Source organism: Paenibacillus sp. EB106-04-04-XG159, assembly GCF_058791835.1.
In genome coordinates, this window is sequence record NZ_JBYTDY010000014.1 from 1 (window position 1) to 57,671 (window position 57,671).

Annotated in this window: 55 protein-coding genes and 1 other annotated feature (1 of these 56 running past the window's edge); of the genes, 7 read left to right on the forward strand and 48 right to left on the reverse strand. The window is 43.5% G+C overall.

All coding sequences use genetic code 11. The features are described from left to right. Positions 1–105 precede the first annotated feature (105 nt). From AC3WTP_RS16815 to AC3WTP_RS16835, 5 genes are all read right to left on the reverse strand, one after another. Positions 106–735, reverse strand: a complete 630-nt coding sequence (locus AC3WTP_RS16815; RefSeq protein ID WP_492395791.1) for a hypothetical protein — start codon at positions 733–735, stop codon at positions 106–108. 214 nt (positions 736–949) lie between these two features. Continuing rightward, positions 950–1,486: a hypothetical protein gene (locus AC3WTP_RS16820; RefSeq protein ID WP_492395792.1), complete on the reverse strand. Its 537-nt coding sequence runs from the start codon at positions 1,484–1,486 to the stop codon at positions 950–952. A 421-nt stretch (positions 1,487–1,907) separates the two neighbouring features. Continuing rightward, complete coding sequence (comI, locus tag AC3WTP_RS16825) at positions 1,908–2,003, reverse strand: competence inhibitor ComI (protein WP_458567378.1); 96 nt, start codon at positions 2,001–2,003, stop codon at positions 1,908–1,910. A 348-nt stretch (positions 2,004–2,351) separates the two neighbouring features. Then, positions 2,352–2,867, reverse strand: a complete 516-nt coding sequence (locus tag AC3WTP_RS16830; protein WP_492395793.1) for an N-acetyltransferase — start codon at positions 2,865–2,867, stop codon at positions 2,352–2,354. A gap of 201 nt (positions 2,868–3,068) precedes the next feature. Then, complete coding sequence (locus AC3WTP_RS16835; protein WP_492395794.1) at positions 3,069–3,644, reverse strand: hypothetical protein; 576 nt, start codon at positions 3,642–3,644, stop codon at positions 3,069–3,071. Positions 3,645–3,687: 43 nt separating this feature from the next. On the opposite strand from AC3WTP_RS16835, the gene istA reads away from it, so the two are divergent. Continuing rightward, positions 3,688–5,229, forward strand: a complete 1,542-nt coding sequence (istA, locus tag AC3WTP_RS16840; protein ID WP_492395795.1) for an IS21 family transposase — start codon at positions 3,688–3,690, stop codon at positions 5,227–5,229. A 5-nt stretch (positions 5,230–5,234) separates the two neighbouring features. Beyond that, positions 5,235–5,975 carry an IS21-like element helper ATPase IstB gene (gene istB, locus AC3WTP_RS16845; RefSeq protein WP_492395796.1) on the forward strand — a complete coding sequence of 247 codons (741 nt, stop codon included), beginning with the start codon at positions 5,235–5,237 and terminating at the stop codon, positions 5,973–5,975. 560 nt (positions 5,976–6,535) lie between these two features. Here istB and AC3WTP_RS16850 read toward each other — a convergent pair. From AC3WTP_RS16850 to AC3WTP_RS16865, 4 genes are all read right to left on the reverse strand, one after another. Then, positions 6,536–7,180, reverse strand: a complete 645-nt coding sequence (locus tag AC3WTP_RS16850) for a DUF2625 family protein (RefSeq protein WP_492395797.1) — start codon at positions 7,178–7,180, stop codon at positions 6,536–6,538. Between the two features lie 2 nt (positions 7,181–7,182). Next, positions 7,183–7,881, reverse strand: a complete 699-nt coding sequence (locus AC3WTP_RS16855; RefSeq protein ID WP_492395798.1) for an SDR family NAD(P)-dependent oxidoreductase — start codon at positions 7,879–7,881, stop codon at positions 7,183–7,185. Positions 7,882–8,161: 280 nt separating this feature from the next. Beyond that, a complete protein-coding gene (locus AC3WTP_RS16860) occupies positions 8,162–8,794 on the reverse strand; it encodes a hypothetical protein (protein WP_492395799.1) in 633 nt (210 codons plus the stop codon). A 209-nt stretch (positions 8,795–9,003) separates the two neighbouring features. Beyond that, positions 9,004–9,525, reverse strand: a complete 522-nt coding sequence (locus AC3WTP_RS16865; protein WP_492395800.1) for a hypothetical protein — start codon at positions 9,523–9,525, stop codon at positions 9,004–9,006. A gap of 344 nt (positions 9,526–9,869) precedes the next feature. On the opposite strand from AC3WTP_RS16865, the gene ybaK reads away from it, so the two are divergent. Then, positions 9,870–10,340 carry a Cys-tRNA(Pro) deacylase gene (gene ybaK, locus AC3WTP_RS16870; protein WP_492395801.1) on the forward strand — a complete coding sequence of 157 codons (471 nt, stop codon included), beginning with the start codon at positions 9,870–9,872 and terminating at the stop codon, positions 10,338–10,340. Positions 10,341–10,451: 111 nt separating this feature from the next. Here ybaK and AC3WTP_RS16875 read toward each other — a convergent pair whose 3' ends face one another. The 26 genes from AC3WTP_RS16875 to AC3WTP_RS17000 all read right to left on the reverse strand — a co-directional run bounded on the left by AC3WTP_RS16875 (position 10,452) and on the right by AC3WTP_RS17000 (position 39,506). Next, positions 10,452–10,895, reverse strand: a complete 444-nt coding sequence (locus AC3WTP_RS16875) for a putative iron-sulfur cluster-binding metallochaperone (protein ID WP_492395884.1) — start codon at positions 10,893–10,895, stop codon at positions 10,452–10,454. Positions 10,896–11,098: 203 nt separating this feature from the next. Further along, positions 11,099–12,202, reverse strand: a complete 1,104-nt coding sequence (locus AC3WTP_RS16880) for an alpha/beta hydrolase (RefSeq protein ID WP_492395802.1) — start codon at positions 12,200–12,202, stop codon at positions 11,099–11,101. A gap of 41 nt (positions 12,203–12,243) precedes the next feature. Beyond that, positions 12,244–12,882, reverse strand: a complete 639-nt coding sequence (pgmB, locus tag AC3WTP_RS16885; protein WP_492395803.1) for a beta-phosphoglucomutase — start codon at positions 12,880–12,882, stop codon at positions 12,244–12,246. Then, positions 12,879–13,757: a phosphatase PAP2 family protein gene (locus tag AC3WTP_RS16890; protein ID WP_492395804.1), complete on the reverse strand. Its 879-nt coding sequence runs from the start codon at positions 13,755–13,757 to the stop codon at positions 12,879–12,881. The genes pgmB and AC3WTP_RS16890 overlap by 4 nt, the downstream gene beginning before the upstream one ends. 20 nt (positions 13,758–13,777) lie before the next feature. After that, positions 13,778–15,478, reverse strand: coding sequence for a glycoside hydrolase family 3 protein (locus AC3WTP_RS16895; RefSeq protein WP_492395805.1), 1,701 nt, complete (start codon positions 15,476–15,478; stop codon positions 13,778–13,780). A gap of 39 nt (positions 15,479–15,517) precedes the next feature. After that, positions 15,518–16,861: a glycoside-pentoside-hexuronide (GPH):cation symporter gene (locus AC3WTP_RS16900; protein WP_492395806.1), complete on the reverse strand. Its 1,344-nt coding sequence runs from the start codon at positions 16,859–16,861 to the stop codon at positions 15,518–15,520. A 226-nt stretch (positions 16,862–17,087) separates the two neighbouring features. Next, the gene (locus AC3WTP_RS16905; protein WP_492395807.1) at positions 17,088–19,637 is read right to left on the reverse strand and encodes a GH39 family glycosyl hydrolase; all 2,550 of its coding nucleotides are present in this window, start codon (positions 19,635–19,637) and stop codon (positions 17,088–17,090) included. A gap of 183 nt (positions 19,638–19,820) precedes the next feature. Next, positions 19,821–20,243 carry a DUF1259 domain-containing protein gene (locus tag AC3WTP_RS16910; RefSeq protein ID WP_492395808.1) on the reverse strand — a complete coding sequence of 141 codons (423 nt, stop codon included), beginning with the start codon at positions 20,241–20,243 and terminating at the stop codon, positions 19,821–19,823. 184 nt (positions 20,244–20,427) lie between these two features. After that, positions 20,428–20,748, reverse strand: a complete 321-nt coding sequence (locus AC3WTP_RS16915; protein ID WP_492395809.1) for a YerC/YecD family TrpR-related protein — start codon at positions 20,746–20,748, stop codon at positions 20,428–20,430. Positions 20,749–20,917: 169 nt separating this feature from the next. Next, positions 20,918–22,297, reverse strand: coding sequence for a Na+/H+ antiporter NhaC (gene nhaC / locus AC3WTP_RS16920; protein ID WP_492395810.1), 1,380 nt, complete (start codon positions 22,295–22,297; stop codon positions 20,918–20,920). Between the two features lie 143 nt (positions 22,298–22,440). Then, positions 22,441–24,315 carry a tyrosine decarboxylase gene (gene tdc, locus AC3WTP_RS16925; RefSeq protein WP_492395811.1) on the reverse strand — a complete coding sequence of 625 codons (1,875 nt, stop codon included), beginning with the start codon at positions 24,313–24,315 and terminating at the stop codon, positions 22,441–22,443. Positions 24,316–24,369: 54 nt separating this feature from the next. Beyond that, positions 24,370–25,779 carry a tyrosine-tyramine antiporter gene (tyrP, locus tag AC3WTP_RS16930; protein WP_492395812.1) on the reverse strand — a complete coding sequence of 470 codons (1,410 nt, stop codon included), beginning with the start codon at positions 25,777–25,779 and terminating at the stop codon, positions 24,370–24,372. 837 nt (positions 25,780–26,616) lie between these two features. After that, the gene (locus AC3WTP_RS16935; protein ID WP_492395813.1) at positions 26,617–27,315 is read right to left on the reverse strand and encodes a protein rep; all 699 of its coding nucleotides are present in this window, start codon (positions 27,313–27,315) and stop codon (positions 26,617–26,619) included. 64 nt (positions 27,316–27,379) lie between these two features. Beyond that, a complete protein-coding gene (gene tyrS, locus AC3WTP_RS16940) occupies positions 27,380–28,642 on the reverse strand; it encodes a tyrosine--tRNA ligase (RefSeq protein ID WP_492395885.1) in 1,263 nt (420 codons plus the stop codon). A gap of 86 nt (positions 28,643–28,728) precedes the next feature. Next, positions 28,729–28,950, reverse strand: a binding site (T-box leader). A gap of 82 nt (positions 28,951–29,032) precedes the next feature. Continuing rightward, positions 29,033–29,791: an anti-sigma factor gene (locus tag AC3WTP_RS16945; RefSeq protein WP_492395814.1), complete on the reverse strand. Its 759-nt coding sequence runs from the start codon at positions 29,789–29,791 to the stop codon at positions 29,033–29,035. Next, positions 29,788–30,360, reverse strand: a complete 573-nt coding sequence (locus AC3WTP_RS16950; RefSeq protein ID WP_492395815.1) for an RNA polymerase sigma factor — start codon at positions 30,358–30,360, stop codon at positions 29,788–29,790. Before AC3WTP_RS16950 ends, AC3WTP_RS16945 begins: the two co-directional genes overlap by 4 nt. A gap of 159 nt (positions 30,361–30,519) precedes the next feature. Further along, positions 30,520–31,869 (reverse strand): hypothetical protein, encoded by a 1,350-nt coding sequence (locus tag AC3WTP_RS16955; protein ID WP_492395816.1) that lies wholly within the window; start codon positions 31,867–31,869, stop codon positions 30,520–30,522. Positions 31,870–31,964: 95 nt separating this feature from the next. After that, positions 31,965–32,177 carry a hypothetical protein gene (locus AC3WTP_RS16960; RefSeq protein WP_492395817.1) on the reverse strand — a complete coding sequence of 71 codons (213 nt, stop codon included), beginning with the start codon at positions 32,175–32,177 and terminating at the stop codon, positions 31,965–31,967. Between the two features lie 65 nt (positions 32,178–32,242). Continuing rightward, positions 32,243–32,443: a helix-turn-helix transcriptional regulator gene (locus AC3WTP_RS16965; RefSeq protein ID WP_492395818.1), complete on the reverse strand. Its 201-nt coding sequence runs from the start codon at positions 32,441–32,443 to the stop codon at positions 32,243–32,245. 19 nt (positions 32,444–32,462) lie between these two features. Further along, positions 32,463–32,879, reverse strand: coding sequence for a DUF2178 domain-containing protein (locus AC3WTP_RS16970; protein ID WP_492395819.1), 417 nt, complete (start codon positions 32,877–32,879; stop codon positions 32,463–32,465). Positions 32,880–33,238: 359 nt separating this feature from the next. Then, on the reverse strand, positions 33,239–34,636 hold the full coding sequence (gene scfB / locus AC3WTP_RS16975; RefSeq protein ID WP_492395820.1) for a thioether cross-link-forming SCIFF peptide maturase: 1,398 nt from the start codon (positions 34,634–34,636) through the stop codon (positions 33,239–33,241). A gap of 76 nt (positions 34,637–34,712) precedes the next feature. Then, positions 34,713–34,862, reverse strand: a complete 150-nt coding sequence (gene scfA / locus AC3WTP_RS16980; protein WP_076098734.1) for a six-cysteine ranthipeptide SCIFF — start codon at positions 34,860–34,862, stop codon at positions 34,713–34,715. A 302-nt stretch (positions 34,863–35,164) separates the two neighbouring features. Next, positions 35,165–35,974 (reverse strand): MBL fold metallo-hydrolase, encoded by an 810-nt coding sequence (locus tag AC3WTP_RS16985; RefSeq protein WP_492395821.1) that lies wholly within the window; start codon positions 35,972–35,974, stop codon positions 35,165–35,167. Between the two features lie 79 nt (positions 35,975–36,053). Continuing rightward, entirely contained in the window at positions 36,054–37,649 is a 1,596-nt protein-coding gene (locus AC3WTP_RS16990; RefSeq protein ID WP_492395822.1) for an extracellular solute-binding protein, read from the reverse strand. A 70-nt stretch (positions 37,650–37,719) separates the two neighbouring features. Continuing rightward, positions 37,720–38,574, reverse strand: coding sequence for a carbohydrate ABC transporter permease (locus AC3WTP_RS16995; RefSeq protein WP_492395886.1), 855 nt, complete (start codon positions 38,572–38,574; stop codon positions 37,720–37,722). Positions 38,575–38,630: 56 nt separating this feature from the next. Continuing rightward, positions 38,631–39,506, reverse strand: coding sequence for an ABC transporter permease (locus AC3WTP_RS17000; RefSeq protein WP_492395887.1), 876 nt, complete (start codon positions 39,504–39,506; stop codon positions 38,631–38,633). 295 nt (positions 39,507–39,801) lie between these two features. Here AC3WTP_RS17000 and AC3WTP_RS17005 point away from each other — a divergent pair, with 295 nt between their 5' ends. Together AC3WTP_RS17005 and AC3WTP_RS17010 are read left to right on the forward strand one after the other, a co-directional pair. Then, positions 39,802–42,045 carry an AraC family transcriptional regulator gene (locus tag AC3WTP_RS17005; protein ID WP_492395823.1) on the forward strand — a complete coding sequence of 748 codons (2,244 nt, stop codon included), beginning with the start codon at positions 39,802–39,804 and terminating at the stop codon, positions 42,043–42,045. Positions 42,046–42,294: 249 nt separating this feature from the next. Beyond that, positions 42,295–42,804 (forward strand): MepB family protein, encoded by a 510-nt coding sequence (locus tag AC3WTP_RS17010; protein ID WP_492395824.1) that lies wholly within the window; start codon positions 42,295–42,297, stop codon positions 42,802–42,804. 302 nt (positions 42,805–43,106) lie between these two features. Here AC3WTP_RS17010 and groL read toward each other — a convergent pair whose 3' ends face one another. The 7 genes from groL to AC3WTP_RS17045 form a co-directional block, all read right to left on the reverse strand. Then, positions 43,107–44,738, reverse strand: a complete 1,632-nt coding sequence (gene groL / locus AC3WTP_RS17015) for a chaperonin GroEL (RefSeq protein ID WP_492395825.1) — start codon at positions 44,736–44,738, stop codon at positions 43,107–43,109. A 112-nt stretch (positions 44,739–44,850) separates the two neighbouring features. Next, on the reverse strand, positions 44,851–45,132 hold the full coding sequence (gene groES, locus AC3WTP_RS17020; RefSeq protein ID WP_458567435.1) for a co-chaperone GroES: 282 nt from the start codon (positions 45,130–45,132) through the stop codon (positions 44,851–44,853). Between the two features lie 324 nt (positions 45,133–45,456). After that, positions 45,457–46,236 carry a twin-arginine translocase subunit TatC gene (gene tatC / locus AC3WTP_RS17025; protein WP_492395826.1) on the reverse strand — a complete coding sequence of 260 codons (780 nt, stop codon included), beginning with the start codon at positions 46,234–46,236 and terminating at the stop codon, positions 45,457–45,459. A gap of 89 nt (positions 46,237–46,325) precedes the next feature. Then, complete coding sequence (gene tatA, locus AC3WTP_RS17030) at positions 46,326–46,595, reverse strand: twin-arginine translocase TatA/TatE family subunit (RefSeq protein WP_492395827.1); 270 nt, start codon at positions 46,593–46,595, stop codon at positions 46,326–46,328. A 100-nt stretch (positions 46,596–46,695) separates the two neighbouring features. Next, a complete protein-coding gene (locus AC3WTP_RS17035) occupies positions 46,696–47,196 on the reverse strand; it encodes a MogA/MoaB family molybdenum cofactor biosynthesis protein (RefSeq protein ID WP_492395828.1) in 501 nt (166 codons plus the stop codon). Positions 47,197–47,229: 33 nt separating this feature from the next. Next, positions 47,230–47,718 carry a cyclic pyranopterin monophosphate synthase MoaC gene (gene moaC, locus AC3WTP_RS17040; protein ID WP_492395829.1) on the reverse strand — a complete coding sequence of 163 codons (489 nt, stop codon included), beginning with the start codon at positions 47,716–47,718 and terminating at the stop codon, positions 47,230–47,232. Between the two features lie 25 nt (positions 47,719–47,743). Continuing rightward, positions 47,744–48,415, reverse strand: a complete 672-nt coding sequence (locus tag AC3WTP_RS17045) for a 5-formyltetrahydrofolate cyclo-ligase (RefSeq protein ID WP_492395830.1) — start codon at positions 48,413–48,415, stop codon at positions 47,744–47,746. 254 nt (positions 48,416–48,669) lie between these two features. On the opposite strand from AC3WTP_RS17045, the gene AC3WTP_RS17050 reads away from it, so the two are divergent. Beyond that, on the forward strand, positions 48,670–50,628 hold the full coding sequence (locus AC3WTP_RS17050; protein ID WP_492395831.1) for an ABC-F family ATP-binding cassette domain-containing protein: 1,959 nt from the start codon (positions 48,670–48,672) through the stop codon (positions 50,626–50,628). Positions 50,629–52,243: 1,615 nt separating this feature from the next. Here AC3WTP_RS17050 and tsaD read toward each other — a convergent pair. From tsaD to cls, 6 genes are all read right to left on the reverse strand, one after another. Beyond that, on the reverse strand, positions 52,244–53,257 hold the full coding sequence (gene tsaD, locus AC3WTP_RS17055) for a tRNA (adenosine(37)-N6)-threonylcarbamoyltransferase complex transferase subunit TsaD (RefSeq protein WP_492395888.1): 1,014 nt from the start codon (positions 53,255–53,257) through the stop codon (positions 52,244–52,246). Between the two features lie 72 nt (positions 53,258–53,329). Next, on the reverse strand, positions 53,330–53,788 hold the full coding sequence (gene rimI / locus AC3WTP_RS17060; RefSeq protein WP_492395889.1) for a ribosomal protein S18-alanine N-acetyltransferase: 459 nt from the start codon (positions 53,786–53,788) through the stop codon (positions 53,330–53,332). 103 nt (positions 53,789–53,891) lie between these two features. Then, positions 53,892–54,758: a tRNA (adenosine(37)-N6)-threonylcarbamoyltransferase complex dimerization subunit type 1 TsaB gene (gene tsaB / locus AC3WTP_RS17065; protein ID WP_492395832.1), complete on the reverse strand. Its 867-nt coding sequence runs from the start codon at positions 54,756–54,758 to the stop codon at positions 53,892–53,894. Position 54,759: 1 nt separating this feature from the next. Then, positions 54,760–55,236, reverse strand: coding sequence for a tRNA (adenosine(37)-N6)-threonylcarbamoyltransferase complex ATPase subunit type 1 TsaE (gene tsaE, locus AC3WTP_RS17070; RefSeq protein ID WP_492395833.1), 477 nt, complete (start codon positions 55,234–55,236; stop codon positions 54,760–54,762). A 254-nt stretch (positions 55,237–55,490) separates the two neighbouring features. After that, positions 55,491–55,676, reverse strand: coding sequence for an H-type small acid-soluble spore protein (locus tag AC3WTP_RS17075; RefSeq protein WP_492395834.1), 186 nt, complete (start codon positions 55,674–55,676; stop codon positions 55,491–55,493). Between the two features lie 109 nt (positions 55,677–55,785). Next, the gene (cls, locus tag AC3WTP_RS17080; protein ID WP_492395835.1) at positions 55,786–57,207 is read right to left on the reverse strand and encodes a cardiolipin synthase; all 1,422 of its coding nucleotides are present in this window, start codon (positions 57,205–57,207) and stop codon (positions 55,786–55,788) included. Positions 57,208–57,424: 217 nt separating this feature from the next. On the opposite strand from cls, the gene AC3WTP_RS17085 reads away from it, so the two are divergent. Further along, on the forward strand, positions 57,425–57,671 hold the start of the coding sequence (locus AC3WTP_RS17085) for a M23 family metallopeptidase (protein WP_492395836.1). 767 nt of this gene lie beyond the right edge of the window; only the first 247 of its 1,014 coding nucleotides appear in the window; it begins with the start codon at positions 57,425–57,427; the stop codon falls past the right edge of the window.

A 57,671-nucleotide genomic window follows, 5' to 3' on the forward strand; every position in this document is an offset into this window, starting at 1 on the left:
AGGCTTATTTAAGTCTGTATTCTTTGGAGTTCTGAAATCTTATACCTGTTGAATCTTGACTTTGATTAGCTGGTTTAGGCGATGGATTATTACTCTCACATATTATTAATTTTTGTTCCATCTCTTTCTATATAAAGGGTAATAGCTCCATCTAACTTGACCTCTGTGAAGTACTGACAGATCTTCATTGAAATACTTGTCAGCAATCTCTATCATCTTATCTACCCATAAATCAAACTGCATTGAACGACAAGCAACTAGAGGTGCAAAATGCAGTAATTTTTCTTGTGATGTTTTAGTTTTTACATACCTATCATTTTTAACTAGTTCTTCATTTAGAATAATATTTTCAAATTCTTCGGGCATTCTATCAAGCTTAAACTTATCGCAATTATTACATGCCGAGACTATATTTTCTGGAATATGAAGTTTAGGAATGTAATGTTCAAAAATAACCTCTTCAGGTGGCAATAAGCTCAAATCTGTATAGCAGTAGTAACAAGAAAATTGCTGTGGCTTTAATCTGCTACGAATTCTTACATCAGTTAGATTTGCGGCAATCCACAAATTATATTTAGAATTCCCAAATCCTTTCCTTTTTGAATTGTTCTTAGCTTTAATATATTGTCTTTCAAATTCTTCTGGATCGTGTTTATTAACGAATTTGATATGTTCATATATGTATTCAGGAAAAAGAAGTCTAGATTCTTCAATTAATATTTCCAAGTTAATCATAAAATCCCTCACACATAAATATTTTTTTTCCTAACGTTCTATATATTCACGAGTCCGAGATGCTTAAAAGAGCTCCCTCGACTGGGTCGAAGACTTAGGTTCGCAGGATTTCCTGCAGGTTCACTTCTACAAATCACCTCTTGCAGACCAAGTTGCCGTCAGGCGACGCAGCGTGAATACGGTGTTTGATAAAGTCTTCGACCCTCGGTTAAGCTCACGAAAAATATCTCTGAATCACTTCCTCGTCCCAGACCTGTACTTCAATATATCTTTCGGGCCCCTTATCTCCATCCCTATTCCATTCTTGTGGCATCCCATATTCTTCAATTACTTTTATTATCTCTTGTTTGGTATATACCTGTCTACGATATGGCTTATTATCTTGATACCTCATCGTTGGAAAGAGATCACCATATGTAAAACTAATTACTGTCTCTTCAAACTCATCTATGTTAATTGCTATCCAACTAGGGTTCTTATACCATGTCTTTAACCAATCACAAGATCCCAGTGTCATATAGTGTGGAAAAATGTTCTTTGGTATTCCACACTTGGCCATAAATTGTTCTCTAGCCATCTTCTCGAGTTCTCTTCTAATCAGCATATAATCATCAGATCTCTTGCTTGCAAACATCTTTCCATCCTGTTTGATTTGTCGTGAAACATCAAGAGCATCATCTATAGAAAGGCTAGAAAGATTTCTAAATGGTCCTATATCCTTATCAAAATAATGATACAAAGTATAGCTCATATGTATTGTTCCTTTGGCTTCTTATATAATGTTTTCGAAGATTTTATATAACTTTCTTCTATTCACAAATCCGAGAGGCTTATAGGAACGCTAGCTACTGGGCCCGACGGACTTAGCCTTGCAGGGTTATTCCCTGATTCAACTTCTCTGCTTTCCACTTCTCGCGAACCAAAGGCAACACCCGCAGCGTAGATACGGTGTTCTCTGATGGGTATGCCTGCTCTGTATTACTTACATTAGCTTTTTATATCTTTTAACGATTTTAATATTGTTTTGATACATGTTTTTACATGTGATATTATATATGTAATAAAGACCAAGTGCTGTGAACACTTGGTCAATACAATTGGCTTGGATGGTTATTCCCTTCTAAGTCATTTAGAGCGAAAGCCCACCTTAGGCGTTAATCTATGGGTGGGTTTTACTTTTTCTTGTTGTTATTATCAATGTAAGTTAAGAGTGCAAGAATGAACATGCCGAAAAGGAACATAATCGTTATTGCATCTTTTACTTCCATGGTTCACCCCCTTTCGAAGGGAACCATGCCCACCCAAGATTCAATTGTAGTTATATTTTACCTGTATTCACTTATACGTACAAGTGTTCTTATATTGAATTGACTTTATTGTTTTTAAGGTTATGATACAATAGGCATCCCTTTCAGATAACTTTCGGGTATTCACGAACTTGATAGGCTTAATGGCACGATAGCAATCGGGTAGATCCGCCACTTAGCCTCGTAGGGTTATCTGCCTGATCCAACTTTTCAGAATTATCTTCGGTCAGACCAAGAACCCTTCAGGATTTGCCGTGTGAATGCTAGGTTAGATGATGTTGTCTCCTACTTCGAATTAACAATACATAATTATATATATCTCTTTAAAAGATAAGATAACTTAGCTTGCAATGATTTGACTGAAATTATGTATGTGCTCCCTCTATCTGTGCTCGTTTCTAACTTAAACCCTATCTTTTTCGTTAAATTAATTGAGTTTACATTATGATGATTTACATATGTCCTTATGTTCCATCCACAATATTCTTTAACTTCACTTAAAAAACTATAAAATAGTTTGCCAACTGTTACACCGTCCCTTTGAAATCTTGGATTAATCTGTATTTCATTTAAGTAAACATCATTATTTGTATATCGTACAGTAAACGACAAATATCCACGTAATAGATGATGTTCCATTATTAATATATGTTTAGTTCCAGCATCAAGGTACTTATCTAATGATTCTCTCCATTCTTTATATATTTCGTCTCGTTCTTTATCTATTGGTGCTATTTTTGACATGTTCATTTCAAGTAACTCAAACATTCTGTCCATTGCTTCATTATCAAATAAATTATCCTTTGAATACATTATTATCTTCATATTTCACCTCGATTCACAATAATTGAAGCTGTTATTTAGTCCGCCAATGTCATCAAACGTTCTTGCATTCACGACATTCATTACCCTTAGATAGCTCTTATCTTAGGGTAATGAATGTGTTGGTGAGCTACCTCTTTGCTTAACCTAGGGCGAACGCACGTAGCGTGAATCTGGTGTTAGGGGAAGTTATTGATTTCAAAGCTATTCCTTATATTCTTTATTACTTTGTATTTGTATCGCAATATCAGTTTTAAGATTAACTTCAAAAACTAAATTTCTTAATGGAAAATCCCCTGTTGTTTTTAGTAAATATTGATCCTCCACATTATCCGGATGCAAAATGATCCAATGATTTATTTTTGATATGCCAATTCCATGAATTTCTCTTATAGGCATTTCTAGAGGAATTCTCTTCGTTTCTGAGGTTTCAACATTTTTCACATATAGTCGGGCATTACTATTTCTCTGAAATAAGTTTATTAGTTCTATTTGATATTCATATTTACCATCCGCAGTTAATTGTAAAGTATCAGCAGTAATTTTTTCAGTTAACCAACCACTTGTATTTACATATTTAAACATTCCCGGTGTTAATGCAATCATAAATAAACTTAGTATCACGATAATTGAGACTTTTATCTCGTTTATAGTGAATACTCCGGAGCAAAATGAGCCATCGTTCCGGTGAGTGAGAGCCACGTCTCCGGCATTTTTGAGCCACCCTTCCGGTAGAGAGAGCCACCCGTTTAACCTCCTGCTAGAATGATGACTATGCACGGTCATTAGACACGTGTAAATCATCTATGAGGAGGTCATTTCTATGACCCAGTATCGAGAGATCTTGAGACTGCACAGCCAACGGATCAGTCAACGTAGCATTGCTACCAGTTGCGCCTGCTCGCGCAACACCGTCTCAAAAATTATCCAACGAGCAGAAGAGTTAGGCATTGCCTGGCCTCTTGAGAAAGATTGGACCGATGGAGAGCTCCGTCAACGTCTCTTCGGGGAAACAGTACAGCCATCTACTCGTAAGCACCCGGACTACGAATACATTCACCGGGAAATGGCTAAGAGCGGAGTGACACTAAGCCTTCTCTGGCATGAATATTGCGAGAATTGCCGCTCTAATCATGAGATTCCCCTTATGTACTCCCAGTTTTGCTATCACTACCAACAGTTCACTCAACGAACGAATGCCACCATGCGCATACAACGGAAGCCAGGTGAACAGCTTGAAGTCGACTGGGCAGGCCAAACGGCTTCCATCATCGATCGTGAGACTGGCGAAATCGTCCCAATGTATGTCTTTGTTGCCGTGCTCTCTTACAGCCAATATGCTTATGTAGAAGCCTTTTCTAGCCAGAATCAGGAGAGCTGGATTACCGCTCATGTTCACATGTATCAGTTCTTTGGCGGATCCACTCGTGTTCTCATTCCAGACAATCTGAAGACTGGTGTCGAGAAGTCCTCTTGGTACAATCCTGTCATCAATAAGACGTACCATGAAATGGCGGAGCATTACAGCACTGCAGTCATTCCCACACGTGTTAGGAAACCAAAAGATAAGCCGAATGTGGAAGGCTCTGTGAATATCGTCTCAACATGGATCCTGGCCGCACTTCGCAATCAGCAGTTCTTTAGTCAAGTTGAGCTGAATCAGGCGATTCATAAGAAACTCAAGGTTCTTAACACCAAGCCCTTTCAGAAAAAAGAAGGAAGCAGACATAGTGTGTTCATGAACGAGGAAAAGCCGTTCTTGCTTGCATTGCCTGCCACCCCATATGAATTGGCGCTTTGGAAAGTCGCCACTGTCCAAATTAATTATCATATAAGCGTAGAGAAAATGCACTACTCCGTTCCGTATGAATATATCAAACATCAGGTCGATGTTAGATTAACGAGAAATGTCATCGAGATCTTCTACAACCATCAGAGGATTTGCTCACATCCGCGACTTTACGGAAAGCCTGGCCAGTTCAGCACGGTTGAAGAACACATGCCGGAGAAACACAAGAAATATATCCAATGGAATGGCAAACGGTTCATTTCTTGGGCAGAATCAATCGGCCCGAACACAGCAATTGTCATTCAAGCCATTCTAAGCTCTCACAAAGTGGAGCAGCAAGGCTTTCGAAGTTGCTTAGGGATACTGAAGCTAGGCGACAAGTATGGATTAGAGAGACTTGAATCTGCATGCGGTAGAGCTTTATCCTACACACCAAGGCCCAGCTTTCAGAGCGTGAAGACTATCTTAACGACAGGACAGGACAGGCTTAATGCCCAACCTGAGAGCATGCCCCAAACCCCTCCCACCGAAAACTACAGCTTTGTCCGAGGCGCGGACTATTACGGGAGGGGCTAACGAACATGCATGAACCCACACAACGCAAACTGCATGAGATGCGGCTTTCCGCAATGGCAGAGGCTTATCAGAACCAGCTATTAGACCCGAGTTTTCAAGGTTTATCCTTTGAAGAACGTTTTGGATTGCTGGTAGACTTGGAATGGTCAAGACGAAAGAACAACCGACTGGCTTCGCTCATTCGTAAAGCGGATTTCCAACAGAATAGTGCAAGTATCGAGAATATTGAATATCATGCCGATCGAAAGCTGGATCAAACACAAATTCTTCGTCTTGCGACTTGCGCCTACATTCATGACAAATTAAATATCATCATTATGGGCGCATCGGGTGCAGGGAAGACGTACTTGGCATGTGCCTTTGGCGTAGCAGCCTGTCGCAATTTTTTGCCGGTTAAATATGTTCGCTTGCCGGATCTGTTGAATGAGTTGGCTGTGGCGCGTGGAGAAGGTATTTATCAACGCGTGATGAAGTCTTATAAAAAGATTCCGTTATTAATCTTGGATGAATGGCTATTAGTCTCTTTAAAGGAGAGCGAAGCTAGGGACCTGCTTGAAATCGTAGAAGCCCGTCATCAGAGGGGATCCACCATTTTCTGTTCCCAATTCGCTCCAGCAGGCTGGCACAGCAAGATTGGTGAGAATACATTAGCAGATGCAATACTTGACCGTATCGTGCATTCTTCTTACACGATCACAATCGAAGGACTCGACTCAATGCGTAAACGAAAAGGACTCATTAACTAATTCAAATTCCGGTGGAGGGAGCTACCTACTTTGGTGGCTCCCTCCACCGGAGATGCGGCTCAATTTTTCCGGAGGGGTGGCTCACTACTCACCGGAATGATGGCTCTATTGGACCGAAATATTCATTTATAGCAACATGTCTCTTCGCTAACCAATAAATAGATACGATTATCAATAAAATTGAAGGTATAACATGCGTAAATAAAATTACAGTCGATATTAAATCTATATCTCGTTGAAAGTTGGCAGTTGAGCCAAAAATAAACCATAAAACACCAGACAGGTTAAACAGAACAACTAATATCCAAAATATTATTAAAGCTCTCTTTAGAACAATAATTATCACCATCCAGTTGAAAATAAACCTAGTATTTTAAAATTTATTATTTGTTTAATTACTAGAAATGTCTTTCAACAATTTCCTCTTGCGATCTGGTATCTACGAACCCGAGAAGCTTAAGGCGCGAACTAGACTGGATCCATCGGACTTAGCCTCGCAGGGTTGTGAGATGAATCCGCTTCTCTGCCCATCTCTTCTTCCTTTGAGCCTGCAAAACTCTTTAAATGGCATTTCTAAAATCACTTTGTATTCCCCATATTTCCTTAATAGAATTTGCTTTTCTATGGCTATTTTCAACATCCTTGCCCTGTTCCGTCCACAAATATGGAAATATTGATATTCCTTGATCTCTAGTTAATAAACTTACATCTTCTATCCAGTTACTCCATCTAAATGATTCATAATATTTATTCAGATCACCATATAATACCCAATAAAAAAAGTCAGTATATCCTATACCAGTGTCTTCCCAATCCAATGTATCCGGCGCAAAATAATAAATATTACGAGTACTATTATCAAATCCTCCTGTATTAATAGCAAAGATCCCACCTACTACATCATGGGCCACAACAAACCCTTCTTCGAAGAGTGATTGATGTTTGTTATTAATTAGAGAGCCAAATATCTCAGGGTGCCCTGAACCAAGTAAGTACAACCAACCGTGATCTACAACAATACCACCACACTCCAGTGCGATCGCTCCCATAGTAGATTTATTGGTTATTTGTAAATTAAAGAGCGCTTCCTCACCTTCAGCTTTTGTATTCTCAAGTATACGAATATTTACTTGTGAATCACGAATCCAATCTTGAATCATCGTCCATGCGTTATCTTCAAAAATAAGTTCTGCTATATCTTTCACATTTACCACCCCTTAATTACTTTTCCATGTTCAAATCGATCAAATAAAAACATTAGAATTCTATCCGCTGCATGACTTGGATTGGCCAATTTCACTTTATTTGCATATTCATCTGTTATAATTGATTCTTCATACATTTGAGTATCTACTGCTCCTGGTCTTACCGCCATTATTTGCACTTCAGTTTGTTCAATCCCTATTGACTTAGTAAATGTTTCGAGTCCTGCTTTAGAAGTAGAATAACAACTCATCCTTGGTTTTAAATTAAATGATAGACCTGAAGAGATATTCAGGATTCTCTTATCCACTTTAAAATGTTTCGAATACTTAATAAAGGACGAAGAAAGTATCATTGGAGCAGTCAAATTAATATTTATATGACTAATGATGTTGTCCGGATCACTTTGATCTATGTATTCAATCGGCATAACAATTGCAGCATTATTAATCAAATATATTGACTCTACTATTGATTCATCAATTCTCCCAATAATTTCTTTCATTAGATCATCAATTTTTTGAACATTATTTAAATCGAATTCAAAATAATCTAAGGGAACATTTTCTGTATTTGCAATTGAAGTAAGATCGGTATTAAGATGTCTTGAAACGCAGATCAAATAATGATCTTTGACCATTAATTTCTTAGTTATTGCTTCTCCAATTCCACGAGATGAACCTGTGATAATAAAGTATTTCATTATTGTACCCTCCGTTTTTAACGGTCTAATGTGATTTCTGATAACGTTCTTGTATCTACGAGCCCGAGAGGCTTAAAGGAGTGCAGCGACTGGCTAGCTTCGCTGCTTAGCCTTGCAGGGTTGCCTGCCTGATTCGCTTCCTCGAAAACCATCGGGCAGACCAAGAAGCGTAGTGAAACGGCGTAGATATGATGTTATCCGATGGAACCGACCTCTTTGATTACACATTCAATCTCAGTTATTCTTATCTGTCTGCAATATTATTAGAATGAATATATCTCTATTTATTCGTTAATTTAAAATGTTCTTCAACAATTACCAGGTTTTCTTCTAATGTACTGCTTCCATCAACTATAATTGTCTTTAAGGCTCTGCTTTGTGCGTCTTTATTAATGAATTGTGCGAATTCAATATCCCGATTCATCCAATTCTCAAATGTTTTTTTAGGATCTCGACAAACCTCTAAAATAGAATGAATCCAATCTCGTTTAGAATATTGTTCTACATGAAATTCTGCTGTAGGTATTATCCATACACCATGGTTATTTGTATGAAGTAATGGAGATACGTTTTCGGGCAATAAAGCAGCCCCCTCAACCAAAATTGATTTGTTTGAAGAAATTGAATTTATATCTTCCAAAATCAGCCCAAATTCCTCTTGATAAAACTTAATTGTTTCTTCAACTTGCTGATATACGGGTCGTGAAAAAATATCATTTAAAGATAAACCCTTTAATTTAGTCATTATTGGATGAAGTTCAGTTAGACATCTCTTTATGTGATCATCATATGCTTCATCACATTTGTAATAAATAAAATCATGCCTATTTGCTAATAGCTCTGCAATTGAACTCTTACCAGAACACGGAGAGCCACCTATCCAGTAAATGTCTCTAAAATGATTATTTATCATTTTTCAAATCCTTTTTATAAGATTCTCGTTTCTTTCAGTTAACGTTCTTGTATCTACGAACCCGAGAGGCCTATTGCGCTCCGCGTTGGGCCGAAGACTCTGCCCGCAGGACTGTTCACTGACTCTGCTCCTCTGCCTACCTCTTCTTGCGAACCAAGGGCGTAGATACTGTGTTATGTGAAGTTCTTGTCTTCCTCGAAACAACAGCACTATTTATTATTTATTGTAATCTCACTATCAATATCAAGGTTAATTGTCTCAGAATGGAGTTCCCCATTATTATCATTCCATGTAATTGTTAAAGTAGTACTTTCATAGTTTTGTTTATCTTTCTTTAGTTCATCATAAGTATAATCGCTTGTAATAGAACCTAAATCATTAAGATTGATTAGAATAGCTACTGGTCCAGCATTTGAACTTGCTTCATGAATATAAACTATTTCATGATCACCATAGGGATCTATTTCCTTGATTTCATATCTATAATAAGTACTATACTCGATATTTGTCGGATCACCTTTGTATGCTAATTTTCCATGACCTCGAAAAATCTTGCTAGGGGAGACAATTATTTTATAATCAGTAATACTCCACATTTCCCCTGTACCATTAAGATTGTAATATTGAACACCGGCTTTTGACACTTTTTCAATGTTTTCAATATACAGATAACTCCAAATGACATTAGAAACAATAAGAATTCCTAATAATGGAAATATTATTTTTTTCATATTTCGCTCCCTTTAACAATCACTCATATATTGCAAGATTATTAGCTAACGTTCTTTTATCTACGAATCCGAGAGGCTTAAGACGATCAGCGCCGGATCCAACGGACTTAGCACCACATATACCTGAATCACCCTCACCCCCCTCATTATACCAGCATTTACCTACCCCATATATCAAAAAAGCCGCCATGTCTTTTCCAGACATAACAGCTCCGGTGCATTCGGTAAGCCCGCACAACCACTTTCATTGAAAGTTCAATGACACCGTAGTAACATGAAGGTATCCACGACATAGACTCTATATTCAGGATTACGAGGAAATCTTATCTGCAAGGTGGTTTAACATGGAGTACAAGACCAATGTCATGAGAATATTAGATAAATTGAAAATAACATACAAAAGCTATAGCTACGCCGATACAGACGCCATTAGTGGTATTGAGGTGGCGGACGCTTTACATCAGAATCCTGATCAGGTATTTAAAACACTTGTAACGATAGGCAAATCTAAGAAATATTATGTCTTTCTAATTCCTGTCGCACATGAACTGGATCTGAAGAAAGCGGCTCATAGTGTAAACGAAAAATCAATTGAAATGCTAAAAACGAAGGATTTGTTGGCTGTCACGGGGTATATACACGGAGGATGTTCACCCATTGGCATGAAAAAGAGCTTCATGACGACGATCGATGATTCTGCGGCTAATTTGGAGACAATCATATTCAGTGCAGGTAAGATTGGATACCAGATCGAGATGAATCTTGAAGATTTGAAACAGGCGATTCCATTTAACTTGGCAAACATTATCGTATAAGTTACTTCATAATATAACGGAACTGCACCCCTTAGAATGGTCAATGAGACTAGACCTCACCTCTCAATACTGACCTATTCCAGGGGGTACTTTTCTTTTCGTGTGGGGCTCTTATTGATTCCGTATAAATGTAGTAACATTGCCCAAACAGCAGGATCCTTGCGGGTTATTAACCTCGCATCCACATCGTTTAGCTTGAATCTGTTCACGAATATGGACAGCCGGATCTAGATTGTCTCGAACCGCATTCCTTATTCGTTCTCTTGTCCATCCAAAACAGTAGCAAACGGGAACATCCAGCGCATCGTTTTTCTGGAATACCGGTACTTTTAGTGTCGTTTTATCAAAGGTCTGTGTATCGTGATAATAGACCACATCACAAGACGGATTAGGGCAGAATGCGTAAGCCAGTTCGGGATGAACAGTCTCTAAAGCGGATGGCTTAAGCATCGCTTTAAGTGTAATCAGTTGAACGGCTTTTCCTTTTTGATGACAAATAGGACAGTGTATAGATGGTGTTGAAGGATCAGTTGATGTTTTACAGCAGCTATCCAATTTCAATCACTCCTTTCCTAAGTTTTATTATATACCCCCACTCCCTATACTGAAACTATAAATTTGCTCCGCGCTTATCATGGAACCCACATCCCTCGAATAACAAAGAACTCCCGCAGACCATTCCAGCCCGCAGGAGTTTGAAACTTCCTTATTATCACCACAGCATCATTAAGATTGCATCATACCTAGTAAAATGAACATTACTCAAACTTGCACTTGATAGCTTTCGCTATTTCAGCCATACAATCTTCTGCTTGCGGATAGAATCCGATCTTATCCATAAATGCATGATCCACACCGTTATATCGAATCATCTGCGTCGCAACACCCGCACGCTGCAGCTTTCTAGCATACGCTTCACATTCCAGCCGCAAGTAATCATACTCTGCCGTTATAATCAGAGTTTCAGGCATGCCGCTAAGATCTTCGGCTAATAGAGGTGAAGTATAGGCACTTGTCGCAGCTGCTCTACCTTGTAAATAAATATTGTCCAACAAATTCGCCAAGCCGCTCATCCCCGTCAATCCTGCTGTAATCAGCTCACGATGGTTGTTGATCGAATATTCATCGATGTTCCATTCGAAATCATCCGTCACTTCCCCTGCCATGTTCACCGTCGGATAGATCAGCGCTTGGAACTTAATCATTCCCGCTCCTAGATCTCGATCCTTCATCGCGCATACAGTCGCGAGATTACCTCCCGCACTATCACCACACACAGCGATCTGCTGCGGATTGACGTTCCATGCTGCCGCATTCTGATATACCCAGCGAACAGCATCGAAGCAGTCATTCAATCCAGCAGGATAAGCATGCTCAGGAGCAAGGCGGTAGTCCACAGAGATCACGACTGCATTGGCTTTCTCCGCAATCGCTTTACAAGGATTCTCAACAACATCCAGCGTGCCTCCAAAGAACCCTCCTCCGTGGAAAAATACGACCGCTGGCAGATTCGAGCCTTGAACTGGCGAGTAGATACGTACGGGAATAGCGCCTTCTGAGCCCTCGATGTTGATTGCATCCGTACGAATAGCAGTTGTCGTCACATCGGTATTTGGCCAACCCATACTGGCTCGCAACCCTTGCACCATGTTCATCAGATCGAATTCACCTTCAGCAGGTTTCTCCATCGCCGCCATCTTCTCAGCCATTTCGAGCGTCGTCTGAAGTACGCGTGCATCCAGTTCTCCCTCAGCATCCGAGTCCGGGAGCTTCTTGATCGTCATATCCATCCCTTTAACGTTCTGAACAACAGTTCGTTGCTCAAGCACCTCGAGCATGCTGCTATACGATTCCTTATTCATCCTTCCATTCATCTCCTCATCGATTATTCAATAAGCCTTGCTTATATGTGAGCTAACAGATCATCAAGCGACTCCAACACGATGTGCGCTTTACCATAATGGCGTGCAGCACCGATCGCAGCCACCGTCATTCCTGCGCGTAACGCCGCATCCACTCCTGCTTCGGCATCCTCAACTACGATGCAGGAAGCAGCATCAGTCCCTGCTTGCTCTGCCGCGAGTATAAATACTTCGGGATACGGCTTACTATTCGCAATCTGATTACCATCTACAACGGCATCGAACATGTCATAGAGTCCTACTTGCCGCAATATTATTGGCGTATTCTTGCTGGAAGAGCCCACCGCAATCTTGATCTCCCGCTTCTTTAACACTTGCAGCGTCTGCAGCACGCCTGGAAGCAGATCCTGCTCCGTTAATTGATTCAAGTATTCGCGGTAGTACTCATTTTTGTGCTCCGCTAACTCTTGCTTCTCTAGTGCGGTGTACTGCCTCTCGGCTTGTTCAAGAATAATCTCCAAGCTCTCCATTCGGCTCACACCACGAAGCCGATCATTGATCGTACGATCGAATGGAATGCCTTCTTGCTCCGCAATTCGCTTCCAAGCAAGGTAATGATACTCATCCGTAGATACTAATACCCCATCAAGATCAAAAATCACCGCTTTAATTGAATTCATCCTCTTCCCCCGTCGATCTGCACCTGGTTGCTCATTGGATGTTTATGTTTATGGCTTTCGTCTCGATGCAATAAATTATAGATAAGGAACATGAGGCTGATCGAAATCATAAATCCAACCGTAACATCGGATGCATAGTGCGCCGAATAATAGACTCGGCTAATAGCGGTAGTGAACCACCATATAAATCCACCGATAAATACTAGCTGCTTCAGCTTCTTATACCGGGGCAATACAAATAATGAGATGGCTACAGCCATAAACGAATTAGCGCTGTGTCCCGAAGGGAATGAAGACCCTCCTTCACCTTGTATCTGATACCATGGTGAGAAGTTCGAGTAGTCCGGCATCAAATCACGGAATCTTACGCGCCCCCAACCTGCCTTAATTCCTTCAATGAGAAGTACGGTAACGAACAGGTAGATTACTGACGTATAGGCGACCTTTAGCAAATACAAGCGATCCTCATCTGAGAGCCGTACATACGCATATCTCTGCAGTACAAGAGTAATGACTAGCATGACGATAAGACTTACAACAGCAAAGATTGTAGTAGAAGCCTCTAGTTGAAGGCGATATGCAAGCATTGCTACATGCATGAAGATTGAGAATAGGATCATAATGACTCCCAATCCGTAATGCAGCAGCTTTTCCCCCCGTGTCACTCCCTTCAGAGCGGTCGCAAGAAACACATTTCCAGCCAGGAACAGCAGGATCACTGTTGACATCTCTCCATAAATGAAGAAAAATTCACCAAACGACGTTTTGCCCGTCGCGATCGCTTTCGATATCTCTAGATCTGTAAACGAAAATAGTAGGAGCAATGCTGCCGCGATAGCCATAATCATGCCATATGATTTCTTATTTAATAGCACATGATTCACTCCTTATAGATTTACAGTCTCGCTTCCCAATACCCGCAGAATGGGTCGACAGGGTTAGTTCCTGTAAATGATGATTTACCTTGCATCTTCTCAACGATTGCATCTAATGAATATTCATTGCCCGAATAAGCATTGATAAATGTCTGAATGCGAGGCACATCTTGCAGATGAAATGGATTCGCTACCGAAATAAACATAGTCGGCACTTCCTTCATAAACCAAGGAATATCTGCACCAAACGGCGGCGTATAGTTAATTCTCAGATCTGTCTTGTTGCTGGCTGTCGCATAGTTCGCGAAGTATATCGCAAGATCATATTGGCTCACAAATTCACGAACGGACATGAACATGGCTCGGAAATCCGACGGATCGTTCACTGTAACCTCAAAGCCTGCGGCCCGCAATTTTTCCACGAACGATTTATGACATCCTCCTACCGAGAAACTGCCTTCTTCGTCACCTAGTACATAGACAATGACGCGTTTATGAGACTCCGACGTAATCGGCAGCAGGTTCTGTGTGTCCTTCACCAAAGTGACGGATTGATCCGCGCACTCTCTAGCCCATAATTGATGCTCTTCGGATCCCATGACGCAGAGCGCGGATTCGTCAGGTACCAACGTCCCCTTCTGCTTGTGTTCATGCAAGCGCAAGGAAGCCTTCAAGCCAAGAATGCGTGTTACGGCTTGATTGACGCGTTCCTCAGTCAACAGCCCGCTCCGTATTCCTTGAAGCATGTACTCGCGATCCTCTTCAATATTGCGGTTAAAGAGGAATATATCGCAGCCTGCCGCAATTGCCTTAGGCACTGCCAATTCACGCCGTTCCGCGATCGTAAATCCCGCCATGAGCGTGGCGTCGCTTACGATTACACCGTTGAAGTTCAGCTTCTCACGGAGCAGATTATTCAAGATCTCTGGCGATAATGAACTCGGCAGCAGATCTTCATCCTTCAAGCCGGGATTGAAGTGGCGCTGGTAGGCAGGCTGTATAATATGTCCGACCATTACGGTATCTGCGCCTTCATCGATTAATGTCTGATACACTTTTCCGAATGTCGCATCCCATTCTTCAATAGAAAGAGAGTTAATACTCGTCAGCAAATGCTGATCTCGATCATCGACTCCGTCTCCAGGGAAATGCTTGATGGAAACCGCCATTTCATTCTCATGTGCTGCCCGCATATATGCGCGCCCCATGTCGAGGACGGTGTCAGGTCGGTCGCCGAACGTACGCACATTTGTAATCGGATTGCGATAGTTCATGTTGATATCTACGATTGGACCAAAGGACCAATTCAGACCAACCGCCTTCCCCTCGCGGCTAGCTACAGTGCCTAATTTATAAGCCATCTCCGCATTATTAGTCGCGGCTACTTGAAGCTGTTTCCCGAAATAGGTGCCTTCGGCAGCAATACCGTCACCGCCGTTTTCTAGGTTCGCAGCCAATAGCATAGGAATCTTACTGTTGTTCTGCATCGCCTCATGCGCGAGCCGAATCTCCTTAGCAGGACCAGGGCGGTACATCAATCCACCAGGCTGATATTTCTTAACCATCTCCACCAGCATGGAACTGTCACCTATGCCAACAAGACAGAACAACTGACCTACCTTCTCCTCTAATGTCATGCCCTCCAACGTGCTCTTGACCCATGTAATATCCTGCTCACTAAGATGAAATGGGTTCTTGGATAAATCCACTTGATGCAACATACCAATACTCGCTCCTTCCAAAGCTTGATTTATAATCGTTTACATACGATGACGCTCTTCTAGATCGGCAAGCATTTGTGCTTCTTGTTTATCTAATTTGTAGAACAACATAGCAATGCCCGCTAAGATGTAGCAAATAATCGGAATCCATATATAGTTCATTTCAATTGCAAACAATGCGGAACTAGATTGTACGGCTCCAGCCTCATAACCGCTTATTTCAAGCATCCATGCAGACAAGGCCCCGCCAATCCCCATGCCGAACTTCACGCCGAAGCTTGAGGATGCTGTAAGCAATCCTTGAGCTCGAACACCCGACTTCCACTCGCCGTAGTCGACCGTATCCACGATCATAATGAACAGAAGCCCTGCAGCGAAACCTCCGCCTAAGCTTATGATGATATTCCCGGCAATCAGTACGCCCATGTTGTTCATCTGATCGCCTATGAATATAACCAGCTGACCGATAATGGAAACGACTAAGCCGAGAAGGATCGTATTGCGTTTACCGATTCTTTTCGTGAAGAAGGGTACCATCACCAGTGTAATAATGAGCACCAAATTCAAAGCCATGATGGTTGGAATAAGATCTGGACGTTGAAGGTTGTACGTAAAATAATAGGTTGTTGTCTGCGTCTTCATGATGTTTGCAATCCAGAAGATAAAGCCCATGAACAACATAATTACCCATGGCCAGTTTCCTTTAATAGCCTTAATTCCCTCACGGACGGGTAACGATTTTTGAGACGATTGTGAGCCGACTCTTTCTTTCACTTGGAAAAATGCATTGATAAACAAGATGAAGGCAATAGTGGCAAAGATGAGCATCGTTAACGAAAAGCCTCTTGCGTCATCTCCGTTGCCCAATCTCTCCACCATCGGCAGCGTAATCGAAGTAACTGCAACCATCCCGACCATGGCGCACAGCATCCGCACTACTCCGATCACCGTTCTTTCCTGTGGGTCGCTTGAGAGGCTAGGTAGAATGGAGGTTATAGGCAAGTTAATGCCCGCATATAGAATCCCTAATAAAATATAAGTTACATACGCATATACAATTTGCCCCGTCGGGCTGATATCTGGAACAGAGAAGGTCAGTACAGCTACGACCGAGAAGGGCAATGCAAGCCATAAGAACCATGGGCGAGATTTTCCCCATCTTGTGTTGGTCTTATCAATCAATATTCCAAACACCGGGCCATCAAGCGCATCTATAAACCGTGCAACTAAGAACAACGTTCCGACCACACCTGCGCTGAGCCCTATGGAATCCGTATAGTAGAATAGCAGGTAGGTCGTAACTACTTGAAACACAAGATTCGAAGCGGTATCTGTTAGCGCATAACTGATGCGCTCTTTCCAAGGCACTTGCTTCACTGGCATCCTGTTTCCTCCTTCATAAAGGTATGATCCCATTATAGTAAGCGCAATCATTTACAGCTTTCCGATATTTATCTCGCTACCCGAATACATTTGCCCACTTCAAAAGTGCCTTCACCTCGATAGGGGCACAATTCAGGTCAACATTAAGCCCTCAAAAGGGCAAAAAAAGACCACTGATTCCACAATCAGCGGTCTAACTGGTCAAATATGAAACACTTAGCAGCACTCAAGATGATAAGAAGAGCGGCTTGATCTGATACAGCTGTACTTCGTGAGATGCAAGCTCAGCTTTCACATGAAACTTCGAATCAATGTACCGCTCGAATACTTCACGCTTGGGCCGGCTTATCGACTGTAAATACGCCTGATCTTCAGGATACAGCTGCTCCGGGTGCCCCATCGCTACCCAACTGTCAAATGAACTTCCCCACTGACGATTCAGCGTTGTCTTCCGAATCTGATACTTGCCAGAGGGGATAGCAGTTAATTCTAATGTGAGCTGCAACGGATCCTTATGTTCAAATACCCCATACCGATCAACCTTACTAATATGCGATACATCGTTCCGCCGATACAGCTGATCCGTATGCACATAATGATGCACGAGTATCTGAATCTCATGTCCCCGCTTCGTTATGCAGTAGTTATCCCCTTTTCTTATCAAGACATCACCTAATTGACTGAGCAATTGGAAGGCATAATAAGCAGCTTTGGGGATACCGGTATTGGTCATGAGACCAAGTCCTCCGTGAAACAGTTGATCCGACACTACGAATTCCTCAATAAGATCCGTGCACGTCCAATAGCACAAGCTGTCTACAGCATCCATATTATCGATAATATTCTTGACAATATACGCTGACTGATAGCACGTATCATGGATAAGATCTCGATGGTTGCCGCTGGAATTCCACTCGGTTACATGAATCTCTATGGCCGCTAACTCTGAATCCGCCATGATCTGACGAGTCTTGGCAATGACTTGTCCCAGATAATCAGCCGCTTCGGACATCACCCAATACTTAGACATCTCTTCCGAAGTCCACGTAAAATTCTCATGGTGGTTAACTCCCTGTTCCAGTACATCAGAGAATATCTGATCAAAAGGATAACTATGAAAGGAGACGAAATCCGGTATACAATCCTTCTCCTTGCAATACAGCAAAAAATCTTGTAGCCAATGATCAGCCATAATCGTCGGAGACAGCAGGCTTGGACCTCCAATCCTCAGCTTCGGATACTGTCTAATCGCTTGATACGTAGCATCATAGAACTCAAAATACTGCTCCTTGGTTCCACTCCAAAAAGAGATAACGTCGGGTTCATTCCATACCTCAAAGTACCATTCAGCTACCTCTTTATATCCATATCTCTCTATGCAGTGCTCAACTAAAGCCTTCACCAAGCCCGTCCATCGCTCTAAAGAGCGAGGATAGCTGACATTGCTCTTCTTTACGAATACGGTTGCATCCTTCGACGCCAGCTTGGACGGCATAAACCCAAGCTCAATAAACGGCTTTAGCCCGATACTTAGCAGAAAGTCAATGAGCTGATCAACATACGAAAATCGATAATATGGATTTCCAGAAGCATCTTCATGGTAAACCATCATCTCATCGTCAAATATACCGTGAAATCGAATATGCGAATAGCCGATATCCCTTTGAATCTGCGTTAACTGCTTCTGTACACTGTCGTACAGGCCTTCTTTGGCTTTGCCAATCGATGTCAACCGTCTCCACGTATGGATTAGCTTAGAGTTGGCGCCGCCTTTAATCGGGACTACCTCTTTCTTCTGAATCATGATGTCTTGTGATTGATACGTGATATCCTTGTTCTCTTTCGGTAAGTATTTAAAAAGCTCTTTGAATGCTTCTTGTTGGTTCATTTCAAGATAATTCGGTGCCATCGATGATCGTTGAACAGAGTGAACCAGCGCACTCCCTTTGTAGTTTAAGCGATATTGCTTGGGAGATTGTGTATATGCTTCATTAAACACTTTATTAAAAGCTTTAAGGCTTGGAAAGCCATTGTTTAAAGCAATCTCTGTAATGGTGAGCTGACTGTACAGCAGATCAAACATGGCGTGTTCCAGCCTAACTGAGTTCAAGTAGCTCGAAAATGTAGTTCCTAACTCTTTTTGAAAGAAACGAGAAAGATAGTGAACAGACAGGAATTCCTTCTCCGCGATCTTCGTTAATGATATCTGCTCCGCATAGTTTTGCTGGACATATTCCGTAATCGCCATCAATCGATTCGTATACTTCGCATCCGGCTGATTATCCTTCGGAGACACTTCTTTAGCAAAGTGTTTTATTAGATAGGCGATTAAGCGAAAGAGCAGCCCTTTGAGCTCTAACTCGTATCCTTTTTCTTGCTTCGTATAGATGAGCATCATGAAGGCAAGCACTTCGCGGATCGTATTGAACTCTGGCTGATGCTGCTTGTCATAGAGATAGGAATTGCACACGAATTGGATATCCTTCATGGAGGCATACTGCTGTTCTAAGAAGGAATGGGATACTTGCAGCACGAGCAATAAGCTGCGATCATCGCCGCTTATGGAATGCACTTCCTTAGAATTGATAACGCTTACATCTGATTCGTTAAGTATGAATCTTTCTTGCTTGCGAAACAACTCAACACTCCCGCTCAGTACAAAGATGATCTCCATGTCTTCATGCCAATGCATAAGGACATGATTCGGACTGTGCAGCAGAAGACGAAAAGGAATGTAATCACTCGTCGCAATGACTTCGAAATTATATTTCATCATAATCTCCTCTAAGAAATTATTTCAGAAAACAGCAGTAATATCGTTAGTATCACACATTTTAGCACACTTGCACGAGTGAAGCCAGAAACCCCGCCGTAGTCGGCAGCCTTCATATGACGAGAAGAACAGCAGCCATTGGACATGCATCCCCTTAACTACTGTTCGCTCGACAACTATTTAATTTTAGCCTAAAAATGCTATGGATTCTTTCGTTTTTCGCGCGAAAGCAACAGGATTATCGATGGACTCCCAGTGGATATACATTAACCTCGGACTTTCATTTAACCAATGATTATGAAGAGCTGTTACTGTGATTCCATGTCTTTGCAGGTTTCGAATTAATCGGTTAGCTTGATTTTGGAAGAGGGCAGTTTCACCTAAACAGAGTGCACGTCCGGAACGATCAAGAGATTCGAATGAAAAGAGCTGATAACGAACCAGTGGCGAAGTTGTACGTCTACCGAGAATCGTTGCGTTCAACTGTCTTGCTCTGCTGACAAAGCAGACTGGTCCTGGGTCAATCTCACTCTCACCACCTAATATTCTTGTGAACTGATCACATAATCGTTTGAAACGAGGGCTGACTTTTACGCTTACACTCGCCATGACAAACCTCCCTGCTGTTTGATGATTCATCCTATGGCAGGCAGGGCTTATGTGACTAAACGAATACCCATTCGATTTCAATATTTCTAAATTATTTAGTCCTAGAGGTTATAGATTCTAATCATCGACCATGCATATGTCTATATGTTAATATGGGGTAATAGGTGAATAGCAATAATGCAGCTTACTCCGAATCATTCTTAGAATGGGGCTCGTTCTGCTGCATACGTGCGAATATGAACTCATAGCTGTGATTCCCATGATTCAGGGAGCGCTTCACTCGAGAGATCGTAGCTGTGCTTGCGCCTGCTTCGGCTTCAATTTTACTGTACGTATCGTGGTTGTGAAGCATCTTGGCAACTTGGAAGCGTTGAAGCAACGTTTTGATCTCATGCACCGTACACAAATCATCGAAGAAAGCGTAGCACTCATCAACCGTATCCAGTGATAATATTCCTTCAAAAAATTCGTCCAAAGCTTTCCCTTTCAGCTCATTAATAAGCATAAGTTGTCCTCCTTGAGTCATAACTGCATTGCGTATGAATTATGTATAACACACTCTAACATTATTTTTTACATGCAATTAATTGAACAGATTACATATAATAGCAAAGTGCATCAACAGAAAAAAAGCTGGCACATACCAACTTTTTTTCATTTTAACATAAAATTGTTCATCGTGCTTGTTTAGAGGATGGCGTCGACTTTCTACTCATAAATCCATACAAAATGTTCAATATCGGTGCCACGATACAGAATATGGCATATGGCAGGTAATCCAATGTTGATACGCCGAGTGTACCCGTGATAAATACACCACTTACCCCCCATGGTATCAATGCGTTGCATGCGGCTCCTGCGTTGGCCAATATTCTTGACATCTCTTTGCGATCCACGTTAATCGCATCATACTGCGACTTGAACGCTTCACCCGGTAAAATTATCGACAAATATTGCTCCCCGAGCAACAGATTGATTCCTAGCGAACTGAGTCCAGTCATCAAGATGAGTTTTCCTTTTGTACTTACAAGAGACGTAATGCGTGAAATAATGATCTTGATAACATTCGTTTCGACGAGCAATCCGCCTAGCGCCAGTGCCAGCAGAATTAATGACACCGACCACATCATGCTCTGAATTCCACCGCGCGACAGCAGCTTGTCCACACTGTCTACTCCCGTATGAGACACATAACCATTCTGCATCAGCGTCGAAATATCAATCAGGCTTGTATCCGGATGATAAATAAACAGAATACCGATGGTGAAGACAATACTTAACAGCAGAGTCGGAATTGCCGGTACTTTCTTCCATGCACATAAGAAGAGAACCAATACCGGGATGAGTGTAACTACAGATATAGGAAATGAGGTACTCAGGGTGTTAACAAGTTCGTTAATTTGCTCCCCTGTCGTTAGAACCTCGCCATGTCCCATAACGCCAAAGAACACAAGAGAGATAAAGAATGCCGGTATGACAACGCGCATCATATACTTGATATGTTCAAACAAATCAATCTCAGCGATAGCGGAAGCCAGGTTGGTCGTATCTGATAGCGGGGAGACATTGTTCCCCAAGAAAGCGCCAGAAACGATTGCGCCTGTCGTGATGGCAGCGGGATAACCCATGATCTGCCCCATACCGAAGAAGGCAATGCCGACGGTAGATATCGTCGTAAAGGAGCTGCCCACTGTGATCCCTACCAGTGCGCAAATAACAAATACTGAAGGTAAAAAATATTTAGCGGAAAGTATGCTGAAGCCATATACCATAATCGTTGGGATCGTTCCTGCAGCAATCCAAACACTGATTAAAGCTCCGATTAGCATAAAGATAAGAATAGGTATTAACCCTGGTGTAATTCCATTCGAGATTCCCTTGTGAATTCGATCCCAGGAGATACCTTTGGCTTTGGCGAAGACGATAATAATTCCTAAGGAAATTAATATCGGAATTTGCGGGTCCATTCCTACACCAATTATGCACGCCCCGATAATCGCCAACAAAACGACCAAAAGAAATAAACTTTCTTTGAATGTCACCTCTTTATTCATTCGCTGAACTCCTCATCATGTATTGACCATCTATTAGCAAGGAAGTTAATTGTACTTAGCTTGAACATATCAGGCACTCTTTATGTGAATAAAGAGGAATGCGTAACCACAATAAGCGCTACGCATTCCAGCTTATACAATTATTAATTCATTTCATACAGGTAGATTTTCTCAAGCTTGCTTTGGATCGCTTTCTCAATCTTCTCTGCGTACTCTTCGAATGTTGCTGCATCATGCGCATATGGAGACAGTGCGCAAGCGCGAAGGATTGTAACTTTTTCTGCACGGTTCCATTCTTCGTCGGTAAAGCCTAGGCTCTTAACGAATTCCAGCGGGCTGTTGCCGTAATCCGGAATTGCAAAGTCCGTATGAGAAGTAATGAACTCGTTGCTGTACAATCCGCCCTTCACATAAGAAGCGTAGTCGAAGAAGTCGTGGTTCAACTTGTTCATTTTCACCAAGTCCGTGTTGCCTTCTTCATTGAATACATAGTCCACCATGTTAAAGTCCGGCTTCGTCAACGGATGAAGCTTGATGACTTTACCATTAACATTGAAAGTCTTGTCCTTCAAGAAGTTGTAGAAGCGATAAGCACCCTCGATGCTTGCACCCATCAGCTTACCGTAACCTGTTACGTTCAATGGCAATACTCTGTGTGCTGTCCATACAGCAGCAGCTGTTGCGCCTGCTTTGGAGCCTTCGAGAATGTACGCGCCGAGCAATGCTGGAATATCTGCACCTTTTTCAAATACATAAGTTGCAAAGTAGGAGATCGCATCGCGCATTCTGCTGTCACGGATTGCAATTGCACCTGCAGAGTATGGAATGTATCCCATCTTGTGCGGGTCAATCGTAACGGATTCTGCTTTGCTGATTGCTTTGAAAGCATTGTAGATATCTTCAGTCATCCATTCATCAAAGAGATTCATATCTGAGAAGATGTTGTGTTTTTTGTACACTTCACCAAGCTTGTTGTATTCGATAAATTCGTCATTTTCATCTAGGAAAATGGCACGAGCGTAGCCGCCGTATGCAGCATCCACGTGAACGTAGTAGTAGATACCTTCTGCAGCCAATTTCTCGCGAAGTTCAATGATCTTGTCGATGTGGTCAACTTGACCTTCTTCTGTACTTCCCACTACACCGACAACGCCGAGTACTGGAATGCCCTGTGCAGCCAGTTCACGAACTCTTGCTTCGAGCTTCACAATATCCATGCGATATTCGCTGTCTACATCGATAGCTTCAACTGCATCCAGACCAACGCCGATGATGTCAGCTGCTTTCAGCCAGGAATAATGCTTCGTTTGCGGAATGAGCCATTTACCCAATTTGTCGAGATGACGGCCGCTGCGTGCGGAGTGTGCTTTCACTTCATCCATCTTGTCTGGAATTTGATCCATAATATCCAAGATTTCATCAGTGGACATATTCAGCAATTCCCATTCGGATTTGCCTTCTACATATTTAGGCGCAACTTCTTTAATTGCAAGCGGAAGCGACTTTATGTTACGCGCATACCAGAGGCCTTCCAAGTTAGCGATGGAACCATCGGCACAGATGTGACCCCAGCTTGCACCCTCTTTGTAGCTCATCATTTTCGCCAATTGATGACCAACTTCTTCTTCCATTTGAGATGTACCTGGAGAAGATTCGTATGCAACGTTGTTACCGTTCCAGAGCATTGCTGCGGAATAAGCAATAATAGAAGGCATCAGAGTTTCGGAGTTCATATGTCCCCAGAAACGTCCAGCTGTATGCCAAGGCAACGATTGTGAACGAAGCTTGGAGGACAACTCATTGAATACGCTGCGCATGTGGTCAGCTGTATTCTGGAAGCTTTGCGAGCTTTTATCGAAAGGTGTAATAACCGGCAAATCTTGTGGTTGATAGTTTTGACGCCAGCCGACATGCTCATCAACGACTTTCAATAGAACTTCCTTGAACAAATCGACGTTTTCGCCTTTGCTGCCAAGGAACAATGCTTTGAGGTTAATATCAGGAATTGGATAGTTCATGTTGTGTACCTCCGTTATAATAAAGTTTTATGATAAAAAGTGTGATTTGTGAAATTATTCACTCTTTTTCCAGCTTGGTTTCTTAAATTTATGAATAACAAGGGCAATACCTACCATGACAACAGTCGCCACTACTTGGTAAATGATATAGCCTGTTGATTGGCTTGGATCCAGAATGGACGGTGGGATCAGGCTGACTACCAACGTAATACATACACTAAACAGTGCTAGTAGTGCAACGAACCACATTAATCCATTCCCTTTGCTTCCGAGTCGGAACGGTCTTTCGATATTCGGCTGTTTATAGCGCAAACGAATAGCTGAGATTGCAATCAATGCGTAAACGATACAGTACAGAATCGTCGTTGTAATCGTAATGATTAGGAATGCACTGTTAACATCAGGAACAACGAGATACAATAACGATACTAAAGAGATAACAATCGCTTGAATCATTACAAACGTAATTGGAATACCTTTGCTGTTTCTCTTTTGGAAGAATGGAGGCAAGTTTCCATCGTCTGCAACTTTGATCATCGATTTACTTGGACCAAGTACCCACGCACTAAGCTGTACCAAGACACCAATCAAGATCATTGCAGAAACGATATTGACGAAAATGGTCGGAATGCCCAAATCCTGACAGAAAATCATATATGGCTGCGTAATATTAGCGAGTTGAAGCTGGCCTTCAGGAATTGCGTTGGATACAGTCAAACCTGCGATCAGGTTAAAGATAACGAGCAATATTACAGAAGCGATAACCGCAATCGGATAGTTGCGTTTTGGATTTTCAATGTTATTCGCATGTACGGAAGAGATCTCAACACCTGCAAAGATAAAGATGATACCGGACAAGTAAGCTATGCTTCCCAAGTCGCTTAGATCTGGCAGCAAGTCGCTTGCCTGGAAGTTGCCCAAGTAGCTCTCTGGTTGGATGCCGTTCTTAATAAAATAAGCGATACCCAGTACCACAAGAATGACGAACGGGATATATACACCGATAATGGCACCCCAGTTGCCCGCGATCTTGACCATATCGAACTTCAAGTTCAATAAGGTGACACCCCAGTATGAAATAATGATGACTGCAAATATAAAGTAGTTATTCGTTGATAGATCTGGAACGTTAATTACATATCCCAGCAGTACGCCTACGGTTGAGGCAACCATAACCATCCCGAAGAACATTTGAACCCATAAGAGCCAAGAGGTAACGAAGCTCCATTTCTCACCTAGTGCATGTTTAACCCATACTTGCGGACCGCCCTCTTCAGGGAATCCTGTTGATAGTTCGGCGGACATCAACGCAATTGGAAGTGCAAATAAGACTGCTGCAACCAGCATGTAGAAAATTTGTGTCCAACCGGTAATGGCTAGTGTTGGCACACTGCGTACGGTACCGAAGAATGCCATCGTGATACCGATTAACCCGAACAGCGTCAATTTTTTTGAATTGGCCATGTTGTATTTTCCCTCTTTCTATCTCTCTGTCATTTACTCCCTAATTCATCCATATCGTGAATAAGATATGAATTAATACTCTAGGAAAACAATTGAAATGCTTCGAGATCACCGCCTTGTGGTTATAACGAAATCTGATATTAAGTTGTTAATCGATTAACTTTCCACGCCAGTATACGCCTCTTTTTTTTGTTCTGTCAATTCGTCAAAACACCTTATCCCATAATGGTTTTTCGTTTTTTCCAAAATCTTATTAACATCTGCTTTAATGTTTTTATTACTTTACCGATGAAGGGCTTAAAGCTTTCACGCTTTTAGAGGTTAAAGCACTTTCAGGGAAAAGTTTTGTATATTTATTTAGTTTCATTAATTTTCATTCAAAGCTTGGCGCATTGAACATCACACTGATCCTCATAAGCTTCATATCATTTACAACTAAATAATGTGGTTACAACTGTACTTTGTTAAGCGCTTTCACGGCATATATAAGGGAATTCAATGCTTCTCTTGAATTAGGTAGAGGGATAAAGTGAAGCAGATTTGTTGATTGTATAAAAGGAATACTTATGCGTTCAGAGGAATAATTCATGCTTGGTCAGAGGGAAAATCGACTTTTACATAAATAGTAATATTATTAGGTGATTCCAGTATCTTCATTTTTGATTGAAACTCCGAGCTTGATTCCATCGAGATGTTTCAGGATTAATTTGGCAATAATATTTTTCTTGGATTACGTTAACACACGCAAAAAGACTGGTTTTTAGCTTGCTACAGCACTAAAAGACCAGTCTTTTTGTGATAATGATCATATTTAAGTTGTGATTAATATCATAGACATTAGCTATCGTGAAGTGGATGAATTTCTTGAGATCTTACTCCCGGCTGCCACTGCACCATGACATCAAAAGCACAATTGGCAATTACATCGTCTGTATCATATTTATTCAAGATAAATTCAATGCCTGGATACAAGTCATCCATCTCTTCTTTTAATAATCTGCTGTATCCTACAAGTCTGCGTGACGCAATTCGCCCATCATTTTCAGTTAGTATCCGATCTGGTTCATTCAGCAGCCAGTCTAAGCCTTGCTCCATCTTACTGGTCATATCCTGCTGATCGCACTTTCCATTTAACCCATTCACGCTCACCAATAAGTTGTTATATTCAGGGTTCTGATCAAGCGCCTTATGCCATAGTGAAAGCCATTCATCTTGCTTAATATAGTATCGGCCTTGATAATAACTCTTTATCGTCGGCAATAAGATATGAATGGTCGGATGATATACTTCATTTTCTTTCTCAATGTCCAGCATGCGGAAATAGCCCAGTGTTGCCTGCTTCACACTCTTATATTTAAACATTCGGTTGAATCCGATCAGCATTCGATCCAGCTCTTCGTTAATCTTCTCAAGCGCAACATGTCTCAGCCCTAGGTCAATGAGGAGCCAGTTGACCTGCTTCGTTTGGTTTACTCTCGATATTAAACGATGATTAAAATATGCGAGTTGCAGTGATCTTCTCCACGACCCAAGCACCTTTAATCCTCGCCCCCATTCTTATAAAGAGAATAGCTGATAATCAGCTATTCTCTGATATCAGCTATTCTCCCAATTTCACAAGGTTGTAAGTCTTTTTGCCTTTGCGAATAATGATAAATCGTCCGTCGAAGGAGTTGTCCAATGTAACGTCCATTTCCAGATCCGTCACTTTCTCACCATTCATCGAGATCGCGCCGTTCGTGATATCTTCGCGTGCTTGACGCTTGGAAGGCTCAATTCCTAAGTCGACGAGCCAATCTACAATATTTTTAACTTCCTTAGAAGCATGGAATGTAGGCATATCCTTGAAGCCTTGTTCGATTTCATCTGCTGTCAGTGACTTAATATCGCCGCTGAACAATGCTTCTGTAATCTTTTGCGCTTGGATCAGGGCCTCTTCACTGTGCACGAACTTCGTCATTTCTTCAGCAAGCACACGTTGCGCTTCGCGTTTGTGAGGCTCTGTCTGCACTTTCACTTCCAAAGCGTCGATCTCTTCTTTCGACAAGAACGTGAAGAATTTCAGGTATCTAATTACATCACGGTCATCTTGATTTGCCCAGAACTGGTAGAACTCGAATGGAGTTGTCTTATTCGGATCGAGCCAGATTGCGCCGCCGGCTGTTTTACCGAACTTCGTACCGTCCGCTTTCAGCATCAACGGAATGGTTAAGCCGAATGCTTTAGCATCAGATCCTTCTTTTTTGCGAATCAGGTCTAGACCGCTCGTAATGTTGCCCCATTGATCGGCACCGCCAATTTGCATTTGGACATCTTCGTTTACGAACAGATGATGGAAGTCCATCGACTGCAGAATCTGGTACGAGAACTCAGTGAAGGAAATACCCGAATCCAGACGGCTTGCTACGATATCTTTGGCCAGCATCGTGTTGACGCTGAAGTTCTTCCCGAAGTCACGTAGGAAATCCAAAATTGTAAGGTTATGCGTCCAATCGTAGTTGTTTACCATGCGAAGTCCTGTATCGCCGTCGTTAACGAACAGCTTTTTCATCTGCGCTGTCAGCGCATCTACATTCTGCTGTACTTGTTCCATCGTTTGCAATGTACGTTCTGTTGTACGACCGCTTGGGTCACCGATTGTGCCTGTCGCTCCGCCTATCAAGATAACGGGACGATGGCCAGCAAGCTGGAATCGTTTCAGCATCATAAATGGGATCAAGTGCCCAATATGCATGCTGTCACCCGTTGGGTCAACTCCGCAGTACAATGAAATCGACTTCTCTGTTGTTAGTTTACGCAAACCTTCTGCATCTGTCTGTTGATTGATGGCACCGCGCCATTCCAGTTCATCGATAATGTTCATCATTGTTGTTCAGCTCCTCAGTGATTTCATTGTAAGTTGATTATAGGGATTAAAAACAAAAAAATCGTCACCATGTCTGTAATAGACATAGGGACGATTATTAACCGTGTTACCACCCAAATTGCACTAATAGCGCTGCAGCCGCCATTAATACCACTCTCGGCAATGATATCGATTGCCAACCCGCTTAGCGTTACCTAAGAACCTCCAGAGTGTAATTCGCAATGTTGTGTGTACCAGGTCGCATCAACCCCTGGCTTTCTGAAAACAGTGACAAAATTGCTACTTCGCTCGTTCATCGTGTTATCCAATATTAGATTAGTGATAATCATAGTGCTAATAAAATTATTTGTCAACACCAAATTTAAAAAAGTCGAAAAAACTCGTTGGTTACGCGGATCCAAACATTTTTTTGCCGCGAGGCTGATCTCCCTTGTCGTCTGGCTCGAGCGTAATCCCGATCTGGTCGAATGTCAGAGTATCTGACTCCATCGGCATGGTCAACACACCGACGCCGTCCCCTTCAGATGGAACTCGAAATGTGCCCGCGCTGGAGCGAACACCATCCTTAATCAGCCAGACCTGATAGGCTTGATCACCACTCGTTGGAGTAGCTCCGTAGACATTAACCACAAACTGCTTGCTCTTCCCATTATCGAAGATATAGGCGATACCATAAGCCTTGGAATCTTCAGGGGTTTGAGATTGCAGCGGAACGACCGACGCGATCTGCGATGAGGCTCCATGTTGAGTATCGGTGGACGATGCGATATTTATGCGTTCACGGTACATCCAGTAATTCCATGCAGAGCCCAAGAGGAATACACCGATCAGCGCGGCGGCTGGAATGCTTCGCAACCAGCGTGGTCTCGCATTGCGCCTGATGGTCTTAGCAGCGGGCTGGACTGCTGTCTTGGCCTCAGCGGCAAAAGCCGCCTTCATCACTTGCTGCTTCAAATCTTCTGGCGGTTCGATATGTTCCATATCTGCGGACATCCCCTCCCATACGAGTTGTAGTTCAGCTATCTCCGTTTGGCAGGCCTCGCAGCCTGGCAGATGACGCTCAAAGGCAATGCGTTCTTCCTCCGTGCATGAACCTGATAACACATCTAGGCACAATTCGCAAACAGATTCTGATTTCTCGTTCAAGGTCGTCCCTCTCCTTCCACGATCATATGTCTGCGCAATATTTTCAAGGTCTGATGCAGCCTGTTCTTCACGGTGCCCAGGGGCTCCCTGTAATGCTCGGCCAATTCTCTCAAGCTGTAGCCTTGCCAATAAAAATCCTCCAACAGCTCAATCTGCTGCTTAGACAAGAAGCGATAGGCGTTGCGAATCTGATTCTTAAGTGAGTCTCTCTCCACATGCGCTTCAGGTGAAGCCGTTTGATCCGGAATTCTTTCCAATTCTTCGGGAAGATAGGCAACAAGCTCGTTGCTGCGCCTGCGCTGCTGTCGCAACCAGTCCATCGTCAGATTTCGGGTGATGGTAATCAGCCAACTTGTAAACTTGCCCTTGTCTGGATTGAACCCCGATTCCGTCGTCCACAACCGGACATAAACAGCCTGGACAATGTCCCTTGCTGCTTGTTCCTCTCGCAGCACCTTGAAGGCGTAGGAATAGATAAGGGTCGCGTAACGGTCGTACAAAATAGACAAGGCTTCCTGTTCCTTCTGTTTCACGAGCAGCATTAATTCAAAGTCAGATAGAAGGTGCATACGGGTGAGGCCTCCTTGGTCGCACCGGTTCAGTATTTCAACCTGGTTTTATACGCACAATATTATGGGGCTAGAAACAAGAATACACCAGCAAGGAAACCGTTTCTACGATTCCCCTGCTGATGCGTGAATTAACATTTCAGTCAATATTACCGCTTATTACTTGGTTTCACTCTTTTGATCCGCTGATGCACCGTTGAATTTCGTCGGATCAACCACGAACCATACGTCCATCACATTTTGACCTGTCGTGTCACCATGCTTGACATCTTTCGCAAAGTAATATAACGGATAGCCTTTATAAGTCGCTTGTTTGCTGCCGTCAGGACGTGTAATGGAACCAAAATCTGCCTTATTCAGCGTTGATGGCACACTGCCGTCAACTACCTCATACGCAGGCCACTTGGCGATACACTCGCCTTCGCAGTTGCTCGTTTCCGGCTTATCCTTAGCGAAATAGTATAAGGTACGGCCACGATCATCTGTCAGATAAGTACCTAGCTCTGTGTTGGAACCAAGCATAATGCGGTAATCTGGCTTAGCTGCGAACCATACGCCTTGAACGCCTTCACCCAGGGTATCGCCAGCTTGTTTATCTTTTGCGAACGTGTAGAGAGGCCAGCCTTTGTACATCCATTGTTTCGCTCCGCTTGCATGTGTAACGAGAGTGAAATCCTTAGGATTCATCGTAGATGGAATCTGCAGTTGATCCGCGCTTAGGAATGGCCAAGTCGCAAGACATTGTCCCTGACAAGCATCCAAATTCTGAGCATCCTTGGAGAAGAAGTAGAGCGTGCGGCCTTTGCCATCTACTAGAACAGTCCCTAGTTTAGCGTCCGTACGCAGGCCAATTCTCTCCCCTTCAGGCAGCTTAGCGGAAGCAGCAATGACGCCGTCTTTCTGCAATTGATCAAAAAGCTTCTGTCCTTCTGGTGTCGATACGGATAGAGACTCAACGAGCGCTGTGGAAACATGAGCGTTGGTCAATTCGGAGACGCCAGCGATTTGGTTCATCCCCTTGCCTGTAGCAAATGATTCCGTATCTTTGTAAGCGAAATCCTTGTTAGATTCATAGCCTTGTATCTCAAGCAGCACCTTATACAACTGCTGTGAGCTAACTGGTGCAAGCGGGTTGAAGCGATTCGCTCCCTCGCCATTCCAGCCGTATTGAGGGTTGCTATGTAGGTAAGCAAGAATAGCTTGGTTGCTTGTTCCTACCTGATCCGCATCGGAAAAGTTACCTTTGCCCGTATAGGCGCTTGCCTCATCGAGCTTACCCTGCATCCGCAGCGAGATAATGGCCGCTTGAATACGAGTAGTATCCTTAGCCAAGTATTTGTCATCAACTCCATTGCCATCACCTACAAGTAAACCGAGCTCAGTCGCAGTCTGTGCGTCCGTTTTTACAGCCGTGGTACCTTCCGTGACTTCTGCTGCCGAAGCAAGCCCCGGCACTAACAGCATTACACTAAGCGAAAGCACAAGAAGCAATTTCCCTATCCTCTTCATCCTAACAACCTCCAATAAAAATATGATGTTATTAAAAATAACGTCAAAATTAACCAAGAGGTTTGATGATGAAGAAAATATTTTTTTTCAGCAAATTAGTCAACTATAAAAGCTACAACTCCCAAAATGATACACAGGATTCCACTTAAGAATTGTCCTATCCCTGAAGCCTGCCCATGCAGCAATAAATTGAAAATATTTCTTCTTTTTTGGGTCTTTCCTACGAATGCTTTATCCGTTTTCATTCTATATCTACCCCATAATACTAAGACTACTCCAAAAAGTATAATGAATAATTTTAAAGCCATAAATATTCCTCCGTCTGTTATTCGTATGTTGTAATTTTTCGAATAATTGTATTTTCATACTATTATTAGTCATCTTGCTCAAATATAAAAACTTCTTCAATAGATAAGTTAAAGACTAAAGATATTCGATAAGCAAGTAAAACTGATGGATTATATTGTTGTTTTTCTAAAGAGATTATGGTTCTTGAAGATACACAGACTTGATCAGCAAGTTCTTGTTGTGTTATTCCAAGCTCTGAACGCAATTCTTTTATTCTATTTTTCATAGCGTTCTCCTAATTAATGTTACAGAAAGTGATAATAAAATTTTTTAGCTGCTAGGTTCGTAATCATGCATAAAATGACAATCGCAAATAATGCAGTATTCGTTGGAATTGCAACCCATTTCGAAAGAAACATCATAAGGAACGTTACAACCATTAGAATTCTCATGGTAAAATGAGAAGCCTTTCCTTCTACCAAATCATCTCTTTCATCGTATTCTTTTGACATCTCTCTTTCCAACTGTTTCTTATTCGCATTATATTTGACGTGAGAAGTTATAGCGTAAACTAACAGCCCCGCACCGACGAATAACATGAAATAATCAGAATACAACCCTTCTGCTGCATTAGCTTCAGCATAATTAGATATGGTTTCCACCAAACCCATTATGAGAATGGCAAATGAGCATAGATAAAGCTCTGTAAATCTTTTTGTCAAAAAAACTCTCCCCTAACACCGTACAATATGAAGTTTATTTCACGTGAACTTTACTTCATATTGAACGATTCTGATGGAGTTTTCAACTGTTAATTTTATCCGCATAGAATCCTTGGTTTCTCCCGTTATCAGAGAGTTCGTTCGGGTAAAGATGTTCGCGATGCAACTTTTTCAGTGGAGGCTGATATTTTAGGAGATAAGACTGTCATAGGGAGAGGTTTCAATGAACTTGATAAGTTGTCGTAAAATAGTTCTCAGTTTAGCATAAGCTTGGATATGGTCACCTGTACGAAGCATTCGATATTACTATAAAAAAATGGCGGGCACTGAATGAGCCCGCCATTTTCATTACATCTCTATTAGGCCTGAACTTGCTCCTCCATCTCTCTCATGGATTCGGCAACCTTCACCATCATGGAGCATTCAACCCTCTTGCGGAAGATATCACAGCTGAAGTCGTAGGTTCCGTTGAGGGAACCCGTTGCATGCAGCGCATTGGCAGGACATCCGCCGCTGCAATAGAGCTTCGCCCAGCAGTCCTTGCATTCTGGCTTCGAGTAGCAGTTGCTCTCTTTGAACTGACATTGCAGCTCAGGTTTGGTGATTCCATCCCAGATGTTCCCCATGCTGTATTCTTCATCCCCGACGAACTGGTGGCAGGGGAAGAGCTCGCCCCATGGCGTAACAGCGAGATATTCGGTGCCTGAACCACAGCCCGTGATTCTCTTCTGGATGCAAGGGCCTTCCGAGAGGTCAAGCATGTAATGATAGAAGGTAAACCCCTTGCCTTCTTCATCGCGCTTAATCATTTCCTTAGCGAGAATTTCATATTGGTTATAAATCTCCGGGAGGTCCTTCTCGGTAAGCGCATAGGGCTCACGCGGATCACAGATGACCGGTTCCATCGAGAGCTTGTCAAAGCCCAAGTCTGCGATATGAAAGATATCATTGGTAAAGTCTACATTGTTACCCGTGTAAGTTCCACGTACATAATACTCTTGGTCTCCGCGCTTTTGAACGAATTCCTGGAACTTCGGAACAATATGATCATAGCTGCCTTTTCCAGTAACCGTTGTGCGAAGTCGGTCATGAACCTCTTTTCTTCCATCCAGGCTTAATACGACATTGTACATTTCCTGATTCAAAAACTCAGTGACCTCATCGTTCAGCAGCATGCCGTTCGTCGTGAAGGTGAAGCGGAACTTTTTCTTGTATTCTTTTTCTCTGCTTCTTGCATATTCTACAATCTGCTTGACCACTTTCCAGGCCATAAGGGGTTCCCCGCCGAAGAAGTCGATGTCAAGGTTTCGGTGGTGACCCGAATTCTCCAGCAGGTAATCAATGGCTTTCTGTCCAACCTCGTAGCTCATGATTGCACGATCTCCGTTGTATTTCCCTTGGCTGGCGAAGCAATAGTCGCATGACAGATTGCAGGTGTGCGCAACATTGAGGCAGAGCGCCTTAACATACGTTTTTCGATTTCTTAAATCAATGGAGAGACCCTCATACTCATCCTTTGTAAAGAGCTGTCCATCATTTTTGAGCTCCTCGATATCCGAGATGGTTTCTCGAATGTCCTTCTCAGAAATGCCGGAATCGTGCTTATGTTTTTCCAACATCAATGTCACGATTTCTTCCGCAGATGTATTCTCATACAGCTCAATAATTTCATATGCCAAGTCATCGACAACATGCACCGCGCCACTGTAGGTGTCGAGTACGATGTTGTATCCGTTTAGTTTATATTGATGAATCATACTTACTAATCAAGCTCCTTTGGCCCATATAAATAGCCGCCCATCTGCAGAGCAGTGGGCGGTTGAATTCCAATTCCTATCTGTTCATTGCATTTTCACACTTCTGGTTTGCTACTCCGCAGGAAGTTTTGCAAGCGGACTGACAAGATGTTTGGCATGCGCCGCATCCGCCGTGCTTTGCAGTATCCATCAGTTTGCGAGTGCTCAATGTTACGATTCTTTTCATCATAAATAACTCCTTCTGCAATCTCATTAGTTCAAAAATAAGAGATTAAAATTGTGAATAATTTCACTTTATTTCCATATGTCATTGTAGCAACACCTTGGATGTACGTCAATCATTCCCGGATGAACGCCACATATGCTCCATCTAGCTGCGAGGTCACCTTGTGCTTTTCGGTTGCTTTTATAAGTATATGTACATAACGAAGCCAATGAAAAAAAAGAAGTCTCCCAAAAGTTCAGTGAACTTATGAGAAGCTTCTTATAATCACTGTGAGTATTTCGTGCGTATAATAAGGCCCCAGTTCATATGTTCAATTGCATCCCATCATAGGCTACCGTGATGCCATGCGGCTCAAAGATTTGTACCAAATCTTCATGCAGTAGATGCGCATTATGAGAGAAATGAGTTACTACGATTTGCCCTGCTTCTTTCATGACATTATTCTCGATTAGCCAGTCCCGTGTTTTTAGTGTATCCTCAACATTCATGTGAACTTCACACTGTGGGGCATTTCCAGTCGTACATTCCAGAATAGCAAGATCCAGTTGCTTTCCTCTCAACCATGTCCATGTCTGTTCGGGAAACCAGCCGCTGTCGTGACCATAAAAGATGGTTCTGCCATCCTTCTCTATATAGTACAATAAGCAAGTTTCTTTAGAATCATGCTTAGCAAGCAAAGGGGTAATTGCAGCTGTTTGCGTTTGTATCGTTTCAAATGGCTTCAAGTTGTGGAATTGAAATCGATGGGATTCTGTGGCAAGCAATTGACTGCAGTGCTTAATAGGCAAATCGTGACCATACAGATGGAGCTCTTCATCCATAAACTGAGCATAACCCAAAGCACGAATCAGTAAATCTTCAGGATACATATGATCCGAATGTGAATGTGTAAACAATAGATCACGAACCTTATCCATATCAACAGAATCACGAATCGAATGATATAAGGTATCCGCCGGAAAGTCGATCTTCAGCACCTCATCAATCAAGACCGAAGTCCGTGTACGAATATTTTTCCCACCAAGCGCTTTGGCTTGCTTGCAAGTCTCGCAATGACAGAATAGCGAGGGAATGCCTTCGAATGCAGCTGTTCCATGAAAATGAACCTTCATCAATATTGTCCCCCTTGTAATAGAGAGAACAACAGAACGTCAGTCCTGTTGTCCTCTCTGAGTAATACGCTAAACTGGCTTACTTAATATTTGAATCATCCAAATACTGCAACCATTGCTTCTTGTATTCCTCTTGAATTTTATCGAGACCAGCTTGTTTGGCCTTTTCCATAAATAACTTCAGGCCGCCTTCAACATCATCTACAATACCAACATTGAGTGGATACAAGTATTGCTTTTCAACTTGTAGAACGGCTGCCTTCTCCGCTTGATAAGGCGTCCAATCCTCTGGGAAGCCCTGGAATATGTTCGGCTTTGCTATCTTATCAAATTCACTGAACATGTCTAGCACAACATCAAAGCTCTTATCAAACAACATGATCTCCGGATTTCTCCATGCCCAGCCATTCATGCCTTCTCTTGGGAAACCATTTGTTTGGGCATCACCAAGCATTTTATAATATTTACCATCCTCAACTTCAAAATGCTTGCCTTCGATACCGTATTGTGTCAGCCAATTGTAGCGTTTATCAGTGACCATTTTCTCATAGAAAGCAAGCGCTCTTTCTGGATTTTCGCTGCTGCGTGGGATTGCAAAGCCATTATGAATCGGGTGAACGGGTGAAGAGAACCCTTTTATATTTGGATATGGGGAATAACCTAACTCCCAATCCGGGTGCAGTGATTTCACTTTGACAACAGAATCACCATAGCGGTTTGGATTCTCACTTCCTAAGATTGCTGCGCCTTTACCGCTGGCAAATACATCATGACCACTGTCTTTCATGTTCAGCATATTCTTCGGCAAGAACCCTTTTTCTGACCATCTCTTGTACATTTTTAAATCTTCCAAATGCTGCGGAGAGCCCCAATAGGAGGTTACGTCTCTTGGATTGTCATACATGATGTTAAGCCCATATGGAACTTTATCGTTGGAATTCACTGTTTTAGATGTCATTTGACGGACGGGATCTGTATGACTGACCTCAGTATCCGCCAGAGGCATCATATCCGGTTCATTCTTGCGTATGCCATCCAAATACTGCTCTAGGGTTTCGAGTGATTCCGGCTTTGGCAAATTGTACTTTTTGCGCAAATCTTCCCGATAGGCAATACCTTCATTTACATACTCCTTCCAGATAGCTGGAACTGTGTAAATTTTCTTGTCAATCTTGACTGCTTCCCACATATCCTGCGGTACAAATGCTTGCAGCTTAGGAGCAGCCTTCGGCAAGAGTTCATCTAGCGGAAGGAAAGCCCCTTTCTTCGCATATGACTGGTAATTCACCCATTCTGCCGTAAAGATCAGGTCAATCGGCTGCCCTGAGGACAACAGGAGCTTGTATTTTTGATCATAGTCTGTCCAGGTTGTGAAGTTGAATTTGACGGTTGCATTCAAATCTGCTAAAGCCAGCTTGTTAATTTCCTCTTCAATGATCTTTAAATCCTTTGGGGCATCGCCCAGCATATAGAACTGAAGCTCCACTCTCTTGGATGTGTCGATTCCACCTGGCTTCTGCGGTTCAGGAGATGAGGTGCCTTCAGGTTTTTTTGTGTCAGTTGCTTGTGGTGTTGACCCCGTTTCCTTCGCAGTGTTACTGCATCCAGTCATGACCATTGTGAGTAAGAATATCAAGGTTAAGACTGATGATATGATCTTTTTCCCTTTTTTCATGTAAATCCTCCTTTATAAATTGCTATATGTCAGCCGATCGCATACGAGTTTCTTGCGTTTGCTTTCGGTACTAACCTTTCACCGCACCAATCGTTAATCCCTTCACAAAATATCGCTGCACGAATGGATATAAGAAAATAATGGGTCCTGTTACGACGATTGCCATCGCCATCTTGGTCGATTCTGTCGGAATTTCACGCCCTATGGTTACCCCTGTTCCAGAAGCCATTTGAGAAATGAACAACATGGTATTGATCGTATTGTACAAGTAATATTGAAGCTGATACATGCTAGCGTCATTAATGAACAAGGAAGACATGAACCAGTCGTTCCAGTACGTCAGAGCAAGGAACAGACCGACAGTCGCTATTCCAGGCATAGCAAGCTTCAGCACGACACTGTAGTAGATCCTAAAGTCGTTCGCGCCATCGATTTTGGCTGATTCGATTAATTCTTCCGGAACCGCTGATTTGATAAAGTTTTTCATTAAAATAACGAGAAAAGGTGTCATAAGACCAGGTAATATCAGTACGGCATAGGTGTCTGTCAGTCTAAAGTATTTGGTCAACATGATGTACCAGGGTACGAGCCCCCCTCCAAACAGCGTTGTGAAATAAATGAAGAAGGCTAATTTATTGCGATACTTGAAATCTTTCCTCTGCAGAACATAACCTGCCATCGTAATAAGAAACAAACCCAACAGCGTTCCAACCACAGTTACAATGATCGTGACACTATATGCCTTGATGAGTTGAGTTGGAAAGATAAACACCATTTGATAACCTTCGAGCGAGAACACTTTAGGAATCAAGTGAAAGCCGTCGCGAATAATGGATTCATTGGCTGTCAATGAGCCTGAAATGATCAGAATGAAAGGAAAGAGACAGAGCAGAGAAAAAATCGTAATGATCAGGTAAGCCATCATCCGGAAAACTCTAGAACTTAGAATGTTGTCATCCAATGTAACCCCTCCTCCCCATTTTAGAACAATGCATAATCTTCATTAATTTTCTTGATGATATAATTCACTGTCATAATCAATACAAATCCGAAGATAGACTGATACAAGCCAGCAGCAGTTGCCATACCAATATCAAAATTAACTTTCAAAGATCGATAAACGTAAGTATCGATAATATCCGTAACGTTGAAGAGCATTCCGTTGTTCCCGACAAGCTGATAGAACAGATCGAATTGACCTTTCATAATGCTTCCGAGTGCAAATAAGAGCAGAATGATAAATGTTGGCTTCAGCATAGGCACGGTAATATGCCAGATTCGTTGAAAAATATTTGCACCATCAATTTTGGCAGCTTCGTAATACTCATCGCTGATTCCCATGATGGTTGCAAGATAAATGACCATAGAATAACCTAGATTTTTCCATATATAAAATACTGTAATCAGAATTGGCCAGAGCCATGGTGTATTGTATATGTCTACTGGATCGAATCCGAACGATTTCATCATCTGATTCACGAAGCCGGATTCAAAATTAAACATGTTATACGCCAGTACGCTGATCAGTACGAATGACATGAAATAGGGCAGAAACATAATGGATTGCGTTAGCTTTTTGAATAGCTTACCTCTAATTTCGCTAATCAGAATCGCTGCAAAGATCGATATCGCATTACCTAGTACAATAAACACCAAATTATAACCAATCGTATTAAAGGTAAGTTTCCACAAAATCCCTGACTGGGATAGAAACTTAAAATTGTCCAGTCCTACAAAGGGACTGCCGAATAGCCCACCAACAAAATCATAACTTGTGAATGCGTAATAGATGCCGACCATTGGAAAATAAGAATTAATTAAGAAAAAAAGCAGTGTCGGTGCTATCATCAAAAACATGATTTTATTTTTATTTAATTCATATAAAAAGCCTTTCTTCTTAAGCAAATCTGACCACCTCCTGAATAGAATCACTGTGGATCATTACATCCAAATCATAGAGGAAGCTAATTCGATAAGATACTGAACCTTGTCGCACATAGCTGTAAATTCAGTACTTTCAGAGTGTGAACTTTAAGTACTTTCGTGAATATTTACTACATTTAACCTATTATGGATTATTTAAACACGAATTGAATTGAAAGCATACAACTGATCGAGTATACTCATATCATCCATGAAAGGGGTTTCAAACATGTTGAAACAGTGGTCCAGAGAGCATAAAAAAGTATATATCCGAATACTGTTTGGCTTAATCGCATGTGTTATTGGTACACTCTTGATAACCTCATCTATTCTATATATAAATTTCGAAAGCATCGCGCTTAAACAAGTTTATCGTTCCGATTCTAATAGTCTGAATCAAATTAAAACAGAATTATCTAATATGACAGAGACTGTTACCTCACTGTCCTCCCAGATTTACCGTGACTCTGCAGTATCCAAATTGTTGTATTATCCGAACTTGAATATCTATGATGTCATTTTTGCACAGCAGCAGCTGGATAACTATCGCGCATCCTTGCCATTCATTGAATCCATTTATGTATATAATGCGAAATCCAATCAGTTCTATATTAGTTCCAATAATGCACGAAACGGACTTCAACCGAAGTCCGATCTTGATGATGATGGAATTCTAGACCTTTTTAAGAATTTCAAAGATCATCGCCCCTTCCAGCCGATTCCCAGAACTTATAACATCGGTTCGGTTGAGACCACTCCAGTGTCAAGCTACACTTACTTGTGTTACAGCATCATTGATGATAATAACGATTTAAATACAGCGGTCGTTGTCAATATCTCGGCATCATGGTTAGGCCTGCGAATGGATAAATCGGAGAAAGAGATATCGGAGAATAACACGTTTATCATTAATCAGGATGGAATATTGTACTCCAGTAATGACACGCAAGCGATGCTAACGGACATGTCCGATAAACCCTACATACAGAAGATTATTCAGGATAATTCACACTCTGCCTATTTTGTAGACACAGTAGATGAAGTTAGATCTTTAATAACGTACACTTCTCCCGATCCATTAGGATGGAGATATGTTCGCATTACCCCTTATAGCCATATTACTCAAGAGATAAGTGATATGAGGTATCGGACACTCATTATCTGTCTTGGCATTCTTCTCTTAGGCTTATTGTTTTCGTTAACATTATTCCATCGTGTATATCGCCCAATTGACAAAGTCATACGCAAGTTTAAGGATCTGGAAACAGAAAGACGTAATCATCTACATATTCTCAAGCAGGATTTCCTGAGAAATACGATCTTGGGGAGAGAAACGAATAATGCTGAGGTATTGCAACAAAAATTACAACACTTCAATTCAGGGCTTATGGTTAATAGTAAATCACGGATTGCTTTGATTAGGATTGATGAGTTCCCCTTCGTTCTCGAGAAATACAAAGATGATATCAAATTGCTCAAATACGGCATAATGAACGTTTGCACGGAAATTGCCTCGCCGATCTTTCAAATCGAAGCCATTGATATGGGGGATGACAGTCTTTTACTTCTGCTCAACTTCCATGATCCGCTTTATAACATGGAACAGGATTCACTGATTGAGATGGCAAAGCATATGCAATTGTCAATCAGCAAACATTTAAAATTATCCGTCTCATTTACATTTAGTCCTGTGATGGAATCAATCGAGCAATGCATTTCAGTTTACAAGCAAGTACTTGAGGCTTCTTACCATCGATTATTCAAAGGACACAGCAGTATCCTCTTTTCGGATGACATTATGCGCTTAAAATCCAAAGAGTATGTGTTTCCCGTTCACAAGGAAAAACAGTTCATTGAATCCTTGATGTCAGGAAATGTGGATAAGGCCCGCAGCATTTATATCGATATCGTAGGAGAAATATCAGAATATTCTTTTACCGTTGTTCAACTTGTCATATCGCATTTAGCACTTACCGTTAATAACGTATTGCGAGCATTAAAAAAGAACAATGCGATCTTAACGTTACCCGAATTCGATACAACGTTCTTACTGCCGAATCATGTTGAAACCATGGAAGAAATCAACACTCCCTATTTCAAGATATTTGAAGAAATTAGTCAAAAGCTCGAAGAGAAGCGAAGCACCAAACAAGAAGATCTCATTAGAAAGATACATGAGATTATTGAGCGAGACTATAGCGATTCCAACCTGAGCATAAATTCAATTGCAGAGGAGTTCTCGATGTCTCCCATTTATTTGAGCCGGTTATATAAACAATTAACTACCAATGCTCTTCCTGATATCATTAGCGAAATGCGGTTGAATAAAGCCAAAGAGCTGCTGAAGACTACTGAATCCACCATTGTTGATATTGCTGAAAAAACAGGCTTCACTAGCAGCTCGTATTTTTATCGTATATTTAAGAATAGTACGGGTATAACCCCAAGCGATTATAGGAAATTAAATGTTTGAGAATAAACAAAGCCCATGCGTAATTGCATGGGCCTCTTACATATCCGGACGTGCGGGTCAGCGTTACATTAACTTAACGCAATCATTATGCAAAAGGCTTTGTTAATGTTTGTTGTTGAAAATTGATTTACAGGAACTAACGGAGCAGTTTAGTTCAAGAGCTTTATTTGGGTATTGCATTCAAATTAAGATAATATTGATTTGAAAGGCGTTGGAATTAGTGGTATACAAGATAAGGGGTGCAAAGCAGTGAATGAATTTTATAATGCGTTAACATATGTAAATAAAATGTTTTATGAACCCAATCATTTAACCATAAAAGCTGTCCGAGAAGAAGCTCAAAATTCAGATTATGGGGCTGGCATATTTCAGCTAAACTCAAAATCGATTAGATTTAGAGTCGCAAAAATAACACCAACCAAGATAGGACAGTTTGTTGCTTTTTGGGAAAAAGATGGGGATAATAAAAACCAAGCCTTTTCATATGAAAAGGCTACTGATTTATTGGTTATCAATACTTTTACTAGAAATAATAATTTTGGACAATTCGTTTTTCCAAAAGAGGTACTTGTAAAACAAAATATTCTTAAAACAGCGACTACAAAAGGAAAAATGGCAATTAGAGTTTACCCTAGATGGGAAAATCCCACTAGCAAACAAGCTATCGAAACACAGAAATGGCAATTAGAATATTTTGTTGAGATGAACAATACAAATAGTTTACCAATACAAGAACTATTAAAACTATACTCTAACTAAAATTGGATAGCTCTAAGCTGACAAATAGTTGTGAATTTATACACTTAAACTATCGGATGCGTTAGTTCAACAAGCAAATAATAAAAATACAACTTTCATTTTTATGGAAGTTCTATTTTTTTCACTTAATATCAACATTAGAATTTAACAGAGCCATGCAAAAAAGAGACCTCCCGTAAGTTCAATGAACTCATGAGAAACCTCTCTTCCTAACACATTCCTCAACTTGCAGGGGATGAAAAGGGGATGGCTAGATCCCCTAACCCCAAACAACTTGATATAGTAAGGGTTCTAGCCCCTTATTACATCATACCGCCCATTCCACCCATGCCGCCCATATCAGGCATTGCAGGAGCGTTCTTCTCTGGCTTATCAGCGATTACCGCTTCAGTCGTCAGGAACATTGCTGCAACGGATGCTGCATTTTGCAATGCGTAACGAGTTACTTTCGCAGGGTCAACGATACCGGCTTCGATCATGTTAACCCACTCGCCAGTAGCAGCGTTATAGCCTACGCCAAATTTTTCGCCTTTCAAGCGCTCAACGATAACGGAGCCTTCTTGGCCAGCATTGTCAGCGATTGTGCGGATTGGAGCTTCAAGAGCCTTCAGCACGATGTTCACGCCTGTTTGCTCATCAGTGGAAGCTGCAGCAACAGCTTTAACCGCACCATATACGTTAATAAGAGCTGTACCGCCGCCTGCAACGATACCTTCTTCAACTGCTGCACGAGTTGCGTTCAGAGCATCTTCGATGCGCAGTTTGCGCTCTTTCAATTCAGTTTCAGTAGCCGCGCCAACTTTGATTACTGCTACGCCGCCTGCCAATTTAGCTAGACGCTCTTGCAGCTTCTCTTTGTCGAACTCGGAAGTTGTATCATCGAGTTGTGTACGGATTTGCTTGATGCGAGCATTGATATCTTCTTTAGCGCCAGCGCCGTCAACGATGATTGTGTTTTCTTTTGTAACGCGGATCTGACGAGCAGTACCCAATTGATCGATCGTAGTCGATTTCAATTCAAGGCCGAGCTCTTCCGTGATCACTTGACCGCCAGTCAATGCAGCGATATCTTGCAGCATAGCTTTGCGGCGATCGCCGAAGCCTGGAGCTTTAACAGCTACGCAAGTGAATGTGCCGCGAAGCTTGTTCACGATCAATGTAGCTTGTGCTTCGCCTTCAACATCTTCAGCAATGATCAGCAATTGCTTGCCTTGTTGAACGACTTTCTCAAGTACAGGAAGGATCTCTTGAATGTTGGAGACCTTCTTGTCCGTGATCAAGATATAAGCGTTGTCGAGAACAGCTTCCATCTTGTCAGTGTCCGTGATCATGTATGGAGATACATAACCGCGGTCGAATTGCATACCTTCAACCACTTCAAGCTCAGTGTTGAAGCCTTTGGATTCTTCGACAGTGATAACGCCATCCTTGCCGACTTTCTCCATTGCTTCTGCGATCAATGCGCCAACTTCTTCATCAGCAGCAGAGATGGAAGCAACTTGAGCGATGCTTTGGGAATCTTCCACATGCTTAGCGATCTCTTGAAGTTCAGCTACAGCAGCGCGAACCGCTTTGTCGATACCTTTGCGAACAACCATAGGGTTAGCGCCTGCAGTTACGTTCTTCAAGCCTTCGCGAATCATCGCTTGAGCCAGAACTGTAGCAGTAGTTGTACCGTCACCAGCTACATCGTTAGTCTTCGTAGCAACTTCTTTAACGAGCTGAGCACCCATGTTCTCGAATGCATCTTCCAGTTCGATTTCCTTCGCGATTGTTACACCGTCATTCGTGATGAGCGGAGATCCGAACTTCTTCTCCAATACCACGTTGCGGCCCTTAGGTCCAAGTGTTACTTTAACTGCGTTCGCAAGAGCGTCCACACCGCGAAGCATGGAACGGCGAGCTTCTTCAGAGAACAAAATTTCTTTTGCCATTGAAAAATACCTCCTTGAATCGATTCGTTATAATGTTTGTACCTATATGTCCTGCGTTCCTTATGTAGGAACCTCTTATGTGCGGAAAGATTCATTCCGCGTCATCCGCATATTAGCCGATTACAGCGTGAATATCGCTTTCTTTCATAATCAAATATTCTTTTCCATCGTATTTGATCTCAGTGCCAGCATACTTGGAGAAGATTACGACGTCGCCTTCTTTAACTTCCAAAGGTACACGTTGACCATCCTTCCATACACCGTTACCTACAGCTACTACTTTACCTTCTTGCGGCTTTTCCTTCGCTGTATCCGGCAATACGATACCGAAAGCGGTCTTTTCTTCCTTCGCGATTGCTTCGATCAATACGCGCTCTCCTAAAGGTTTGATCATGAAAAATAGCCTCCTTTGACCAAATGAAATTATAAGTTGGAACACATCGCCTTATGGCGGTCATGTTCATAAACACTTGTCTGCCATATTATTAGCACTCGAAAGTGTCTAGTGCTAATAACAATTATTATGATACTGATTTTGCACCCAGTTTGCAAGTGGTTAAATGTAAATTTGTACTGACGCTCCTGCCTCCGCCATTTTATCCTATGGTCATACAAATAATGCAAACCCTGCTCTCACATCCTCACTGGATTCAAGAGCAGAGCTTGCATGTTGGAATCATTGCTGCTTCGCCATATCTAGGCTTGTCTATGTATATGCTCAAGAGGCCGTTGTAGTACCTCTATCGAATTCTTCTTCCCATTCCTGCTGCTTCTTCAACTGCTTCCGATAGATGAAGGAAGAGAGAAGCACACTGAGCTCATACAGAATGATCAGTGGAATCGAGACTAGGAAGTCAGATATAAAGTCCGGCGGCGATAAAGTAACCCCGAGCACAATGAGGCCAAAATACGCGAATCTCCGCATCTTGCGCAATCGGATCGGGTTCAATATTCGAATAGCCGTCAGAAACATAATGACAAGCGGAAGCTCAAATAGAATCCCCAAAGGGAGAATAATATTAAACATGAAGTTGAGATACTGTGTAATTCCGTACGTTTCTTCGAGATTCAAGCCTTGATTGATTCCAGCAGTAAACTGATATGCCATCGGCAGCACGATCGTGTAGGCGAAAGTGACACCTAATAAGAAAAGTACAAACACGAATGGAATATACTTAAGCGTTTCTCTGCGTTCATTCGGCTTCAATCCAGGACTTACGAATGCCCATAGCTGATACATCGCAAATGGCAGCGAAATGGAAAACGCGACGATCAAGGCAAATTTCATATAGATGCCAATTCCATCCCACAGCGAGAAGCTGTGAAACTGGAAACCATTCGCCGGCGGTCTTGATATGACGAATTGGTATAAAGGATCCGCTGCAACCAATCCACCCACCAGACCGACAACCAGCATAATCAGCACATAAATGATCCGCTTGCGCAGTTCAGTAATATGATCAATGATAGACATCTGATCGTCATCAATGTGAGGCATACCAACACCAACCTGTTCCTTGCTAAATGTGAGGTCAGACTAAATCAGCACTAATTAGATACAGTCTGAATCCAAGATGCATCACCTGATTATTCTGGCAGGCGGCGGGATGTCTCATTAGATTGTATAGTTTGAGGTATTTGAGTGACAACTGGAGTAGATGCTGATTCAGACACATGAACTTCCTTCCGGGAAGAACTGCTGGAATCATCATCACCCATAATGTCACGAGCACCTGCCTTGAACTCTTTCAGTGTACGGCCAAATGCGCGTCCCAATTCTGGAAGCTTATTCGGGCCAAACAAGAGTAGGGCAAGAATGAGAAGTAAGATAATGCCTGGGATTCCAATAGTGCTCATATCGAATCTTCTCCTTTCATTGGACATATTTACCTGTAATGTAGATCATATCATATCCAAGTGCCATAAAATACCTAAACTATTAAAAATTTTTTGAAGTTCAGATCAATCCATCGTGGTCATGAAAGCGTCCGCTTGCTACATCTAACGCGTGAGGGAGCTGATCAATGACCGCCATCAGATTATCATGCACGCCCTTCGGGCTGCCCGGAAGGTTAATGATAAGCGTCCGGTTGCGAATACCGCACACACCGCGCGAGAGCATCGCGCTTCTCGTCTTCAACATGGATGCGGCGCGCATAGCCTCCGCCATTCCTGGAACGACGCGATCGATAACCTTAAGCGTCGCCTCTGGTGTAACATCGCGCGGCGCGAGTCCTGTACCGCCAGTCGTCAGAATAAGATCCGCCCTGAAATAATCCGCCATCTCGATGAGAGAAGCCGAGATGTCATTCATTTCATCCGGGACGATTCGATATTCAATAATTTCTCCGCCTATCTCTTCCTCCACTAACTCGCGAATGACTTGTGCACTTGTATCTTCACGTTCCCCGCGCGAGCCTTTGTCGCTTGCTGTCAAGATCGCCACTTTCCAATTCATCTCTGTTCCTCCCTTCGAATTGAGTACCTATCTTCAATCAGCTGCTATGGAGTAGTCTCCATGCTTACCGCCAGATTTGCTAATGAGCTGAGTCGGACCTATAACCATGTCCTTCTGCATTGCCTTGCACATATCATATACGGTCAATGCCGCGGCAGTCACAGCCGTGAGCGCCTCCATCTCAACGCCGGTCTTGCCCGTTGTCTTCACTTCTGCCTCTATCGTTAATACCTCTGCGTCATCGTCGTAAAAAGTAATATTGATGCCCGTGAGCATAAGCGGGTGACACATCGGAATGAGCTGTGACGTATTCTTGGCAGCCATAATGCCTGCTACTTGCGAAACGGCGAGCACATCACCCTTCGCAATCTGGCCTTGCTTAATTCTAGCTAACGTGTCGCGATGCATATGGACAGTTGTTCGCGCAACCGCTGTACGGCTCGTTTCACTCTTATCTGTCACATCCACCATACGAGCTCGTCCTTGTTCATTAAAATGAGTCAATCGTTCGTTTGTATCCATTAATCGTCATGTCCCCCTTGAGCTATCAAGATTCGACTATCCGCGTTCGAATGAGCTCATTCTCCGTAACGATAACGTTAATCGGGACATCATGCGGCTCCATCGGAATCTCGTCCAACAGCTGCCATTTATATATAAGACTCCATAAAATCGGTATTGTTGCATTTGCTGCCGCAGTTCGTGAATCCGTATTCAAGTTGAACCATCTAGTCAAGAAGCGGTCATAATACCCTGCCCCCATGCCGAGGCGCCCCCCTCTTCGATCGAAGGCTAGTCCAGGAACGAACACGACATCCGCCAGCTCGCATTCCTGCTCTGATAGCGGTAATGCATGCTCAGCAGGCTCCATAATTCCGAATACGCCTTGAGCAAGGGGCAATTCATCTGTCCACGCATACCAAGACAAACGATGCTCCTTTGCATGTGTGCGCGGAATATAGATGATATGTCCTTCCGCTCGAAGTCTTAGCAAGAGCGGCACAATATCCAATTCTGAACCGAACGGCATATATCCAAACACTCTTAACGGTCCGTCTGCCTTCTGCAGGATATGCTGCAGGCCTTCCCATGCCAACTCACAAGCAGCTTCGCTCCATCTTAGGCGATCATGAACCGCCATCTCTCCGCGCAATTGCTTGCATCGAGCTCGAATATCCACTTTCCGTATAGCATCAGACTGCTGATAAGCATCATTCATGCCTCGATAACCTCCTTGGCGGATGGCTTAGTCATTATCGCGAATATTAGGTGATTGAACGCCATATATGAGCATAATTCGAACGTTAATATATGTTGCACATCATTTTTCACGAATTTTCTGCAATTTCAAGTCTAGTTTACCACCGTTGACACTTTCCTGCCAGCCGCAAGGACTAATTTGCTTGACAACATCGCGTTAATTCCACTTTTCATGTAAACTAAGGATAGTTTGTCCATACGGAGGAGATATCAATGCTGCTTCAAATTAATAACATTTCCAAACATTACGGAATTACTCCCGTATTAAACAATATATCGTTTCATCTGCAAGATCGCGAGCGTATCGGTCTTGTTGGAGTTAACGGCGCAGGCAAGTCAACGTTGCTGAAGATCATCGCAGGCGAGCTTCAAGCGGATGAGGGCAATGTCTTCAAGGCAAAAGAAACGCGGGTCGGCTATCTCGCGCAGAACAGCGGTCTGAACTCGGATCGCTCGATCTGGGCTGTGATGATCGAGGTATTTGCTCATTTCATCGAGGCGGAGCAGGAGCTGAGAGAACTGGAGCATCAGATTGCGGATCCAGCTCTCGCGGATAATGCTGCCTTATATGAAGAAACGATGCATCGATATGCGGAAAAGTCGGACTGGTTCCGTGAACAAGGCGGCTATGCGATGGAAGCGAAGGTGCGCGGCATCCTGAATGGTATGGGATTCGGTGATACGGATCCCGAAACGCCCGTTAATACCCTGAGCGGCGGTCAGAAGACTCGCCTCGCCCTTGCCCGCATGCTGCTGCAGCAGCCTGATCTGCTGCTGTTGGACGAGCCGACCAACCATTTGGATATCGACACATTGACTTGGCTCGAACAGTACCTGCGTTCTTACCCAGGTGCTGTGCTGGTCGTATCCCATGACCGATATTTCCTTGATGCGATGGTTACTTCCATTGTAGAGATTGAGCGTCATCAGGCGAAACGATATACAGGGAACTACACACGCTATATGGAGCTCAAGGCTGCGGAGTATGAGCAGGCCATGAAGCAGTTCGAGAAACAGCAGGACGAGATCGCTAAGCTGGAGGACTTCGTACGGCGCAATATCGTGCGGGCTTCGACCACGAAGCGCGCGCAGAGCCGCCGCAAGACGCTCGAGAAGATGGAGCGTATCGATCGACCTCTAGGCGATATGAAACGAGCCAACTTCTCATTCGACATCCAGCGTCAGAGCGGCAAGGATGTGCTGCGAGTGAAGGAGGCTTCATTTGCCTATGAACAGGGACAGCCGTTGTTCCGTCATGCCAATCTGAATCTGGATCGTGGTGAGATCGTTGCGCTGATTGGCCCTAATGGCGTTGGTAAATCGACGCTGCTCAAAGCCTTAATCGGCAACCACGATCTGTCGGAGGGCTCGTTTCAATGGGGTACCCATGTGAAGCTTGGCTACTACGATCAAGAACAAACGAATCTCAATCCTAATGTGACGGTTCTCGAAGAGCTGTGGGGCACTTATCCTCATATGGATGAGGTTAGAATTCGCACCGTGCTGGGCAATTTCTTGTTCAGCGGAGACGATGTGCAGAAGAAAGTCAGCAGCTTAAGCGGCGGTGAGAAGGCTCGTGTCGCTCTTGCCAAGCTCATGCTGCTGGAGGCCAATGTCCTGATTCTCGATGAGCCGACCAACCATCTGGACCTGTTCAGTAAAGAGGTGCTGGAATCCGCGTTGATTGATTATGAGGGCACGCTGTTATTCATTTCCCATGACCGTTACTTCTTGAACAAGATGGCGGAACGCATCGTGGAGCTCGGGCCTGAAGGAACAGAGTCCTATTTAGGCAACTATGACGATTATGTGGAGAAGAAGCGTGAGCTTGATGAGGAACAGGCTATGCGGGCCTTAGCCGCATCTTCGTCAACAGCAGGTAAAGCAGCTGTTAGCTCACCATCTGCTGCTAGTGACAATCGTTCCGGCGTATCACAATATGAGCAGGACAAGCAAGCCAAGCGTGAGGAGCGCGCACGTCAGCGCCGCGCCGAGCAGCTGGAGCAGCAGATTGCCGAATACGAGCAGATATTGGAGGAACAAGAGGCGCTGCTTACGCAGCCTGACGTATATAACGATTATTTGCGTGTGCAGGAGATCCAACAGCAAGTCGATAGTGTACGCACCAAGCTAGAAACAGCTTATGCAGAATGGGAAACTTGTATGGAATAATGTAAATGAGCCAGGCTCTGTTTGCTGCAGAGACCGGCTCATTTTTTTGTTTCAGTCGCAGTTGCTTCGATTCTGGAAAAGTTATACACAACCATGCACCATGTGCTGTGAACAAACACCATCATTTTCACGACCACTTATGCCTGTAATCATGGACTTACCAAGTTCAAAACCAACATTATCCACCGTTTTATCCACACTGTCCACATTATCCACAGATTTTTCTTGAAAAACATATCCCCTGTTTCGCAAAAATGAAACCCCAGCCCCATCAGGCGTGCACCCCCATTATTCACACCATCCATTGGATATGTGGATAAATATTACCCACAGCCCACATTATATAGTCGCTATTGCATCATCATACCGCCTCAGTCTTGTCGCCCAACCATCGCCTAACCTCTGCTTAACCACGCTGCACCGCACCATTCTGCGCCTGCTCCTCTCTATTTCCCAACACAAGGCGCTCGTTAGACGGTTTTTCCCGTTATCTCACTCCTTCGTGCCCACCTTCTACCCTGTAACGGGGAAAATCCCTGTTTGATCATGCGCAGCGCCGTCTCCGCTCTATGCCACGCACTCGTTAGACGGTTTTTCCCCGTTATCTCACTCTTTCGTGCCCTCCTTCTACCCTGTAACGGGGAAAATCCCAGTTAGCTCTTGCACAGACTATCTGCTCGGTAGACCAAATCTAAAATGCGCAACTTCCAGCACGACGAAACACATGTCTCTTTATCTTCTTTTGCCTAATATCCCTCTCACTCAGGCTGAGCACGTTCTGAGGTAATGGGATAATGGCCAGATGACAGTTGAGAGACATATGTGACTCCTCAATCGTTCGATCCACCGATAGACAATTGAATTAATACACCACACAATCAACTTAGCTAGAGAAAATTAATAAATGCACACCCTTCCTGCATGGCGACACACACTATCTCTTTATCTTCTTTTGCCTAATATCCCTCTCGCTCAGGCTGAGCACGTTCTGAGGTGATGGGATAATGGTCAGATGACAGCTGAGAAACATATGTGACTCCTCAATCGTTCGATCCACCGATAGACAATTGTATTAAACGCCACATAATCAACTTAGCTAGAGAAAATTAATAAATGCACACCTTTCCTGCATGGCGACACACGCTATCTCTTTATCTTCTTTTGCCTAATATCCCTCTCGCTCAGGCTGAGCACGTTCTGAGGTAATGGGATAATGGTCAGACGACAGTTGAAAGACATATGCGCTTCTTCAATCATTCGTCCACCGATAGACAGATGAACTAATACGCCACACATTCAGCCTAGCTAGAGCAAATTTATAAATGTACAACTTCCAACATGGCGACACACGTTGCCTTTTTATCCTCATTCGCCCATTATCCCTCTCGCTCAGCCAGATCACGTTCTGAGTTTATGGGATAATGGTCAGATGACAGTTGAGAGACTTATGTGACTCCTCAAGCGTTCGATCCACCGATAGACAAACATATCTCGTTCTGAGCAAAAGGGATAATGAACAGAAGCTTGGCTTATGAGACTTTATAGTTAGGCACATTTACGAAAGCATCACAAAAAAGCCCGTCATCTCCATAAATAGAGATGACGGGCTTACTTATTATTGTTGGTTCGTAACGGACCAGCCCTCCAATGTGAAGAGCGGGGTCACCTTGAAGTCCAGCTCGGTGAATTGGCCGTGCTTCCACTTCAGATGCGCCGCCGCGCCGATCATGGCGGCATTATCCGTGCAGTATTCAAACGGCGGTATGAGCAGCGGCAGCTGAGCAGCCTCGCATCGCGCGGCAAGCGCCGCGCGTAGGCCGCGGTTCGCCGCCACGCCGCCGCACAGCAGCAGCTGCTTCGCGCCATACTGCTTCACCGCGCGCATCGACTTCTCGACGAGGACGTCGATGACGGATTCCTGGAAGCCGCGCGCAATCGCCCCATACATCGGCAGTTCACCGCGCATCTTCGATTGGTTCACGACGTTGAGCACCGCCGACTTCAACCCGCTGAAGCTGAAATCATAGGAATCTGGCTCCAGCCACGCGCGGGGCAGATTAACCGACTCATCCGCTTCCATCGCCAAGCGATCAATATGCGGACCGCCCGGATACGGGAAGCCTACAGCGCGCGCAACCTTATCGTACGCTTCGCCAACCGCATCATCTCGCGTGCGTCCGATTACTTCAAACTGCCCTTCACTCGCGATATATACGAGCTCAGTATGTCCTCCAGATACGACCAGCGCCATGCAAGGATACTGGATATCCGCCACCAAACGATTCGCATATATATGCCCCGCAATATGATGCGTACCGATCAACGGAAGCTCCGTTGCCATCGCCAGAGCCTTAGCCGCCATAATCCCAACCAACAGCGATCCTACGAGCCCAGGTCCTTGTGTGACCGCAATCGCGTTAACATCTCTTAGCGTTAATCCCGCTTCTTCCAATGCCTGCTCCAGCATGACCGTTATTGTCTCCACATGCTTGCGCGAAGCGATCTCGGGCACTACGCCTCCAAAACGGCGATGTACATCAATCTGACTGGATACCATATTGGAGAGTACTTCCTTACCATTTTTCACAATGGCAACAGATGTCTCGTCACAGCTCGTCTCAATCGCCATAATAATGCTATCGTTGCCTATCAGTTCCGATCCCTCTGCTTGTACCTTCTGTTGTTCACCGTCCACTTGTATTCACCCGCTTTGATTCTCGTTATTGTCATATAAAGAGGTCAGATCCGACCACATAATGAGCGCATCTTCGTTATTATCGGTGTAGTACTTCTTGCGCACACCGCTTGGTTCAAAGCCAAACTTCCGGTATAACTGCTGTGCTGTCGTATTCGAGACCCGGACCTCCAGCGTCATCTTCACCATGCCTAGCGCAAGACCGCGCGCGATCAATTCACGCAGCAGCCATGTTCCCCAGCCTCGACCTCGAAAGTCAGGATGGACCGCAATGTTCGTTACATGCGCCTCATCCACGATGGTCCACATGCCAGCATACCCCGCAATTCTGCCCTCATGTTCGATTACGATATATCGAGCGAACAGATTATTGGTCAGCTCATTCTGAAATGCATTATTCGTCCACGGCATAGTAAACGACGCATGCTCGACTGCGAGCACACCCTCGAGATCCGCTACTTCCATTCCGCGTATATACGTAACTGCAGGACATCCATTTGATTCCGTAGTATTCTGACCTCCATGATGCTGCACGCTGCCATCCCTCCTCCCATCGCCGCCCAAAGGCTTAAGGCTGATGATTATGCTGTGCCGCCGCCTTTTCCTTGGCGTTCAGCTTCACTTCCGCTTCCGTAAGCTGCGTATAATTCGGCTCCAAGCGATGCACGTCATCCGCTTGTCCATTCGCAAGCGCGGCAGCGCCCAATTTCGCGATCCATGCCGCATCCATCTCACATGGAACAACATGCACGCGCTGCCCGAACCGCTGAACGAGCGCCTCAACCTGCTCCTGCTGCGTTCCCGTCTCACCGACCAACAGCACCCGCAGCGCCTTATCGCGCTCCAGTTCCTCTGCAAGCTCTGCGGCCACATCGCTGAACAGACGAATCGCATCCGGATGTATTCGCTCGCAGGCGCCGATAGGCATGCTCACACCGCTCGATGGCTGCGCAAGCGCGGAGCCCGAAGCTAATCGTCCGCGGAAACTACCTGTAAACACCTGTCCACGACGCGCATCTGTCATCGGACAGACCAGATATTCGGCGCCACCGTGAATGCCTGATACGTCATCCGAGTCAAATGACGATAACGCAGCCGCTAACCCGCTCCAAGCACGCGCCTCTACAGACGAAACGCCGACAATAGGCTTGTTCCACGCCCAAGCGATCGTCTTCGCCGCTGTAACCGCAATCCGCACGCCTGTATAGGAGCCTGGTCCAATACCAACCGCAATGCCGTCCACCTGCTCGGCAGTCCAATGATGCTCCTTAAGCACCTGCTGTATCGAAGGCACCAGCTTGATCGAATGATTGCGTTCCGCATCATATCGTTCTGACGCCAGGACACGCCCCTGCTCTAACAGCGCAGTCGTCATAACCGCAGTTGACGTGTCGATGCCTATTACGTTACACAGTCCTTCCTCATTCCCCGCCATTTCACAATCCACTCCATTTCAATTCATTCAACCAAGTTGCATAGGGTTCGCCGTAAGCGGTCATGCGAATAATTCGCTCCTGTTCCCCTTCCACCTGCAAATACAAGTGCAGATGCTTAGGCGGTAGCAGCGGAGTAATAATGCTGGACCATTCCACAAGAGACACGCCATCCCCGTAAAAATACTCGTCCAATCCCAGCTCATCCGCTTCGGCCATCGATATGCGGTATACATCCATATGATAAAGAGGCATGCTCTCGCCTTCATATTCCTTAATAATCGTGAATGTCGGACTGTTCACCACTCCGACAACTCCTAGCGCTTTCGCCATCGCTTGGGAGAATCTTGTCTTACCCGCGCCTAAGTCTCCATCTAGAGCAATGACCGTACCAGGTACGCAGTGACGTGCGATGCGCTCCGCCAGCCGTTCCGTATCTGCTTCACTCATGGAGCGAACAGCATAATTTGCCGTTTGCATCCTAATCCCCTCCTGGGCTGTAATCAATGATTATCGCTTCATTAAGCCTTCAACCAGAATTTACTCTCGATGAAGCCAGCTAACAATCTATTATATCACAAATGAATTTAAGCAAGCATCTCCACGCACCACATAGGTCAAGCTTCTGCCTAACACCCGTACAATTTTCAAATAATGGACTATTCCTTATTATAAAAAAAGCCGCCCATCCATGCTCTTTAAGCAGAATAAGCGGCCAATATAGAATAGGGTGATTAAGGTGATTCAACTAACCGATCCACGTTTACGGTGTGCGTATTTACCGGGTTGGTACCTACCTGAACAGTTGCCATACCGTTAGCTTCGTCTACATTTTCAATCCATACCGATTGCTCGCCGTCCAGCCGCACTTCCACCGTATCCTTCATCTCATATATCTGCTTCGCACGTTCTGCCTTCATCTCTACTACCTCCTGCAATGTTATCCTTCTATAACTTGGCTTAATCCCGATTAATTCATGCATCATCCTGCAAGCTCTACAAGCCTACATACTGCTCTCGAAAAATGAGTCATAGCAGCGGCGACAGCAATCGTGACAGCACCTCCATCAGCTTCTGCCCTCGACCGCGTTGAATGAACTCGTCGTACAGAATAGGCGTGCAGTTCTCATAATCCAGCAGAAAGTCCCTCTCAACCCGTTCGATTGTCTGTTCGTCAAACAACACAGCATTCAGTTCAAAGTTCGAAAAGAAGCTGCGCATATCCATATTAGCAGTCCCCACGCAGGCCAATGCGCGATCCATTACAACGGTTTTGGCATGAATGAACCCATGTTGATAAGCGTAAAACTTTACGCCAACCTGCATAAGCTCCTCCAGATAGGATCTGGAGGCCCAATCCACCACCTTGGAATCCGATTGCTCCGGAATAATAATTCGCACATCTATCCCGCTAAGCGCCGCGGACTTAATCGCTAACAGGTTGCCTGGATCAGGGATAAAATAAGGAGTCGCAATCCACACTCGTTCCTTCGCATAATTTAGTATCCCAAAATACAATTCCTGTATCGCATCCCTGCTCGTATCTGGGCCGCTCGGCACTAGCTTCAACTGTTCTTTCCCCCTGCAGAAATGCTTTGGGAACAAATACGGCTCATCCAGACGCTGGCTGGACGCAAGCGCCCAATCGTGAAGAAAGATCGCCTGCAAGCTGTAGACCGAATCCCCCTCGATCTGCAGATGCGTGTCTCGCCAGAAGCCTGTCTTCTCATTGCGGCCGACATATTCATCGCCAATGTTCATCCCGCCCAAGAATCCGACTTCACCGTCCACGACGAGAATTTTACGATGATTGCGATAATTAAGACGACGCCGGAAGAAGGACACCCAAACAGGCAAAAACCAATGGAACTCCACCCCCGCTTCCTTAAAACGAGTGATGTATCTCTGTCTAAGCTCAATACTTCCCACTCCGTCCGTCATCACGCGTACCTTAACACCCTCGCGCACCTTATCAATCAGCAGATTCTGAAATACGACGCCAATCGCATCATCTCGCAATATATAGAATTCCAGATGGATATGGTGCTTCGCCCCGCGAATTGCTGCAAGCATCGCCTCAAAGGTGTCATGCCCGTTCGTAAGTACCTTTGTCTGATTGCAGCCCGTGATCGGACTATCCGACATTGCTTCAATGAGCTTGAATAAACGTTGCTGCTGTCTCATCTCCGCGTTCGTCATCTGAGAAGCTTCCGTCACTTCCAAGAGCTTGTCCGTTTGCTGCTTCACCTGCTCCATATACCAACGCTTTTTCACGCGTCGCCGCGCGGAATAATCCTGAGCCAGAAAGTAATACATAATGAAGCCGATACAGGGAATACAGAGCGAGATAAGGAGCCAGGCCACGGTCTTAGAAGGATGCTTATATTCAAATGCAATAATCGCAAGCAATTGCGCCATATAGATGATGACTAATCCAATAAGCCATATCATGACCTGTGTCCTCCTAATTATGTGAGCGAGCCTGCTAACAACCACTCTTGAGCCTATTTTATCCATATGAATACAGGTTAATGAACAGCTTCTTATGCCAACTCCTTAAGCAGTAATCGACTAGCTTGTTGATTGGTGGTCATGTTTTGTCTACATGAGGAATAAAGTGCAATAGGGAGCCATGCATGACCATATATGAAAATGGTGAGGTGATGGTATGAAACGTCGATGGTGGAGCAATTCTCTAACCCTGCTCGTCATCCGCGACCCGGAACGGGCTGTGCGTCAGGTTAGTGTTCCCAAAATATTGATCGTATCCGTACCGCTAGCAGCCCTGCTGTCCCTTTCCGGTCTTATCTTGAGCATGCAACTGAAATCCGCCAGCGAGATTCGTGACCTGGAAGGCAAGCTGAGCAGTCAAAGCTTGGCGCTTGATATTACGGTGAAGGATAAAGATAAAGCGA

Coding starts and splice junctions, on each gene's coding strand:
- tdc (WP_492395811.1), bottom strand. CDS start 24,315: ATGAACTATCCAATTCCTGATATTAACCTCAAAGCATTGTTCCTTGGC.
- AC3WTP_RS16995 (WP_492395886.1), bottom strand. CDS start 38,574: ATGATGGCTTACCTGATCATTACGATTTTTTCTCTGCTCTGTCTCTTT.
- tsaE (WP_492395833.1), bottom strand. CDS start 55,236: ATGCAAACGGCAAATTATGCTGTTCGCTCCATGAGTGAAGCAGATACG.
- AC3WTP_RS17075 (WP_492395834.1), bottom strand. CDS start 55,676: ATGAAGGCAGAACGTGCGAAGCAGATATATGAGATGAAGGATACGGTG.
- istA (WP_492395795.1), top strand. CDS start 3,688: ATGACCCAGTATCGAGAGATCTTGAGACTGCACAGCCAACGGATCAGT.
- AC3WTP_RS17035 (WP_492395828.1), bottom strand. CDS start 47,196: ATGAATTGGAAAGTGGCGATCTTGACAGCAAGCGACAAAGGCTCGCGC.
- istB (WP_492395796.1), top strand. CDS start 5,235: ATGCATGAACCCACACAACGCAAACTGCATGAGATGCGGCTTTCCGCA.
- groL (WP_492395825.1), bottom strand. CDS start 44,738: ATGGCAAAAGAAATTTTGTTCTCTGAAGAAGCTCGCCGTTCCATGCTT.
- AC3WTP_RS16865 (WP_492395800.1), bottom strand. CDS start 9,525: ATGAAAAAAATAATATTTCCATTATTAGGAATTCTTATTGTTTCTAAT.
- cls (WP_492395835.1), bottom strand. CDS start 57,207: ATGATATGGCTTATTGGATTAGTCATCATCTATATGGCGCAATTGCTT.
- ybaK (WP_492395801.1), top strand. CDS start 9,870: ATGGAGTACAAGACCAATGTCATGAGAATATTAGATAAATTGAAAATA.
- AC3WTP_RS16915 (WP_492395809.1), bottom strand. CDS start 20,748: ATGCTTATTAATGAGCTGAAAGGGAAAGCTTTGGACGAATTTTTTGAA.
- tsaB (WP_492395832.1), bottom strand. CDS start 54,758: ATGGCGGGGAATGAGGAAGGACTGTGTAACGTAATAGGCATCGACACG.
- AC3WTP_RS16955 (WP_492395816.1), bottom strand. CDS start 31,869: ATGAAGAGGATAGGGAAATTGCTTCTTGTGCTTTCGCTTAGTGTAATG.
- AC3WTP_RS17000 (WP_492395887.1), bottom strand. CDS start 39,506: ATGTTTTTGATGATAGCACCGACACTGCTTTTTTTCTTAATTAATTCT.
- AC3WTP_RS16990 (WP_492395822.1), bottom strand. CDS start 37,649: ATGAAAAAAGGGAAAAAGATCATATCATCAGTCTTAACCTTGATATTC.
- AC3WTP_RS16950 (WP_492395815.1), bottom strand. CDS start 30,360: ATGCACCTTCTATCTGACTTTGAATTAATGCTGCTCGTGAAACAGAAG.
- AC3WTP_RS16895 (WP_492395805.1), bottom strand. CDS start 15,478: ATGTTGCATCAAGTGGATTTATCCAAGAACCCATTTCATCTTAGTGAG.
- scfB (WP_492395820.1), bottom strand. CDS start 34,636: ATGATTCATCAATATAAACTAAACGGATACAACATCGTACTCGACACC.
- AC3WTP_RS16965 (WP_492395818.1), bottom strand. CDS start 32,443: ATGAAAAATAGAATAAAAGAATTGCGTTCAGAGCTTGGAATAACACAA.
- AC3WTP_RS16820 (WP_492395792.1), bottom strand. CDS start 1,486: ATGAGCTATACTTTGTATCATTATTTTGATAAGGATATAGGACCATTT.
- tyrS (WP_492395885.1), bottom strand. CDS start 28,642: ATGAACATTATCGATGAACTGGAATGGCGCGGTGCCATCAATCAACAG.
- scfA (WP_076098734.1), bottom strand. CDS start 34,862: ATGAAAAGAATCGTAACATTGAGCACTCGCAAACTGATGGATACTGCA.
- AC3WTP_RS17050 (WP_492395831.1), top strand. CDS start 48,670: ATGCTGCTTCAAATTAATAACATTTCCAAACATTACGGAATTACTCCC.
- nhaC (WP_492395810.1), bottom strand. CDS start 22,297: ATGAATAAAGAGGTGACATTCAAAGAAAGTTTATTTCTTTTGGTCGTT.
- AC3WTP_RS16830 (WP_492395793.1), bottom strand. CDS start 2,867: ATGAAGATAATAATGTATTCAAAGGATAATTTATTTGATAATGAAGCA.
- AC3WTP_RS16815 (WP_492395791.1), bottom strand. CDS start 735: ATGATTAACTTGGAAATATTAATTGAAGAATCTAGACTTCTTTTTCCT.
- AC3WTP_RS16905 (WP_492395807.1), bottom strand. CDS start 19,637: ATGATGAAATATAATTTCGAAGTCATTGCGACGAGTGATTACATTCCT.
- pgmB (WP_492395803.1), bottom strand. CDS start 12,882: ATGAATTCAATTAAAGCGGTGATTTTTGATCTTGATGGGGTATTAGTA.
- tyrP (WP_492395812.1), bottom strand. CDS start 25,779: ATGGCCAATTCAAAAAAATTGACGCTGTTCGGGTTAATCGGTATCACG.
- AC3WTP_RS16855 (WP_492395798.1), bottom strand. CDS start 7,881: ATGAAATACTTTATTATCACAGGTTCATCTCGTGGAATTGGAGAAGCA.
- AC3WTP_RS17005 (WP_492395823.1), top strand. CDS start 39,802: ATGTTGAAACAGTGGTCCAGAGAGCATAAAAAAGTATATATCCGAATA.
- AC3WTP_RS16985 (WP_492395821.1), bottom strand. CDS start 35,974: ATGAAGGTTCATTTTCATGGAACAGCTGCATTCGAAGGCATTCCCTCG.
- tatC (WP_492395826.1), bottom strand. CDS start 46,236: ATGCCTCACATTGATGACGATCAGATGTCTATCATTGATCATATTACT.
- tsaD (WP_492395888.1), bottom strand. CDS start 53,257: ATGGCGATTGAGACGAGCTGTGACGAGACATCTGTTGCCATTGTGAAA.
- AC3WTP_RS16960 (WP_492395817.1), bottom strand. CDS start 32,177: ATGGCTTTAAAATTATTCATTATACTTTTTGGAGTAGTCTTAGTATTA.
- AC3WTP_RS16910 (WP_492395808.1), bottom strand. CDS start 20,243: ATGGCGAGTGTAAGCGTAAAAGTCAGCCCTCGTTTCAAACGATTATGT.
- AC3WTP_RS16880 (WP_492395802.1), bottom strand. CDS start 12,202: ATGAATAAGGAATCGTATAGCAGCATGCTCGAGGTGCTTGAGCAACGA.
- AC3WTP_RS16860 (WP_492395799.1), bottom strand. CDS start 8,794: ATGATAAATAATCATTTTAGAGACATTTACTGGATAGGTGGCTCTCCG.
- moaC (WP_492395829.1), bottom strand. CDS start 47,718: ATGGATACAAACGAACGATTGACTCATTTTAATGAACAAGGACGAGCT.
- rimI (WP_492395889.1), bottom strand. CDS start 53,788: ATGGAAGTAGCGGATCTCGAGGGTGTGCTCGCAGTCGAGCATGCGTCG.
- AC3WTP_RS17045 (WP_492395830.1), bottom strand. CDS start 48,415: ATGAATGATGCTTATCAGCAGTCTGATGCTATACGGAAAGTGGATATT.
- tatA (WP_492395827.1), bottom strand. CDS start 46,595: ATGAGCACTATTGGAATCCCAGGCATTATCTTACTTCTCATTCTTGCC.
- groES (WP_458567435.1), bottom strand. CDS start 45,132: ATGATCAAACCTTTAGGAGAGCGCGTATTGATCGAAGCAATCGCGAAG.
- comI (WP_458567378.1), bottom strand. CDS start 2,003: ATGGAAGTAAAAGATGCAATAACGATTATGTTCCTTTTCGGCATGTTC.
- AC3WTP_RS16900 (WP_492395806.1), bottom strand. CDS start 16,861: ATGCCAGTGAAGCAAGTGCCTTGGAAAGAGCGCATCAGTTATGCGCTA.